General features: G+C 65.6%; 54 protein-coding genes (1 of these 54 cut by a window edge). 17 read left to right on the top strand and 37 right to left on the bottom strand.

The features are described from left to right. The coding region (locus tag H607_RS13090) for an integrase core domain-containing protein (RefSeq protein WP_157381269.1) at window positions 1-413 on the top strand (413 nt) is incomplete at its 5' end. A 140-nt stretch (window positions 414-553) separates the two neighbouring features. Here the strand turns inward: H607_RS13090 and H607_RS0104150 are convergent. Genes H607_RS0104150 through H607_RS0104180 form a run of 7 tightly spaced genes read right to left on the bottom strand, consistent with a single transcriptional unit; the run spans window position 554 to window position 5,963 of the window. Then, complete coding sequence (locus tag H607_RS0104150) at window positions 554-2,248, bottom strand: nuclease-related domain-containing DEAD/DEAH box helicase (protein ID WP_028874388.1); 1,695 nt, start codon at window positions 2,246-2,248, stop codon at window positions 554-556. 27 nt (window positions 2,249-2,275) lie between these two features. Further along, a complete protein-coding gene (adk, locus tag H607_RS0104155) occupies window positions 2,276-2,932 on the bottom strand; it encodes an adenylate kinase (RefSeq protein ID WP_028874389.1) in 657 nt (218 codons plus the stop codon). A 48-nt stretch (window positions 2,933-2,980) separates the two neighbouring features. Further along, a complete protein-coding gene (gene kdsB, locus H607_RS0104160; protein ID WP_028874390.1) occupies window positions 2,981-3,751 on the bottom strand; it encodes a 3-deoxy-manno-octulosonate cytidylyltransferase in 771 nt (256 codons plus the stop codon). Continuing rightward, window positions 3,748-3,936 (bottom strand): Trm112 family protein, encoded by a 189-nt coding sequence (locus H607_RS0104165; RefSeq protein WP_028874391.1) that lies wholly within the window; start codon window positions 3,934-3,936, stop codon window positions 3,748-3,750. Before H607_RS0104165 ends, kdsB begins: the two co-directional genes overlap by 4 nt. Beyond that, complete coding sequence (gene lpxK / locus H607_RS11660) at window positions 3,869-4,924, bottom strand: tetraacyldisaccharide 4'-kinase (protein ID WP_051240643.1); 1,056 nt, start codon at window positions 4,922-4,924, stop codon at window positions 3,869-3,871. Before lpxK ends, H607_RS0104165 begins: the two co-directional genes overlap by 68 nt. Then, window positions 4,921-5,349 (bottom strand): ExbD/TolR family protein, encoded by a 429-nt coding sequence (locus H607_RS0104175; RefSeq protein WP_028874392.1) that lies wholly within the window; start codon window positions 5,347-5,349, stop codon window positions 4,921-4,923. The genes lpxK and H607_RS0104175 overlap by 4 nt, the downstream gene beginning before the upstream one ends. Next, window positions 5,346-5,963 (bottom strand): MotA/TolQ/ExbB proton channel family protein, encoded by a 618-nt coding sequence (locus H607_RS0104180; protein ID WP_028874393.1) that lies wholly within the window; start codon window positions 5,961-5,963, stop codon window positions 5,346-5,348. Before H607_RS0104180 ends, H607_RS0104175 begins: the two co-directional genes overlap by 4 nt. Window positions 5,964-6,273: 310 nt before the next feature. On the opposite strand from H607_RS0104180, the gene xseA reads away from it, so the two are divergent. The 4 genes from xseA (at window position 6,274) to tal (ending at window position 10,175) form a co-directional block, all read left to right on the top strand. After that, window positions 6,274-7,629 carry an exodeoxyribonuclease VII large subunit gene (gene xseA, locus H607_RS0104185; RefSeq protein ID WP_028874394.1) on the top strand — a complete coding sequence of 452 codons (1,356 nt, stop codon included), beginning with the start codon at window positions 6,274-6,276 and terminating at the stop codon, window positions 7,627-7,629. A gap of 68 nt (window positions 7,630-7,697) precedes the next feature. Continuing rightward, a complete protein-coding gene (locus H607_RS0104190) occupies window positions 7,698-8,285 on the top strand; it encodes a superoxide dismutase (RefSeq protein ID WP_028874395.1) in 588 nt (195 codons plus the stop codon). Between the two features lie 4 nt (window positions 8,286-8,289). Further along, the gene (locus H607_RS13470) at window positions 8,290-9,093 is read left to right on the top strand and encodes a pseudouridine synthase (RefSeq protein ID WP_051240644.1); all 804 of its coding nucleotides are present in this window, start codon (window positions 8,290-8,292) and stop codon (window positions 9,091-9,093) included. Beyond that, entirely contained in the window at window positions 9,090-10,175 is a 1,086-nt protein-coding gene (gene tal, locus H607_RS13475) for a transaldolase (RefSeq protein ID WP_028874396.1), read from the top strand. The genes H607_RS13470 and tal overlap by 4 nt, the downstream gene beginning before the upstream one ends. Window positions 10,176-10,229: 54 nt before the next feature. Here the strand turns inward: tal and H607_RS0104205 are convergent, their stop codons facing one another. From H607_RS0104205 to H607_RS0104225, 5 genes are read right to left on the bottom strand one after another with little or no spacing between them, the layout of a single operon-like run. After that, entirely contained in the window at window positions 10,230-12,101 is a 1,872-nt protein-coding gene (locus H607_RS0104205; RefSeq protein ID WP_037989640.1) for an ATP-binding protein, read from the bottom strand. 51 nt (window positions 12,102-12,152) lie between these two features. Continuing rightward, window positions 12,153-13,013 carry a protein phosphatase CheZ gene (gene cheZ, locus H607_RS0104210; protein WP_028874398.1) on the bottom strand — a complete coding sequence of 287 codons (861 nt, stop codon included), beginning with the start codon at window positions 13,011-13,013 and terminating at the stop codon, window positions 12,153-12,155. Then, complete coding sequence (gene cheY / locus H607_RS0104215) at window positions 13,010-13,423, bottom strand: chemotaxis response regulator CheY (protein ID WP_028874399.1); 414 nt, start codon at window positions 13,421-13,423, stop codon at window positions 13,010-13,012. Before cheY ends, cheZ begins: the two co-directional genes overlap by 4 nt. 23 nt (window positions 13,424-13,446) lie before the next feature. After that, on the bottom strand, window positions 13,447-14,433 hold the full coding sequence (locus tag H607_RS0104220; RefSeq protein ID WP_083961932.1) for a chemotaxis protein: 987 nt from the start codon (window positions 14,431-14,433) through the stop codon (window positions 13,447-13,449). A gap of 1 nt (window position 14,434) precedes the next feature. After that, window positions 14,435-15,409, bottom strand: coding sequence for a chemotaxis protein (locus tag H607_RS0104225; protein WP_028874401.1), 975 nt, complete (start codon window positions 15,407-15,409; stop codon window positions 14,435-14,437). Between the two features lie 154 nt (window positions 15,410-15,563). Here H607_RS0104225 and H607_RS11670 point away from each other — a divergent pair, with 154 nt between their 5' ends. Continuing rightward, entirely contained in the window at window positions 15,564-16,787 is a 1,224-nt protein-coding gene (locus H607_RS11670) for a methyl-accepting chemotaxis protein (RefSeq protein WP_051240645.1), read from the top strand. Here H607_RS11670 and H607_RS13515 read toward each other — a convergent pair. The 7 genes from H607_RS13515 to H607_RS11685 form a co-directional block, all read right to left on the bottom strand. Continuing rightward, the gene (locus H607_RS13515) at window positions 16,720-18,372 is read right to left on the bottom strand and encodes a chemotaxis protein CheB (protein WP_083961933.1); all 1,653 of its coding nucleotides are present in this window, start codon (window positions 18,370-18,372) and stop codon (window positions 16,720-16,722) included. The two genes, H607_RS11670 and H607_RS13515, sit on opposite strands and share 68 nt — an antisense overlap. Beyond that, window positions 18,369-19,442, bottom strand: coding sequence for a flagellar motor protein MotB (locus tag H607_RS11680; RefSeq protein WP_051240646.1), 1,074 nt, complete (start codon window positions 19,440-19,442; stop codon window positions 18,369-18,371). The genes H607_RS13515 and H607_RS11680 overlap by 4 nt, the downstream gene beginning before the upstream one ends. A gap of 12 nt (window positions 19,443-19,454) precedes the next feature. Further along, window positions 19,455-20,306, bottom strand: a complete 852-nt coding sequence (gene motA, locus H607_RS0104245) for a flagellar motor stator protein MotA (RefSeq protein ID WP_028874402.1) — start codon at window positions 20,304-20,306, stop codon at window positions 19,455-19,457. 148 nt (window positions 20,307-20,454) lie between these two features. Then, window positions 20,455-21,027 (bottom strand): flagellar transcriptional regulator FlhC, encoded by a 573-nt coding sequence (flhC, locus tag H607_RS0104250; RefSeq protein ID WP_037989579.1) that lies wholly within the window; start codon window positions 21,025-21,027, stop codon window positions 20,455-20,457. After that, the gene (locus H607_RS0104255) at window positions 21,014-21,361 is read right to left on the bottom strand and encodes a flagellar transcriptional regulator FlhD (protein WP_028874404.1); all 348 of its coding nucleotides are present in this window, start codon (window positions 21,359-21,361) and stop codon (window positions 21,014-21,016) included. The genes flhC and H607_RS0104255 overlap by 14 nt, the downstream gene beginning before the upstream one ends. 144 nt (window positions 21,362-21,505) lie before the next feature. Then, window positions 21,506-23,149: an acyl-CoA synthetase gene (locus tag H607_RS0104260; RefSeq protein WP_028874405.1), complete on the bottom strand. Its 1,644-nt coding sequence runs from the start codon at window positions 23,147-23,149 to the stop codon at window positions 21,506-21,508. Continuing rightward, window positions 23,130-24,668 (bottom strand): Ppx/GppA phosphatase family protein, encoded by a 1,539-nt coding sequence (locus tag H607_RS11685; RefSeq protein WP_051240647.1) that lies wholly within the window; start codon window positions 24,666-24,668, stop codon window positions 23,130-23,132. Before H607_RS11685 ends, H607_RS0104260 begins: the two co-directional genes overlap by 20 nt. Before the next feature lie 113 nt (window positions 24,669-24,781). On the opposite strand from H607_RS11685, the gene ppk1 reads away from it, so the two are divergent. After that, entirely contained in the window at window positions 24,782-26,869 is a 2,088-nt protein-coding gene (gene ppk1, locus H607_RS0104270) for a polyphosphate kinase 1 (protein WP_028874406.1), read from the top strand. Between the two features lie 9 nt (window positions 26,870-26,878). Here the strand turns inward: ppk1 and H607_RS0104275 are convergent, their stop codons facing one another. Continuing rightward, on the bottom strand, window positions 26,879-29,068 hold the full coding sequence (locus H607_RS0104275) for a RelA/SpoT family protein (RefSeq protein ID WP_028874407.1): 2,190 nt from the start codon (window positions 29,066-29,068) through the stop codon (window positions 26,879-26,881). A gap of 46 nt (window positions 29,069-29,114) precedes the next feature. Here H607_RS0104275 and H607_RS0104280 point away from each other — a divergent pair, with 46 nt between their 5' ends. Further along, on the top strand, window positions 29,115-30,050 hold the full coding sequence (locus H607_RS0104280) for a DMT family transporter (RefSeq protein WP_028874408.1): 936 nt from the start codon (window positions 29,115-29,117) through the stop codon (window positions 30,048-30,050). A gap of 2 nt (window positions 30,051-30,052) precedes the next feature. After that, window positions 30,053-30,811 (top strand): M90 family metallopeptidase, encoded by a 759-nt coding sequence (locus tag H607_RS0104285; RefSeq protein WP_028874409.1) that lies wholly within the window; start codon window positions 30,053-30,055, stop codon window positions 30,809-30,811. A gap of 4 nt (window positions 30,812-30,815) precedes the next feature. Here H607_RS0104285 and H607_RS0104290 read toward each other — a convergent pair whose 3' ends face one another. Further along, window positions 30,816-32,495, bottom strand: a complete 1,680-nt coding sequence (locus tag H607_RS0104290) for a Na/Pi cotransporter family protein (RefSeq protein ID WP_028874410.1) — start codon at window positions 32,493-32,495, stop codon at window positions 30,816-30,818. A gap of 296 nt (window positions 32,496-32,791) precedes the next feature. Between H607_RS0104290 and H607_RS11690 the strand changes: the two genes are divergently transcribed. Continuing rightward, the gene (locus tag H607_RS11690; protein ID WP_051240648.1) at window positions 32,792-33,241 is read left to right on the top strand and encodes a host attachment protein; all 450 of its coding nucleotides are present in this window, start codon (window positions 32,792-32,794) and stop codon (window positions 33,239-33,241) included. A gap of 16 nt (window positions 33,242-33,257) precedes the next feature. On the opposite strand, the gene thpR is transcribed toward H607_RS11690, so the two are convergent. The 3 genes from thpR to ispD are packed head-to-tail and all read right to left on the bottom strand — an operon-like array spanning window position 33,258 to window position 34,964. Beyond that, a complete protein-coding gene (thpR, locus tag H607_RS11695; protein ID WP_083961934.1) occupies window positions 33,258-33,794 on the bottom strand; it encodes an RNA 2',3'-cyclic phosphodiesterase in 537 nt (178 codons plus the stop codon). After that, window positions 33,787-34,275: a 2-C-methyl-D-erythritol 2,4-cyclodiphosphate synthase gene (ispF, locus tag H607_RS0104305; protein WP_028874411.1), complete on the bottom strand. Its 489-nt coding sequence runs from the start codon at window positions 34,273-34,275 to the stop codon at window positions 33,787-33,789. Before ispF ends, thpR begins: the two co-directional genes overlap by 8 nt. Further along, entirely contained in the window at window positions 34,272-34,964 is a 693-nt protein-coding gene (gene ispD / locus H607_RS0104310) for a 2-C-methyl-D-erythritol 4-phosphate cytidylyltransferase (RefSeq protein WP_037989582.1), read from the bottom strand. The genes ispF and ispD overlap by 4 nt, the downstream gene beginning before the upstream one ends. A 119-nt stretch (window positions 34,965-35,083) precedes the next feature. Here ispD and amrB point away from each other — a divergent pair, with 119 nt between their 5' ends. From amrB to serB, 7 genes are all read left to right on the top strand, one after another. Further along, window positions 35,084-35,911, top strand: a complete 828-nt coding sequence (amrB, locus tag H607_RS0104315; RefSeq protein ID WP_028874413.1) for an AmmeMemoRadiSam system protein B — start codon at window positions 35,084-35,086, stop codon at window positions 35,909-35,911. Further along, window positions 35,889-36,479 (top strand): AmmeMemoRadiSam system protein A, encoded by a 591-nt coding sequence (amrA, locus tag H607_RS0104320; RefSeq protein WP_051240650.1) that lies wholly within the window; start codon window positions 35,889-35,891, stop codon window positions 36,477-36,479. The genes amrB and amrA overlap by 23 nt, the downstream gene beginning before the upstream one ends. Further along, window positions 36,476-37,546 (top strand): AmmeMemoRadiSam system radical SAM enzyme, encoded by a 1,071-nt coding sequence (gene amrS, locus H607_RS0104325; protein ID WP_028874415.1) that lies wholly within the window; start codon window positions 36,476-36,478, stop codon window positions 37,544-37,546. Before amrA ends, amrS begins: the two co-directional genes overlap by 4 nt. A gap of 11 nt (window positions 37,547-37,557) precedes the next feature. Beyond that, window positions 37,558-38,301: a hypothetical protein gene (locus tag H607_RS12850; RefSeq protein WP_051240651.1), complete on the top strand. Its 744-nt coding sequence runs from the start codon at window positions 37,558-37,560 to the stop codon at window positions 38,299-38,301. Window positions 38,302-38,497: 196 nt separating this feature from the next. Beyond that, a complete protein-coding gene (gene mfd / locus H607_RS0104335; protein WP_028874416.1) occupies window positions 38,498-41,962 on the top strand; it encodes a transcription-repair coupling factor in 3,465 nt (1,154 codons plus the stop codon). A 28-nt stretch (window positions 41,963-41,990) separates the two neighbouring features. Continuing rightward, entirely contained in the window at window positions 41,991-43,064 is a 1,074-nt protein-coding gene (locus H607_RS0104340) for a 3-deoxy-7-phosphoheptulonate synthase (protein ID WP_028874417.1), read from the top strand. After that, window positions 43,064-43,885, top strand: coding sequence for a phosphoserine phosphatase SerB (gene serB / locus H607_RS11705; RefSeq protein ID WP_051240652.1), 822 nt, complete (start codon window positions 43,064-43,066; stop codon window positions 43,883-43,885). Before H607_RS0104340 ends, serB begins: the two co-directional genes overlap by 1 nt. On the opposite strand, the gene yaaA is transcribed toward serB, so the two are convergent. The 13 genes in view from yaaA to uppS are tightly spaced (at most 60 nt apart) and all read right to left on the bottom strand, a layout consistent with a single transcriptional unit that may run on beyond the window. Then, the gene (gene yaaA / locus H607_RS0104350) at window positions 43,882-44,667 is read right to left on the bottom strand and encodes a peroxide stress protein YaaA (protein ID WP_028874418.1); all 786 of its coding nucleotides are present in this window, start codon (window positions 44,665-44,667) and stop codon (window positions 43,882-43,884) included. The two genes, serB and yaaA, sit on opposite strands and share 4 nt — an antisense overlap. Next, window positions 44,664-45,482: a TrmH family RNA methyltransferase gene (locus H607_RS0104355; RefSeq protein ID WP_028874419.1), complete on the bottom strand. Its 819-nt coding sequence runs from the start codon at window positions 45,480-45,482 to the stop codon at window positions 44,664-44,666. The genes yaaA and H607_RS0104355 overlap by 4 nt, the downstream gene beginning before the upstream one ends. After that, complete coding sequence (gene rnhB / locus H607_RS0104360; protein WP_028874420.1) at window positions 45,479-46,057, bottom strand: ribonuclease HII; 579 nt, start codon at window positions 46,055-46,057, stop codon at window positions 45,479-45,481. The genes H607_RS0104355 and rnhB overlap by 4 nt, the downstream gene beginning before the upstream one ends. A 3-nt stretch (window positions 46,058-46,060) precedes the next feature. Beyond that, window positions 46,061-47,227, bottom strand: coding sequence for a lipid-A-disaccharide synthase (gene lpxB, locus H607_RS0104365; protein WP_028874421.1), 1,167 nt, complete (start codon window positions 47,225-47,227; stop codon window positions 46,061-46,063). Continuing rightward, window positions 47,211-47,993 (bottom strand): acyl-ACP--UDP-N-acetylglucosamine O-acyltransferase, encoded by a 783-nt coding sequence (gene lpxA / locus H607_RS0104370; protein WP_028874422.1) that lies wholly within the window; start codon window positions 47,991-47,993, stop codon window positions 47,211-47,213. Before lpxA ends, lpxB begins: the two co-directional genes overlap by 17 nt. Next, window positions 47,990-48,427, bottom strand: coding sequence for a 3-hydroxyacyl-ACP dehydratase FabZ (fabZ, locus tag H607_RS0104375; protein WP_028874423.1), 438 nt, complete (start codon window positions 48,425-48,427; stop codon window positions 47,990-47,992). The genes lpxA and fabZ overlap by 4 nt, the downstream gene beginning before the upstream one ends. 42 nt (window positions 48,428-48,469) lie before the next feature. After that, window positions 48,470-49,510, bottom strand: a complete 1,041-nt coding sequence (gene lpxD, locus H607_RS0104380) for a UDP-3-O-(3-hydroxymyristoyl)glucosamine N-acyltransferase (RefSeq protein WP_028874424.1) — start codon at window positions 49,508-49,510, stop codon at window positions 48,470-48,472. Beyond that, window positions 49,510-50,043: an OmpH/Skp family outer membrane protein gene (locus H607_RS0104385; RefSeq protein WP_425426874.1), complete on the bottom strand. Its 534-nt coding sequence runs from the start codon at window positions 50,041-50,043 to the stop codon at window positions 49,510-49,512. Before H607_RS0104385 ends, lpxD begins: the two co-directional genes overlap by 1 nt. Window positions 50,044-50,103: 60 nt before the next feature. Beyond that, a complete protein-coding gene (gene bamA, locus H607_RS0104390) occupies window positions 50,104-52,413 on the bottom strand; it encodes an outer membrane protein assembly factor BamA (RefSeq protein WP_028874426.1) in 2,310 nt (769 codons plus the stop codon). Beyond that, a complete protein-coding gene (gene rseP / locus H607_RS0104395) occupies window positions 52,410-53,774 on the bottom strand; it encodes an RIP metalloprotease RseP (protein ID WP_028874427.1) in 1,365 nt (454 codons plus the stop codon). Before rseP ends, bamA begins: the two co-directional genes overlap by 4 nt. Then, window positions 53,771-54,961: a 1-deoxy-D-xylulose-5-phosphate reductoisomerase gene (ispC, locus tag H607_RS0104400; RefSeq protein ID WP_028874428.1), complete on the bottom strand. Its 1,191-nt coding sequence runs from the start codon at window positions 54,959-54,961 to the stop codon at window positions 53,771-53,773. The genes rseP and ispC overlap by 4 nt, the downstream gene beginning before the upstream one ends. Then, complete coding sequence (locus H607_RS0104405) at window positions 54,958-55,791, bottom strand: phosphatidate cytidylyltransferase (RefSeq protein WP_028874429.1); 834 nt, start codon at window positions 55,789-55,791, stop codon at window positions 54,958-54,960. Before H607_RS0104405 ends, ispC begins: the two co-directional genes overlap by 4 nt. Next, window positions 55,788-56,332: the 3' portion of a polyprenyl diphosphate synthase gene (gene uppS / locus H607_RS0104410; protein ID WP_037989583.1), read on the bottom strand. The gene runs 187 nt beyond the window's last position; 545 of the gene's 732 nt are visible here — the last part of the coding sequence; its start codon lies off the right edge, out of view; it ends in the stop codon at window positions 55,788-55,790. Before uppS ends, H607_RS0104405 begins: the two co-directional genes overlap by 4 nt.

Consider the following 56,332-nt stretch of genomic DNA (forward strand, 5'->3'; position numbering starts at 1 on the left):
TCACCGACCGCTTCATCACCCGCGGTGAGCGTACCCCTACGGGAACGCATGCCTTCGATGAACTGTGCCAGGCGCTCGGCATCGAACATCGGCTGACCAAACCTCGCCGCCCGCAGACGAACGGTATGGTCGAGCGTTTCAATGGACGCATCAGTGAAGTGCTTGCTACCCACCGCTTCGACAGCCGCGAAGCGCTGGAGGCAACGATTCATCGCTACGTCTGGCTGTACAATCACCACATCCCCCAGAAAGCCTTGGGGCATGTTCCGCCCATCGAGGCCATGAAAAGATGGTATGCGGAAAAACCGGAACTTTTCATAAAAATACCGCGTAATCGTCCGGGACCTGACAGCTATCTGTCCTGTATAAAACTAACTGCAAGGGGCGTCGGGCAACCAGCTTTCTCGGGATAACCCTTGGTGGAACAGTCCTTTTATGATACTCGGCACTGACTCCACCTGATTTCGCCCGTTTTGCTGTCGGCTTGGCGCCCCAGCTTTTCCTGTCCCGCAGTTGGCCTCAGCACTCAGGCGTGATTATGGCAGCGCCGGGTTCAGGACTCCTTTTCCAGCTGCGCTTGCACATCGCGCGCCGCCCGTTCGCTGAGCACCACGGCAGCGCGCCATTCGGCACGGGTGAGCGCGACATAGAGCCGCCGGCGTGCGGATTCGTCGAACTGGGCCCAGTCGGTTTCGGTGAGCAGCACCGCCGGGGCGGAGAGCCCCTTGAAACGCAGGACGGTATCGACGAGGAGTTCGCCCTCGCTCCATTGGGGGGCGCCTTGGGCGTCGAATTGCCCCGTGAAACGGCGCACGCGGCAACCCGCGAGCGTGTCCTGCGCGAGGATCGCGCTGTGTCCCCGCCCCTGAAAACTCAATACGGCAACGTCCTGTGGTGCGATCCCGTCGGCGAACCAGCGCGCGAGGACGGTTTCGGTGGCTCGCAGCGGCGCGGCCGGGTCGTCGTCGGGGTAGACCTCGAATTCCGGCGGCTCGCCGGCAAAGGGGTGGCGTGCGAGGAGGGGTTCTCCGGTGAGTTCGAGCAGATTGAGGGTTTCGACCAAGGCCCGCGGCGAGCGGAAGTTCTCGCGGGCGCTGAAGCGGATCGCCTGCGGTAGCTCCGTCTCCCACCACGGGGCCGTGTCGAGGGTGTGGGGATGCACCCGTTGATCGGCATCGAGAAGTACCAACCAGCGGGTATCGGGGGAAACACTGCGACGCAGGGCGGCGAACCACTCGGGTTTCAAATCGGCGGATTCGTCGAGAATGAGTCCGTCGAGTCCCTGTGCCCAATCCCGATCCTGCGCGAGCGCCGTGACCGCCGCGTCGAAGGTACGGGAATCGGTGAAGTCGAGATGCTCGGTGGTTTTGCGCTGGCGACGCAAGGCGGAGATGGCTCTTTCGTGGAATGTGGCGATGTCTATCGCCGCTTCAGGGATCGAGGCGCGCAGCGCATCGGCGAGCATGCGGTTGAAGCACATGTAGCCCCAGCGCGTGCCGCGGCGTCTAGCCTGCTCGAGCCACTGGCGGGCGAGCAGGGTCTTGCCCGAGCCGGCGACGGCCTGGATGCACAGGGCGCTCGCCGCCGGAAGTTCGAGCCGGCTGAGCGTGCTCGCCAGCCCTGCCTGCAAGGCGATGGTCGTGCTGCGCAGCGCGCCGGCGAACGCGCGGGGGTCGATCGCGAGGCGCAATTCGTCTCGCAGAAAGGCGCTCACTTTGGCGACCCGCTGCGGGTCGATCGGCGTGCTGCGCAACCACTCGCGGAGGAGCGTTCCCAGATGCAGCACGGCGGCGGCATCGACGATGCGGCTGCGCGGGTAATGCGCCGTCTCGGCGTTTGCCGGCACGCTCGCATCGGGAAGCACCAGGGCGTGCGCCACGTACGCGTCGATTCCCGCCTTGCGCAGCTTCTGGATCATCGCCTGATGCTGCAGGCGGCATTGCGAGGCGATATTTTTGCGCCCGGTGCTGGCGTAGTGTTTCACCGGACCTTTGGGGGTCCAGTCGATCTCTCCCGCCTTGATCTCCAGGATCGCCAGATGACCTGCCGGAGAGACGACCACGACATCCCATTCGCCGAGCTGCAAGAAGCCGTTGGCCTCGTTTTGCCAAGGGATGCCGTGGAAGACGTGCCAGTCTTCGGGCAAGTCGTGCACGAGGGCTTCGACGACGTCGAGCTCGCGCTGCTGTCCGGGCAGCAGGCCGGGCATCTGGTCGAGATGCCACGCGGAAGGATGCCGTTGCGCCATGCGTGACCGATCGCCCCCGCGCCTCCGTCAGCTGGAGAGCGCCTCCAGGATACGCCGCGTCACTTCGTCCACCGGCCCCAGCCCCGAGACCTTGCGCACCTTGGGCGCGGCAGGGTCGCCGCTCGCCGCCCAGGCTTCGTAATAGGCGATGAGCGGCTTCGTCTGCTCGTGATAGACCGCCAGACGCTTGCGCACCACCTCTTCGCGGTCGTCATCGCGCTGGATGAGATCTTCCCCGGTGACGTCGTCCTTGCCCGGCACTTTGGGCGGGTTGTAGCGCACGTGATAGGTGCGGCCGGAGGCCGGATGCACCAGGCGGCCGCTCATGCGATCGATGATCTCCTCGTCGGGCACCTCGATCACCAGCACGTAATCGAGCGGGATGCCGCCCTCCTTGAGCGCATCGGCCTGGGCGATCGTGCGCGGAAAGCCGTCGAACAGGTAACCCGCCTGGCAATCGGGTTGCTGCAGGCGCTCGCGCACCAAGCCGATGATGATGTCGTCGGAAACCAGCCCTCCTTCGTCCATCACCTTCTTCGCCGCGAGCCCCAGCGGCGTTCCCGCCTTCACCGCGGCACGCAACATGTCGCCGGTCGAGATCTGCGGAATGCCGAACTTCTCCTTGATGACGGCGGCCTGCGTCCCTTTCCCCGCTCCCGGCGGTCCCAAAAGAATCAAGCGCACGATCCCCTCTCCTTTATGATTGACGACGAAAACGGAAATGACCGGTCTTCATGCGGCCCCAACGATCATCCGGCGCACCCGTTCCAGATCCTGCGGCGTATCGACGCCGGGCGCCGGAGCCGAGGTGATCACTTCCACCTGGATGGCATAGCCGTGATACAGGGCGCGCAATTGCTCCAGCGCCTCGAACCGCTCCAGGGCGCAAGGCGCGAGTCGCGCAAAGGCGCGCAAAAACGCCGCACGGTAGGCGTAGAGCCCGACGTGGCGCAAGGCCGGCAAGCCCTCGGGCAAACGCGCCGCACGCCCTGCGGCGAAAGCGTCCCGCGCCCAGGGCAAGGGTGCGCGGGAAAAATAGAGCGCCCGCCCCGAGGCATCGCACACCACCTTCACCGCGTTCGGGTCGAAGAATTCTTCCGCCGATGCGATCGGATGCGCGAGCGTGGCGATCGCGGCCGACGGCGTGCGCGCGAGCGCCTCGGCCGTGCGTGCGATGGCCAAGGGATCGATGAGCGGCTCGTCGCCCTGCACGTTAACGACGATGGCCTCGTCCTCCCACCCCTGGCGCTCGACCACTTCGGCAAGCCGGTCGGTGCCAGAGGCGTGATCGCCGCGCGTGAGGATCGCCTGCCCTCCGGCCTGCTGCACCGCCGCCAGCACCTGCGGCGAGTCGGTTGCCACCCATACCTCGTCGGCCCCGGAGGCAACCGCCCGTTCCCACACCCGCACCACCATCGGTTTGCCGGCGAGATCGACGAGCGGCTTGTTCGGCAGGCGCGTGGACGCGAGCCGCGCCGGGATCACCACGCGAAACCCGCTCACTTGAGCGCCTCGACTTCCTCGGAGGTCATCTGGCGCGCCTCGTCGGCGAGCATCACCGGAATGCCGTCGCGGATCGGGTAGGCCAGGCGGTCGGCGCGGCAGACGAGCTCCTGCCGCTCACGGTCGTATTTGAGCGGCCCCTTGCACAGCGGGCACACCAGCACGTCCAGCAGACGAGTATCCATTCATTCGCTCCAGAATGCGCTCGACGAGCGCCTCGTCGAGCCGGGCGCGCACCATGAGCACCCAATCGTGCGGCCGCGCGTATGCCTGGCATTTTACCGCATCCTTGCTGGTGAAAATCCGCCACTCCTGCGGCGCGCCGAAGTCCAGATCCTCCGCCCGGTACGGGTGGTGATCGGGAAAGGCGTGCGGCACCACCTCGGCGCCCAGGGCGCGCAGCGTGGCGAAGAAGCGCTCCGGTCGGCCGATGCCGGCCACCGCATGCACCCGCCGTCCGGCAAGCGCCGACAGGGGCAAACGCCGCGAGGGATCGGTGAGCGAGACGAGCGCCTCGGGTTCGAGCCGCAACCCATGAAGCGGTACCTCGTCCGGTACGAGGGCGCGCACCTGCCGCGGTTCGTGCGCCACTACTGCATCGACCGTGCGCAGGCGCGAGAGCGGCTCGCGCAAAGGGCCGGCCGGCAGCAGCCAAGCATTGCCCAGAGCGTCCCGATCAAGCACCACGAGTTCGAAGTCGCGCTCGAGCCGCAGATGCTGCAGGCCATCGTCGGCAATCACCAAGCGTACCTCGGGATGACGGCGCAGCAGCTCGGCCACGGCAGCGCAGCGCGCGCGTCCCACCACCACGGGTACTCCCGTTTCGCGGGCAAGCAGCACTGGCTCGTCGCCGTAGCGGGCCGGGTCTCCCGTGGCGGGCACCACCGCAGCCCCCTCGACACTACCGCCATAGCCGCGGCTGACGATGCCGCAAGGGATGCCCCGCGCCGCGAGCGCGTGCGCGAGCGCCACCACCACCGGCGTCTTGCCGCTGCCGCCCACGTTGAGATTCCCTACCACCAGCACGAACACGGGGGGACGGCAGCGCCGCAGCCAGCCGCGGCGATAGGCCGACGCGCGCAGCCGCACCGCAAGACCGAAGAGCCAGGAGAAAGGAAGGAGCGCCAGCGCCACGGCGCCGCGGTGCGACCACCACGCCGGCGCTGGCCTCATCGTTCTTCGACGCGCTCGACGGAGAAAGTGAGCTTGTCGAAGCCGGCGCGCTGGGCCGCGCGCATCACGTCGATCACGCGCTGGTGCGGCGTCTTCGCATCCGCCTCGATGATGATGGTCGGCTGCGAGCCGGCCGGAATCGCCGCCCTGAGCGCCGCCTCGATCGCTGCGACGTCGCCTCCGCCGACCGCCCGCTCGCCGACGAACACGGCCCCGTCGGCGGTGATCGCCACCACCCATTCCTTGGGCGTGGCCTCGGCTGGCACCGCGGCATCGGCTGAAGGCAGCTCGATCTTCAGCTGGGCCGTGTGGGAAAACGTCGTCGTCACGCTCAGAAAGATCAGGATCACCAGCACCACGTCGATGAGCGGCACCAGGCTAATGTAAGGCTCCTCACAGGCGTCGCCGCGTTCGCGAAACTTCATGGCGCGCTCCTTGCCCGCTCACCGTGCGCCACTTCCACCAGACGCACCGCCTGCTGCTCCATCTCGATCACCAGCGAATCGACGTAGGCACGGAAATGGCGCCAGAAGATGGTCGCAGGGATGGCAACCACCAAGCCGAAGCCGGTGCTGTTGAGGGCCACCGAGATACCGTGCGCCAGCTGCTGGGGATTGGTGCCGGCAGCCGACTGCGACGCGAAGATCTCGATCATCCCCACGATGGTGCCGAGCAGGCCCAGGAGCGGAGAGATGGCTGCGATGGTCCCCAGGGCCGTGAGATAGCGTTCGAGCTCATGCGCCACCACCCGGCCGGCATCCTCGATCGCCTCTTTCATCACCTCGCGCGGCGAGCCGTAGTTGCGCAAGCCCGCCGCCAACACCTGGCCCAGAGGAGAATGCCCCTCCAACCGTTGCGCGAGCTCCAGCGGAGAAGCGCCCCGGCGCAACTCCTCGAGCACCGAATCGAGCAGCCCCGGCGGATTGATGCGCGTGCGCCGCAGCGTCCAGGCACGCTCGATGACGATCGCCACCGCCAGGACGGAAGCGAGCAAAAGCGGCCAAATCGGCCAACCAGAAGCCTGTATCACCGACCACACGGAAGAGATTCCTTTCACGGAGACATTGCGTCCGGCATTATACGCTCGAACCGGAGATGCGTCGTTTCGAGGTTTTTCGCTCTTCCACAAAGTCTGTGGATAACTTTGTGTATGAACGGACGAAAGCAAGCATAACCCCTGTACCTACGCGAAGAAGCTCACTCTGCCACATTTTTCAGCAACAAATCTTTCAACACAAAATCAATGGGTTACGAAAAACGACCGACGGATCAAGCGGTTCCGTGCCAAAGTTGCCGTAAGGTGACAACTACTGCTGCAGTGGGGATGAAACCCCGGTACAATCGCGCGCATGAAGCCTGATCCCACCCTCTTCGTCCCTCCTGCCGAGACCGTCGGCCAGCTCACGCAGCGTATCAAGGAGTGCCTGGAAACGGGGTTTGCCGAGGTCAATGTCATCGGCGAGATCTCCGGCCTCACCCTCGCAGCCTCCGGGCACTGTTACTTCACGCTCAAAGACGAAACCGCGGCGCTGCGCTGCGTCCTGTGGCGGCGGCAGGCGACGGCTTTCGCGCGGCTGCTTGCCGAAGGGCACAGCGTCGAGGCGGCAGGCGAGCTGAGCGTCTATGCCCCCCGAGGCGATTACCAGCTGGTGGTACGCGGCCTCAAGCCGGCCGGCGCCGGCCTGCTGTGGCAGCGTTTCCTCGCCGTCAAGGCCAAGCTCGAAACCGAGGGGCTCTTCGACGCCGCAAGGAAGCGGTCCCTGCCACCCCGGCCGCGGCGTCTTGCGCTCATCACCTCACCAGCGGGGGATGCCATCCACGACGTGCTGCGCACGCTGCACCAGCGCGCACCCCTCATCGAGATCGTGCTCTTGCCCACGCTGGTGCAGGGTGCGGAAGCACCGGCACGAATGGTGGCAGCGCTTGCCTTGCTCGGCGAGAGCGCAGCGCGCCTCGGCATCGAAGCGGCGCTACTCGTGCGCGGCGGCGGCAGCCCCGAAGATCTCATGGCCTACAACGACGAGGCGCTCGCCCGTGCGATCGCGGCAAGCCCCGTGCCGATCGTGAGTGGCGTCGGGCACGAAGCCGACGTGACCATCGCCGACTTGGTGGCCGATGTGCGCGCCCCCACGCCCACCGGCGCGGCGATGCTGGTGAGCCAGGGCTGGACCGAGCTGCCACTCGAACTCGATCTGCTGATGCGACGATTGCAGCGGGCGCTGCGCGAGCGCCTGCTCACCGAAAACCAGCGGCTCGACCGCCTGCAGCTGCGCCTCACACACCCGGCAGCACGCCTCGGGGAAGCTCGTCGGCGGCTGGAAGGGTTGCACGCGCGACTCACGGCGGCGCAGCGGCGCACGCTCGCCGAATCGCGGCTGAGGCTCGATGCCCTGCACCGGCGGCTTGCCGCCGCCCGGCCCACGCTTGCCGGACACCGCGCCCGGCTCGACGCCTTCGCCCAGAGATTGCCTCGGGCGGCGCGGCAAGCCCTGGAAGCCCCGCACCGCCGTCTGGAGCGGCTCGAAGACCGCCTCCACGCGCTCGACCCCAAGGCGGTGCTGGAGCGCGGTTATGCGCTGGTGAGCGATGCCTCCGGCCAAGTGCTCACGAGCGCGGCGCAACTCGCCCCGGGACAAGATCTTCGCCTCGAATTCCACGATGGCCGTGCCACGGCCGAGGTTGTCGGGGTGGAAAAGTCCGACTAAAATGCTAAGGGTTTCCTCATCCCCTCGCCGGCCCCCATGCCGGCCCTTCACGCAAAGGAGAGAGCAACATGGAACACAAACTGCCCGAACTGCCCTACCCGAAAAACGCGCTTGCTCCCTATATCTCCGAAGAAACGCTGGAGTATCACTACGGCAAGCACCATCAGGCCTACGTCACCAACCTCAACAACCTCATCAAGGGCACGGAATACGAAAACATGGACCTCGAGTCCATCGTCAAGAAAGCCCCGGCCGGCCCGATCTACAACAACGCCGCGCAGACCTGGAACCATACCTTTTACTGGCACTGCATGAAACCCAACGGCGGTGGCCAGCCCAAAGGGGCACTGCTCGATGCCATCAAGGCCAAATGGGGCAACTTCGACGAATTCAGAAAAGTGCTGCACTCGAGTGCCGTCAACAACTTCGGCTCCGGCTGGACGTGGCTGGTGAAGAAAGCCGACGGTTCGGTCGACGTGGTCAACATGGGTGCGGCCGGCACGCCGCTCACCACGGGCGATACGCCGCTGCTGTGCATCGACGTGTGGGAACACGCCTACTACATCGACTATCGTAACCGTCGTGCCGACTACGTGACCGCTTTCCTCGAACACCTGGTCAACTGGGACTTCGCGGAACGCAACTACGCCGCCTGACGTTCTGGATACGGTATCCCCCGAGCGCGACGAGCCGCGGCTCCTCCATGAGGACGAGCGGCTCGTCGCCGTTTTCAAGCCCTCGGGCTGGCTCGTCCATCCCACCGAGCTCGATGCGCGCGAATCCCGCGTCCTGCTGCGCTGGCTGCGCGATCGCCTCGGTCGGCGCGTCTTTCCCGTCCATCGCCTCGACAAGCCCACCTCCGGGCCGGTGCTCTTCGCCCTCGACGCGGCCACGGCCGCCGTCGTGGCGGCCGACTTCGCCGCCCGGCGCGTGGCGAAGCGTTATCTCGCCGTGGTGCGGGGACATCCGCCTGCCGCCCTGACGATCGATCGGCCGCTGTCGCGCATCGCCCGTACCGTCCCCGGGCCGCGCGATGCCGAGAAAACCGCGTGCACCGAGGTACGGCGCCTGGCCACGATCGAGCTGCCCTGGCCCAACGACCGCCACCCCACCAGCCGCTACGCGCTCGTGGCCTGCTATCCCGACGGCGGCCGTCAGCACCAGATCCGCCGCCATCTGCGCCATGCCGGCTATCCCCTCATCGGCGACACTACTTATGGCCACGGCCTGCACAACCGCCTGTGGCGCGAGCACCTGGGCGTGTCGCGCCTGCTGCTCACCTGCTGCGATCTGGCGGTGCGTCACCCAGAAAGAAACTCACCGCTCGTGCTGCACGCGCTCGATGCGACCTTCGTCACCCTTGCCCGGCGGCTCGGCTGGGAAGAGGCGCTGTCCTTCGTCGAAGCGCCGCACGAAGATGCTATGCTAAGGGCGAAGATCGCCGCCCTGGAAAACGACCCATGACGACCCGTACCGTGCTGCATCAGCTCCTCGAACTCGGCCAACAGATCTGGCTCGACAATCTCTCGCGCGACCTCCTCGAGGGCGGACGGCTTGCCCAGCTGCTGGAGATCGGCGTGAGCGGCATCACGACCAATCCGTCCATCTTCGAAAACGCCATCGCCAAGAGCCCCCTCTATCGTGCAGAAGTCGAGGCGCTGCGCCGCGCCCCCCTGTCGCCCCTGGAGCGGCTCGAGCAACTCACCTTCGCCGACGTGCGCCGCGCCTGCGACCTGCTCCTCCCCCTGTGGCACGCATCGGGCGGCGAACGCGGCTACGTGAGCCTGGAAGTAGACCCCGGGCTCGCGCACGATGCCGCCGGTACGATCGCTGCCGCCCGGCGGGTGCATACCGCCATCGAACGCCCCAATCTGCTCGTCAAGATTCCCGGAACCGTCGCCGGCGCCCAGGCCCTGGAGGCGCTCATCGCCGAGGGGATCAACGTGAACGTGACGCTGCTCTTCTCGCGTACGCAGTACCGCCGTGTCGCCGAGTCCTACCGACGGGGTCTCGAGCAGCGCCAGGCAGCCGGTCTGGCGCTCGCACCCGTTTTCGGCGTGGCGAGCCTCTTCCTCTCACGGCTTGATACGGCCGTGGATGCGCTGCTGGCCGAACGCGCGCCCGAGCACCCCGACTGGCAAGGGAAGACCGCGGTGGCCTTCGCCAAGCTCGCCTACCAGGATTTCCTGGGCCATTTCGCCGAAGACGTCTTCGCCTCCTTGCGCCGCGCCGGAGCCCGGGCGCAACGGCCGCTCTGGGCGAGCACCAGCACCAAGAATCCCGCTTACCCCGACCTGCTCTACGTGGAACCGCTGGTGGGGCCGGAGACGGTCAATACCCTGCCCGAAGCGACACTCTCGGCACTCCTCGATCACGGCCAGGTGCGCGGCGCGACGCTCCTCGAAGACGTTGAATCCGCCCAGGCACACTGGGAACGGCTCGCCCGGCTCGGCATCGACCTCGAGGCGATCGGAGAAGCACTGCAGCAGCAGGGCCTGACCCAGTTCGAAGCCGCGCAGCAGCGACTCCTCGAGCTCCTTGCCTGAAACGACGGCGGCGGGACCCGCCCGCCGCCTTCACCTGCAACGCTCCATTTCGCTTCAAGCCGGAGCGAAGGCTTTCTTCGCTTCGAGTGACGCCTTGCTCACCCCTTTGGTGCCCGTACCGGTCTCGAAGAGCTCTTTCATGTCGAGGATCAGCACGATCTGACCGTTCGAGAGGATGGTCACTCCGGCCACGCCTTTGGGGCGGAAATCCTCCAGCGATTTGATCACCGCATCCTCACGTCCGGCGAAGGTGTCGATACCGAGGATGAAGGAGAATTCGGCCATCTGCATGAGCACCCCATAGGCCGGGGCGCGTTCCAGCGTCCAGTTGAGGAGATTGGCCAAGGGCAGGATGGGCAACACTTCGCCACGCACGAAGAGCGTCGCCCGCCCGCCGACCTCGCGCACCTCCTCGAGGTGGATCGGTAGGATCTCGCGCACCATGGAGAGCGGCACGGCGAAGGGCTGCTCGCCCAGGCGCACGAGCAACACTGGTAGGATCGCCAAGGTGAGCGGCAGGTTGATGATGAAGGTGGTGCCGCGCCCGACTTCGGAGCGTACGTCGATGGTGCCATTGAGCTTGGTGATGTTGGTACGCACCACGTCGGTGCCCACGCCGCGCCCCGAGACGTCGGAGACACGATCGGCCATGGAAAATCCCGGCAGGAAGATGAGATTGAGGCTTTGACGCTCGTCGAGACCGTTGGCCTCTTCCGGCGTGATGAGCCCTTTCTCCACCGCCTTGGCGCGGATCTTCTCGGGGTCCATGCCGCGGCCGTCGTCGGCGACGATGATGACGATGTGATCCCCTTCCTGCTTGGCGGCCAGCGTCACCGTCCCCTGCGGAGGTTTGCCCACGGCAATGCGTTCATCGGGCATCTCGATGCCGTGATCGACCGCGTTGCGGATGAGGTGGATGAGCGGATCGGAGAGATCCTCGATCATCGTCTTGTCGATCTCGGTCTCTTCCCCTTCGATGACAAGTTCCACCTCCTTGCCTAGCTGCCGCGCCAGGTCACGCGCGATGCGCGGATATTTCTGGAAGAGGCGCCCGATCGGCTGCATACGCGTCTTCATGACGGCGTTTTGCAGATCGGAGACGAGCAAATCGAGCTGATTGACCGCCACGTCGAGCGCATGCAGCGTATCCGGGTCGGTCTTGCCGGAGAGGATGTCGCTCCTGAGGGCCGTGAGGCGGTTCTTGGTGAGCCCGATCTCGCCGGCGAGATTGAGCACCTGATCGAGCCGGGCGGTATCGACGCGAATGGCGGTTTCGCGCTGCATCGGCTCCTTGCGTCCCAGGGGGACGACGGAGCGTCGGGCCGTGGCTACGGGTACGGCGGCGCGCCCTTCATCTTCGTCTGCTTGACCTTTGGCCTCCTTGCTGGGCGGCGCGCCCGATCCCCCGGAACCCACAGGCGTTTTCGGCGAGGCTGCGCCCGAGCCGGTCACGGCGGCATGCAACGCCTCCCAGTCTGGCTCAGACGCGTTCGGCTGCTGGGCGTTGGTTTGAGTCATGTTCGAGGCGGGCGTCTCACCGCCTTGTTCCAATTTACCGGCGATGGCCAAACGCAGGCGCTCGAGCAACTGCGGATCGGCCGGCGGCGGCTGGACACTGCGTTCCAAGTAACCGAACATTTCGCGCACCGCCGCCGTGGCTTCGAGGATGACGTCCATCAGCGCCGCGCTCAAATGCAGCTCGCCGTTGCGCAGCTTGTCGAAGAGATTTTCGGTGAGATGGCACAGGGTGACGAGTTCCTGCGCCCCCAAAAAACCCGCTCCCCCCTTGATGGTATGGAAACCGCGGAAAACCTCGTTCAAGAGCGCCCGATCCTCGGGATTGCGCTCGAGTTCGACGAGTTTGTTATCGACCCCCGAGAGCAGATCCTCGGCCTCGACGAGAAAATCCTGCAATAGATCCTGCATTCCGGCAAAGTCGCTCACGGCCATCCTCCTTGACTGGTTGCCGAGGCCGCTTCAAAAGCCCAGGCTCTTCAACAAATCGTCCACCTCTTCCTGCGAGGTGATCACCCCTTCCTTGCGCGTGTCGATCACCGGCCCGTTCATCAGGGAGACTTCGACCGCTTTCTTCGGACGCGCCTCCTCCGGGATCGCCTCGATGAGGATCTGCAACAGCTCCGTCTCGATACGGCCGACGATCTCGATCACTTTCTTGATCACCTGGCCGGTGAGATCCTGGAAATCCTGCGCCATCATGATTTCCATGAGCTGCTGCGTCGTCGCGCGCGAGGTGTCGGCCGCATCGGCGAGAAATGCCCTCGTGTCGTGGGCGAGCTGGCGAAATTCCTGCGGCGAGAGGCGGTTGGCGAAGAGATCGTCCCAGCGCTTCTTCAGAGTTTCGGCCTTCTCGGCGAGCGACTTCTGCAAAGGAATGGCGATGTCAGTAGCATTGAGCACGCGCGAGGCCGCTTGTTCGGTCATCTGGGCGATGTAGTGCAGGCGCTGGCGTGCATCGGGTACGGCCTGGGCTGCCTCGGCGATGACCGTCTCACAACCCAGCTCCTTGAGCGCCTCGTGCAGCTGGCGTGCCACCTTGCCGAGGCGCTGAACGAGCTCGTCGTGAGGCACCTTGGAGGGCGCTGGTGGCGGAGCGTGCTCCTCCTGCGTCGCACCTTCTTCGGCGGCGCTGAACTGCTGGGCCACGGCGTCGAAGAGCGCCTGCAGCTCGTCGCTGTCTCCTTGCGTGGATTCTTCAGGCTCCGACACGCTGCCCGCCGAACCGACGATGCTGTCGAAGAGTGCCTGCAGCTCGTCGTTGTCTCCGCTCGTGTCGGTTTGGCGTTCGTCGGAACGCTCATCAGGCGTTTTCTTGCTCATTGCGCCGATCCTCCGGCCGGTTTCTTGCCCATTTTCTCGAAGATTCGGTCGATTTTCTCGGCCAACACCGCCGCGGTGAAAGGCTTGACGATGTAGCCGGAGGCCCCTGCCTGGGCCGCGGCGATGATGTTCTCTTTCTTCGCTTCGGCGGTGACCATGAGCACCGGCAAGTGTTTGAGTTTCTCGTTGCTGCGGATCTTGCGCAGCAGCGTCAGGCCGTCCATGTTGGGCATGTTCCAATCGGTAATGACGAAATCGTAGGGCTGCGATTCGAGCTTGTGCAGCGCCGCCACTCCGTCCTCGGCTTCGTCCACATTGGTGTAACCCAACTCTTTCAAGAGGTTGCGTAAGATACGACGCATCGTCGAGAAATCATCCACGACCAGAAAACGCGTCTTGTCATCCGCCATCGAGTATTCTCCGTTGTTCTTGATCAGCGCATCAGCAAGGGCCGCAAGGTCTCGGCCAGCATCTGCGCGTCGAATTTTTCCACATAACCATCGACCCCGACCCGCTCACCCATCGTGCGGTTGGCCTGGGACGTGAGCGAGGAATACATGATCACGGGGATGCCATCGAAGCGGGGATCGGCCTTGATGTTCTTGGTGAGCACGTAGCCGTCCATCTCGGGCATCTCGGCGTCGGTGAGGATCACGTCGAGCTGGTCGCGCAAAGGCGTTCCCGTCTGCTCGGCGAAATTGGCCATGCTCTGCAGACGCTCCCAGGCCTCCATGCCGTTGTTGGCGTGCGTGTGCTTGACGCCGAGCTTGTCGAGCACTTCGGCGATCTTCTTGCGCGCCACGCTCGAATCGTCGACGAAAAACACGTGCCGACGATGACCGTCGGGAATCGGCAAGATGACGCCCACCACCGCCTCGCCGAAGGTCTTGGCGAGCACCGCTTCGACGTCGATGATCGACACCAGGCGCCCGTCGGGCAGCTCGGTGATGGAAGTGATCATGCCATGCACTTGAGAGGAGACGTTTTCCGGCTCGCGCACCTTGGACCACTCGACGCGGATGATGCGATCGACTGCCTCGACGAGAAAACCCAAGGTCTTGCGGCAATATTCCGCCACCATCATCGCCGGGGCGATGCGATCGTCCATGGGGGCGAGCTCCATCACCTTGGCAAGCGACACCACCGGGATCACGTTGCCGCGCAGGCTCACCAGCCCTTCCACCCCAGGCGGTACGTTGGGAGCACGCGTGATGAAGGGGGTGGCCATCACCTCCCGCACCTTGAAGACGTTGATGCCGAAGGTCTCGGACGTTCCCAAGGAAAAGAGCAGGATCTCGAAACGGTTCGAACCGGCGAGCCCTGCGCGTGCCTCGATCTCTTCGAAACGCTCGGGCGTCTTCTCGGCATCGGGGTCGACCAGTTCCGGTTCGATCACCGTGGGTTCGGACGAATTGGCCATCTCAGCCCTCCTTGGCAACTTCCTGGCGTTTGGCGAACAGGCGCTGCAGCGTCTCGGCGAGTTCGCGCGGATGGAATTTGGGGACGTATTCGTCGACCCCCACCGATTTTCCCAGATACTGGTTCTGCATGCCGGAGAGCGAAGAATGCATCAGTACCGGCACTCCGGCGAAGCGCCGGTCGGATTTGATCTTCTTCGTGAGGATGAATCCGTCCATCTCGGGCATCTCGATGTCGGTGATCACAGCGCTGACGAAGTCGGTGATGGGACGACCGGTAATCTTGGCGCGCTCGGCGGCTTTTTCCAGATTCTCCCAGGCGATGCGGCCGTTGACCGCCCCCACGTAGCGTACCCCCATCTTTTGCAGGGTGCGTTCGATCTGCTCGCGCGCCACCGCCGAGTCGTCGGCGAAATACACGGTATATTTGTCGCCATCGGGCAAAGGCTCGATGCCGGCGTAGAGATCTTCGGCCTCATCGTACTTGGTGATGTCGGAGAGCACTTTTTCCACGTCCAGCAGCATCACGAGGCGCCCATCGGGCAGTTCCGTGACCGCGGTCACCAGCCCCCCCGTCTTGGCGGTGAGCATCTCGGGTGGCACCCGGATCTGCGACCAATCGAGCCGCAGGATGGTATCGACCGACTCGACGAGGAACCCTTGCACCTTGCCGTTGTACTCGGTGACGATCATGATGTTGCGCTCGCTACCGGGTTCGACACCGACGTATTCGCCCAAATCGACCACCGGCACGAGCACTCCGCGCAGGCTCACCACCCCCTTGACGGCGGGCGGCATGTCGGGCGCAGCCGTGATGGGAGGCGTCTTCATCACCTCACGCACCTTGAAAACGTTGATGCCGTAGGTCTCGCGCCGCTTCGTGACTTTGCTCACCCCCAAGGTGAAGAGGAGGATCTCGAGTTTGTTGGTGCCGGCAAGCTTGGTACGCTCGTCGATGCGTTTGAGTAGGTCGGACATCGCGCCACTCCCGGGGAGGTTTCCATAGTTTATATTACGGCATCGCCTTTACGAACTTTAGGAGAATTGCCGCCTTTTTTTCGGCCTATTTTTCCTCAAGTTCTACCGAAGCCTGCCGTAATATTCTCCTAATGCCACCCTCAGGAGCAAAGCCATGTTGTTTGGCGACACACACCGTCTGCGCGAACTCGAGTCCCGCATCCAGTCTCTAGACGAAGAGATTCGCCGCAAGGAAAACGAGCTCGCGACCCTGCGTCGCCAGCTCGAAGAAGCCCAGGCCGAAGCCGATCGCTGCCGCTGGGAGAGCAACGCCATGCGTCGCGTGAGCGAAGAGCTCAAGACCTTCCAGCAATCCTTGACCCAGGTACAGGGCAGTGTCGGCACCCTGGCAGAACGCAGCGAGGAGGATCGCCAGACGGCCGAGCAAGCCTTCGAGCGCGCCGAGCGCAGCCGCGAAGTGGTCGAGGCGATCGCCACGAGTCTGCGTCAGCTCGCCGAGCGCTCGCAGAATGCGGCGCAAAAAGTCGGGGCGCTCGATACGCGGGCGCAAGAGATCACCGGCATCGTCAACCTCATCCGCGAGATCGCCGACCAGACCAATCTCCTGGCGCTCAACGCCGCGATCGAGGCGGCGCGCGCCGGTGAGCAAGGCCGCGGGTTTGCCGTGGTGGCCGACGAAGTGCGCAAACTCGCAGAACGCACGTCGGTAGCGACCGCCGACATCTCGCGCCTCGTCGAGCAGATCCGCAACGACAGCAGCTCGAGCCGCGAGGCCATGACCGAACTCGCCGCCGAATCGAGCCGCCTCAGCACGGAAGGAGAACAAGCAGCCCAGGAAGTCGAGACCCTCGAGGGACTCGTCGAACACATCGAACAGTCGGCAGGCTTGTCGGCGCTGCGCAGCTTCTGTGAGCTCGCCAAGATCGACCACATCCTCTACAAATTCGGCGTCTATCAAGTAGTGCTCGGCGTGAGCGACAAAGCCGCGTCGGAATTCGCCAGCCATCAGAACTGCCGGCTGGGGCGCTGGTACTACGAGGGGCGAGGCAAGGAGTGCTTCAGCGGTTTTCCCGGCTATCGCGAACTCGAGCGACCGCACCGCACGGTGCACGAAGCGGCCCAAGAAGCATTCGCAGCCTTGGCGAAAAAGGATATCGATCGCATCGTCGAGGCCATCCATCGCATGGAGGTGGCGAGCCTCGAAGTCATGCAGGGGCTCGACCGCCTCGTGCAAGGGGCGGAGCAAAATGCGGAATTGCTCGCCTGCGTCAAAGGGGGGGATACCACAAAAACTTCGTCTGCGACCAAACTCACGACCGCGGCCAAAGCACCCGCCGCCGTGACACCGCCTGCAAAACCGCCGGTGCAATCTCGTTGAGCGGCAAGACCTCGCAGGCGGCGCCCAAACGCACCGCCTCGCCGGGCATGCCCCAGATGACGGCGCTCGCCTCGTCCTGAGCGATGGTGTGGGCGCCAGCTTCTTTCAAGGCGAGCAAGCCCTGCGCCCCGTCGCGCCCCATGCCGGTAAGGAGCACTGCCACCGCCTCCGGCCCCAACACTTCGGCCGCACTGAAAAAGAGCACGTCCACCGACGGGCGATGGCGATTCACGGGATCGGAGCGGTCCAGCCGCAGCACGTAGCCGTTCCCCTGACGTTCGAGGCGCAGGTGCGAATGTCCCGGCGCCACCCAGGCCCGGCCGCGCATCAAGACTTCTCCGTCTCGCGCTTCACTCACGCGCAAGGCGCATACTTGATCCAGCCGCTTGGCAAACGGGGCGGTGAAATGCTCCGGCATGTGCTGCACGATCAACACGGGCGGCGCATCGGCCGGCAAGGCTTGCAATACCGTCTTGATCGCCTCGGTGCCTCCGGTGGAGGCGCCGATGAGGATCACCGGATCGCCGGGGTGCACCGGCTCAGCGCGGGACTTGCTCGAGCTCGCCTCCGCCCCGGAGGTTCCCGTAACAGAAGACCTGCCGGCGCGAGAAGACGAAGGCAACCATGATTCGCCGCGCGCTACGGCCTGCGGCTGCGAACCGGGCCGATGCGCTTGCAGTACCGCCGCCGGTTCCCCGTCGGCTTTGCGGCGATAGATCGTGCGCCCCAGCGGCTCGAACGCCTCGCTCGCGTAGAGAAGATTCTCCGAATGCCCCAGATAGAGGTAGCCGCCAGGGCGCAAGAGCGGCACGAAACGCTCGAGCACGTGGCGCTGGGTATGTCGATCGAAGTAGATCAATACGTTGCGGCAGAAGATGGCATCGAACGGCCCTTGTACCGGCCAAGGGGTTTCGACGAAATTGAGGCGGGCAAAGCGCACGAGGGCGCGCAGTTCGGCCCGAATCTGCCAACGACCGTCGGCAAGGGCAACGAAATAACGGGAACGCAGACCGTGGTCGATCGCTTCGAGCCGTTCGGCCGCATAGATACCGCTGCGCGCCTCCTCCAGTACCTGGGTGTCGAGGTCGGTGGCGAGGATATCAATAGGGGGATCGAGCCGTCCCCACACTTCGCAGGCCGTCATGGCGATCGAATAAGCCTCTTCACCGCTCGCACAGCCGGCCGACCACAGGCGAGCGCCTGATCGCTGACCGAGCCAAGTGCGCAAGTGCCCGAAGTGATGCGGCTCGCGGAAGAAATACGTCAGATTGGTGGTAAGCGCATTGATGAAGGCTTCGAGCTCACGCTCGTCGCTGCGCACCCGCGCCAGGTAGTCGGCAAAGCGCGTGAGCCCGAGCGCGCGCAGGCGGCGCGACAGACGCACATAGACCATGTCGCGCTTGGCCTCCGTGAGCGCGATGCCTGCGCGTTCGGCCACCAAAGCCCGGATGGCGGCAAAATCCTCTTCGGTAAACTCGAACTCGCGCGGCAGCGATTCGAGGCGGTTCTGGGCGAGGCGTTCGATGGTGCGCCGTACCTCGGCGATGCGGCGCAGCGCCGAACCCGGGTCCTCTTCACGGCTCACGGCGAGGCTCCCCCAGGCTTGACGGTCGGCGCAGCCGGCGGCTGACCGTACCCCTGCATCAAGGGAGCAGCGTTTTCTCTTGCCCGCCAAGCATCTTCGACTTCTTTTTTGAGCACGATGATGCTGATGCGCCGGTTCTGCGGGGCGTAAGGGTCTTCAGGGATGAGAGGAAATGTGTCGGCCATGCCGACGACCCGGAAGATCTTGGCCGGATCGAGCCCGCCGGCGACGAGTTCGCGCCGGGCGGCATTGGCCCGCTCCGCCGAGAGTTCCCAGTTCGACATGCCGCGCCCGTCACCGGCATAGGGCGTGGCATCGGTATGCCCGGCGATGCTGATGCGGTTGGGCAGGTCGTTGAGCGTGCGCCCCACCGTACGCAGCAGGCGCCGGGTATAGTCCTGCACCTGGGCGCTGCCCAGAGAGAACATGGGGCGATTTTGCGTATCGACGATCTCGATCACCAGACCGTCGTCGGTGATGCGCATCTGGATCTGATCTTTCATCGCCCGCAGATTCGGGTCGGCCTCGATGATCGCCTCCAGCATCGCCTTGGTACGTTCGAGCTGCTGCAGTTCGCGCAGTTTTTCGCCTCCCATGGCGGGGCCGCTGCTGTCGCCGCCGCGCCCCGGGGCCGGCGCAGCCTCGGTGATGGGTGTACCGGCCACCCTTCCCTGCCCGCCGGAAGCCACCTCGACGTCGGAACGGCCATGCGTTGGCGATGCTCCCTCGCCGCCTTCACGCGTGGCGGTGCTCTTTTCACTGCGCGTCTCGCCGCGCTTGACCTGCCCCACACGCCGGCTGAGGTCCTCGCCACCGCCGGGAATGATGCGCTCCGAATCACCCGCTCCCTCTCCCCCCGCACGCGCGACCTTGAGTGGATTCTGAAAATGCGCGGCGATCCCTTCGAGATCTCCCTGGGCCGTGGAACCGAGCAGCCACAGCAAGAGAAAGAAAGCCATCATGGCGGTGACGAAGTCGGCATAGGCGACTTTCCAGGCGCCGCCATGGGCTGCGCCCCCGCCTTTCTTGATGCGCTTGATGACGATCGGCTGCTGGCTTTCGTCGGCCATGACGGGACGCCGTTACTTGCGGTTTTTCAGCTCTTCCTCGAGCTGAAGGAAGGTGGGCCGGTCACGGGTCCACAGCACCTTGCGGCCGAATTCGATGGCGATCTGCGGCGGATAGCCGCTCATGCTGGCGAGCAGCACCACTTTGGCCACCTGGAAGGGCTTGGCGCCATCCTCGATCTTCGCTTCGAGCTGACCGGCAACGGGCGCGACGAAACCGTAAGAGAGGAGGATGCCGAGAAAGGTCCCGACCAGGGCACCGCCGAGTTTCTTGCCGAGCACCGCCGGCGGCTCGCCTACCGAACCGAGGACGTTCACCACCCCCATGACCGCGACCACGATCCCGAAAGCCGGCATGGCGTCGGCGATCTTGCTCACGATGTGGGGCGGCAGATGCGCTTCCTGATGGTGCGTCTCGAGCTCCTGGTCCATCAGGGTCTCGATCTCGACCGGGTTGAGGCTGCCGCTCACCATCATGCGCAGGTAGTCGGTGATGAATTCGACCAGATGGTGATCTTTTATGACAATAGGATATTTTCCGAACAGGGCCGAGCCTTCGGGGTTATCCACGTCCTGCTCGATCGACATCAAGCCTTCCTTGCGGACCTTGACGAGGATCTCGTAGAGCAGGGAGAGCAGCTCGAGATAGAAGGCGCGGGTATAGGGTGACCCTTTGAGGGCGCCCGAGAGGCGACCGAGCACGAGCTTGAGGGTAGCGCCGTCGTTGCTGGCGATGAAGCTGCCGATCATCAGACCGATGATTGCAACATATTCTGCCGGCACCCACAATGCCACGAGGCTGCCGTGGATCGCATAGGTACCGAAGGCGGACGCGAGTATGATCACATACCCGAGCAATAGGAACACAGAGCCCTCCGTTCGATGCCGCTAGTGCCGCAGCAAGGGCCAAGAATCACGGCCCTACGCCTGGCATGCAATGGTAGCATGAGCAGAGCGCCCTTGGCGAAGGACGGAATGAAGAAATTTGCGTCAGGCGGGAGCCATGACGGTGCGGTCAGGCTGGGGCTTTGGCCAGCCGTTTCTGGCCGCGGGAGATGGCCGTCTTGGCCGACTTGCGGCTGCTGCCCGCGCGCGAAGGCATGTGGCAGATACCGCAAACGAAGGTCTTGGCCGGCTCATAGGCGTGGGTGAGGAATTCGGCGCCACAGCAGGAGCACGGCGTGAGCTGCACCAGCTCGGCCTCGAAGAAACGCAGCAGCGTCCAGGCGCGCGTGATGCTGAGCACGGGATCGGTGCCGATGGCATCGATCTGGTCGAGATAGAGATGATAGGCGGAAATCAGCGCCTGCACGCCCTCGACAGCGCCACTGTGTTGCACCCGGCGGTAGAGGTTCATGAAGAGGGAAGCATGGACGTTGGGCTGCCAAGTCATGAACCAGTCGGTGGAAAAGGGCAGCATCCCTTTGGGGGGAGAGGCATGACGGATTTCCTTGTAGAGCTTGAGCAGACGCTCACGGCTCAAGGAAGTCTCGGCTTCGAGGAGCTGCATCCGCGCGCCGAGCCGGATGAGTTCGGCCGCAAGGCACACGTCGGCCGCTTCGCGCTCGATCGACTCAGGTCTCGTCATGATGTTCTCCCGTTTGTTGTCTGGCTTTCTTGTGCGTGGCGCCGTGCGCCATAATGGCAGCATGCAAGGCGGCGGTGAGCTCGTCGCGGGCTTTCTCTCCGGCCATGCGCTCGAGCACGGCCGCCTCGAAGCGGAATTGCGGCAGGCCGATTTGCAGGCTGGCCATGCGCACCAGCTTGGCCGGCGGCAGAGCGGCGAGCCAGCGCGCCGTTTCCGCTTCCAGGCCGAGTTTGACGGCGGCAGAAGCGGGATCGCGCTGCACCATGCGCTGCGCGAGGATCAGGTAGCTGAGATTCAGGTCACGAATCTCGTCGGCGAAATCCTCATGCTCCATGCCTCTGCCCTCCGCTCGTTTTTAAAATACCACGGACGTGACGCGGTAAAGCGGGAAATAAACCGGTACGGGACCGGTTATTCGCTTTTTGTGGCGCCGACGCAACGCCTCGCGGGGATTCCTGCACGGCGTTGCGCCGGTTGTTCACTCGATGGCTTCGCGCGATTTTGCCCGCTCGCGCAGGATGTATTTCTGGATCTTGCCGGTCGAGGTCTTGGGAATGGGGCCGAAGATGAAGCGCTTGGGCACCTTGAAGCCGGCGAGCAACCGCCGGCAGTGCTGGACGAGTTCCTCTTCGGTCACCGCCGCGCCCTCGCGCAGCTCGACGAAGGCACAGGGTACCTCGCCCCACTTCGGATCGGGAGACGCCACCACCGCCGCGGCGGCGACCGCCGGGTGCTTATAGAGGGCATCCTCGACCTCGATCGAGGAGATGTTCTCGCCGCCGGAGATGATGATGTCCTTGGCTCGGTCTTTGATCTTGACGTAGCCGTCGGGCTGCATCACCCCCAGATCGCCGGTATGGTACCAGCCGCCGCGGAAGGCTTCTTCGGTGGCTTTGGGATTCTTGAGGTAGCCCTTCATGACGAGGTTGCCACGGAACATGATCTCGCCCATGGTCTCGCCATCCCAGGGCACCGGCTGCATGGTGTCCGGGTCCAGGACCGTGATCGCCTCCTGGGCGTGATAGCGCACGCCCTGGCGGCCGTTGAGCCGCACCTGCTCTTCGAGCGGCAGGCTCGCCCAATCGTCGTGCTTGGCGCAGACCGCGGCCGGCCCGTAGGTTTCGGTGAGTCCATAGACGTGGGTGATGTCGAAGCCGATCTTGGCCATCGCTTCGATCATCGAGGCAGGAGGCGGAGCGGCGGCCACCAGGCCGGAGACCTTGTGCGTGATCCCCTTGCGCCATCCCTCGGGCGCATTGGCGATCATGGAGTGCACGATGGGCGCGCCGCAATAGTGCGTTACCTTGTGCTCGGCGATCAGTTCGAGAATGAGGCGCGGATCGACGCGGCGCAGGCAAACGTTGGTGCCGGCGTTGGCGGCCATGGTCCAGGGGAAGCACCAGCCGTTGCAGTGGAACATCGGCAGGGTCCACAGATAGACCGAGTGCGGCGGCATTCCCCAGGAGACGATGTTGCTGAATGAATTGAGATAGGCCCCGCGGTGGTGATAGACCACGCCCTTGGGATTGCCGGTGGTGCCGGAAGTGTAGTTGAGGGAGATCGCCTCCCATTCGTCCTGCGGGTATTCGAGGACGAAGTCGGGGTTGCCCTGGGCGAGGAATTCCTCGTACTCGATCCGGCCGAGCCGCTCACCGGGGCCGGTGTATTCCGAGTCGTCCACGTCGATGACGATGAGATCGGGTCGATGGGCGATGCGGATGGCCTCCTTCACCATCTTGGAATACTCACGATCGGTGATGAGCACCTTGGCCTCGCCGTGATTGAGGATGAAGGCCACGGTTTCGGGATCGAGCCGGATGTTGATGGTGTTGAGCACCGCGCCGCAGCCGGGTACGCCGAAATGGCACTCGTACATCTCGGGCGTATTGTTGAGGACCACCGCCACCGTGTCGTTCTTCTTCACCCCGAGCTGGCGCAGGGCGGAAGCGAGCCGCCGGGCGCGCTCCTCGACCTGTTTCCAGGTATAGCGACGCTTGCCGTGGATGACGGCGGTGCGCTCGGGGTAGATATAGGCCGAGCGGGACAGGAAGGTGAGCGGCGTGAGCGGCACGTAGTTTGCAGGGGTCTTCTCCAGCCCCATTTCATAGGGGTTGACCGTCATGTCGTTCTTCTCCTTGGTGGTTGAGCGTTTCGGAAAGCGGATCGAGGCGCAGCGGCATGCCGACACCCGCCCATTGTGCGATTTCGTCTTCCAGCGCAGCGCGGGTGAGCGGATGGCGTCGCAGGAAAACCGAGGGTAATTGTAAGGCATAGCCCTTGCCTTCGCGCCTCGCGCGCAGACGCTCGAAGCGTTTGCCGTCGCGGGCCCGATGCAGCACGGCGGCGATACGCAGCGCGAAAATGAGGTCCCACTCTGGTGAACCGGAGGGAAGTTCGGCGAGCCGTTCGAGTTTGCCGCGATGGCTCAAAACGAGGCGCGCGAGTTGCGCCTGCTCCATGCGGGAAAAACCCGGCATGTCGGCATGCGCCAGGATGTAGGCGCCGTGCTTGTGATGTCCGGCATGCGCGATCGACAGGCCGATCTCGTGCAGCCGCGCCGCCCAGGAGAGCAGCAGGCGGTCGGGGTGCTCTTCGAAAGCGAGCTCGGGACGCAAATCGAGCGCGAGGCCGAGGGCCGTGGTCTCCACCCGCCCGGCGTGCAAGCGGTCGACGCCGTAGCGTTCCATGAAGCGTTCGACCGAGGATTCGCGGATGTCCTGGTGATGATGGCGTCCGAGCAGGTCGTAGAGCACGCCGAGGCGCAGGGCGCCTTCGGAAAAGACCATTTCATCGAGTCCGAGCACATCGAAGGCGGCGGCCATGATGGCCACTGCTCCGGGGAAGACCGGTTGGCGGTCGCGTTTGAGCCCCTTGAGCCCTTTGAGGGCCTCGATCGAGCCGAGCGCCGGCAAGGCTTTGACGAGCTGCTGCAGCCCCTTGCGCGTGATCGTCTCCTGACTCCAGCCTTGGGCGACGAGCACGTCGCGGATCGCCTTGGCCGAACCGCTGGAGCCCACCGCGCGCTCCCAGCCAAGGACGCGATAAGGGACGGCGATCGCCTCGATTTCCTTGGCCGCGGCAAGCCGGGCCTCGCGCAGACGGCTTTCGGTGATCTTACCTTCGGGAAAGAAGCGCAGGCTGTAGGAAACACAGCCCATGTAGAGACTCTCGAGCAGGATGGGCTGAAAACTTCGGCCGATGATGATCTCGGTGGAACCGCCGCCGATATCGATCACCAGGGTCTGCCGCTGCGGCTCGGCCACGGCGTGCGCCACCCCCAGATAGATGAGGCGGGCCTCCTCGCGACCAGAGACGATCTCGATGGGATAGCCGAGGACGGCCTGCCCCTGCAGGACGAACTCGGGGGCGTTGCGCGCCACGCGCAGCGCATTGGTGCCCACGGCGCGCACGGCCTCGGGCGGAAAACCCTTCAGCCGTTCGGCGAACCCCGCCAATGCCGCCAGCCCGCGGGCAAAAGACGCCCCGTCCAGCCGTTTGTCCTCGCTCAGGCCGGCAGCCAGACGCACCGAAGCCTTGAGATCGTCCACGGGATAGAGCAAGTCGCCATCGACACGGGCGATTTCGAGCCGAAAACTGTTCGATCCGAGATCGACGGCGGCCAGATGCGAGAACAAGCCCATTCCCCTCGGCGAGTGATGGGCGAAATTGTAACGCCGAAGCGGTGGAAGCCGATGCAGGAACAGGATATGATCCGAAAGATGATGATTCACTGATACCCGGCCCGGAGCAACGCATGCCCGTATCCCTCGCGCGCCCCCCGAAAACCTATCCCGCGGAGCACTTCTTCAATCGCGACCTGTCGCTGCTGCAATTCCAGCGCCGGGTGCTAGCCAATGCCGCCGAGCCAACGGTGCCGCTGCTCGAGCGTCTGCGCTTTCTGTGCATCGTCTCGAGCAACCTCGACGAATTCTTCGAGATCCGCGTCGCCGGCTTGAAGGAACAGCAGCGCCAGGGCGTGACCCGCCCCGGTATCGATGGCATCCCGCTCGAAGAGCTGCTCGAGCAAATCAGCGCCGAGGTCCATTCCCTCGTGGCGCGGCAATACGCTTTGCTCAATCAAGAGATCCTTCCGGCGCTTGCGCACGAAGGAATCGTCTTCCTGCGCCGCCACGAATGGAACGAGCAGCAACGCCGCTGGATCGAGGATTATTTCCGTACCCAGGTGCAGCCGCTCCTCACGCCGATCGGGCTCGATCCGGCGCACCCCTTCCCCCGGGTGCTCAACAAGAGTCTGAACTTCGCCATCGAGCTCGAAGGAACCGATGCCTTCGGCCGCGCCTCGGGGCGCGCCATCGTGCAGGCCCCGCGGGCGCTGCCGCGCGTCATCCGCTTGCCCAAGGAAGTGAGCGAGCACCCCTACACTTTCGTCTTCCTCTCGGCGGTGATCCACGAGCACGTGCATCTGCTCTTTCACGGCATGGAGATCAAGGGCTGCTACCAGTTTCGCGTCACGCGCAACTCCGATCTCTTTCTCGACGAAGAAGAAATCAAAGACCTGCGCGACACGCTCAAGGAAGAGTTGCAGCACCGCCACTTCGGCGACGCGGTACGGCTGGAGGTGGCGGAGAATTGTTCCGAGCAGATGGCGCAGTTCCTGCTGGAGCATTTCCACCTCACGCCCAAGGACCTCTATCGCGTGCCCGGCATCGTCAATCTGGTGCGGCTCATGTCCATCCCCGACCTGGTCGACCGACCGGATCTGAAGTATCGCCCATTCCAACCCCGCATCCCGCGCGAACTCTCGCGACCGCTGGACATCTTCCGCGTCCTGCGCCGCCAGGACATCTTGCTGCACCATCCCTACGAGAGTTTCGAGCCGGTGATCAACTTCCTCAAGGTGGCGGCCGACGATCCCAACGTGATGGCCATCAAGATGACGGTGTATCGCACCGGCACCGACTCGGTACTGATGGAGCACCTCATCCGCGCCGCGCAGCGGGGCAAGGAAGTGACGGTGGTGCTGGAGCTGATGGCGCGATTCGACGAGGAAGCCAATATCCAATGGGCGAACCGCCTGCACGACGCCGGGGCACACGTGGTCTATGGCATCTTCGGGTTCAAGACGCACGCCAAGCTCCTGATGATCGTGCGCCGCGAGGAAGGCAAACTGCGTCGCTACTGCCACCTCGGTACCGGCAATTACCATCCCCGCACGAGCCGCCTGTACACCGATTTCGGCCTGATGACGTCCGACGAGGTCATCGGGCAGGACGTCTCCGAGATCTTCGATTCGATCACCGGTCTGGGCAAACCGGGTGAGCTGCATCATCTGTGGCAGGCGCCCTTCACCTTGCACGAGAACGTGCTCGCGCACATCCGCGCCGAAGCCGAAGCCGCCCGCGCCGGTCGCAAGGGGCGCATCATCGCCAAGATGAACGCGCTGCTCGAGCCGGAAGTGATCGAGGCGCTCTACGAGGCCTCACAGGCGGGCGTGGAGATCGATCTCATCGTGCGCGGCGCCTGCGCCCTGCGCCCCGGTGTGGACAATCTCTCGGAGCGCATCCGGGTGCGTTCCATCGTCGGGCGCTTTCTCGAACACCACCGCATTTTCTGTTTCCATGCCGACGGCGAGCAGAAGGTGTATCTCTCGAGCGCCGACTGGATGGAGCGCAATTTCTTCCGCCGCGTCGAGGTCGCCGTTCCCGTGCTCGACCCCAAGCTCAAGCGCCGGGTCATCAAGGAGGGATTGCGCATCTATCTCCTCGACAACGCCCAAGCCTGGGAACTCGACGTCGACGGGCGCTATCGCCTCAAGCACGCCCGGCGGCAGCGTCGGGCGGCGCAGGAGATCCTGCTGCAGGAACTGGCCAAGCCCCTGTGACGCCGCCGGTCAGCGCCGGCGCACGTCCACCACGTCGGGCACGGCGCGCAGCGCCGCGATCGCGCTCGCGAGCCGCTCGGCGTCCGGCGCCTCCACCGTAAAGCTCATCCGTGCCCGGTGCTGCGTGGTCAAGGTCTGCACGGCGGTGACGTTGAGCCGCTGTACCGTGAAGACCTCGCTCACGTCACGCAGCAGCCCCTGGCGGTCGTGTGCCTCGATCTGGATTTCGACCGGATAGGCACGGCGCGAGCCGACATCGGCACCGACCTCGTTCCATTGCACGGACACGAGACGCTCGGGATGGCGCAGGCTCAGTTCGAGGAGGTCACGACAGTCGGCGCGGTGGATCGTCACCCCTCGACCCCGCGTGACGAAGCCCACGATCTCATCGGGCGGCATGGGGTGACAGCAGCGTGCCAAGGCGGTCAGGAGACCGCTTTGCCCTCCAACGAGGATCGCTCCGCCAGCGCGCGCCGACGGCGCCTGCAGCGGCACCGTGAGCGGCTCCTCGGGTCGGGTTTCGCTCACGGCCGGCTGTAGCGCCTGTACGATAGCCCGCGGCCCGACCTCGCCGCGGGCGGCGGCACGGTAAAGCGCCTCGGGTGACTTGAATCCGAGCCGCTCGGCGAGTTTTTCCAGATTGGTGCGGCTATGCCCCTCGCGCTGCAGTTCCCGCTCCACCAGCGAGCGCCCGCGGGCAAGGAGCTCCGCCTCCTGTTGCTGGGCGAACCAGGCACGAATCTTGGCACGCGCCGTTTTCGTTTTGACGTAGCCCAGCGCCGGATTGAGCCAGTCGCGCGACGGACCGCCTTCCTTGGCGGTGATCACTTCCACCGTCTGCCCCGAACGCAGAGGGGTGTCGAGCGGAACGAGCTGGCCGTCGACGCGCGCGCCGCGGCAGCGATGACCGACGTCGGTGTGGATGCGGTAGGCGAAGTCGACCGGCGTGGCCCCCTGCGGGAGATCGACGACGCGCCCTGTTGGGGTGAGCACGAAAATGGTATCGTCCTGCACCGCGTGGCGCACGCGATCGGCCCATTCGCTGCTGTCGACCACCTCATCGCGCCAGGCAAGCAGCGAACGTAGAAGAGCGATCTTCTGGTCGTAGGGCGAGGACTTGGCTGCCCCTTCCTTGTAGCGCCAGTGCGCCGCCACGCCGAATTCGGCATGGCGGTGCATCTCGAAGGTGCGCACCTGGACTTCGAGCGGCCGGCCGTCTTCGGCACGCACGGCGGTGTGCAGCGACCGATAACCATTGGGTTTGGGACGGGCGATGTAGTCATCGAACTCCCCAGCAATGGGCGGCCACAGTTCATGCACGCGGCTCAAAACCGCATAGCAGTCGGCCACCGCCGGCACCAGCACCCGAACCGCGCGCACGTCATAGACCTGCGAGAAATCGAGTCCTTTCTTGCGCATCTTGTTCCAGATACTGTAGATGTGCTTGGCCCGACCATAGACTTCGGCACCGGCGATGCCGAGCGCCGCCACTTCGGCCGAGAGTCGCTGCACCACACGGGCGACGAACGCCTCACGCTCGAGCCGGCGTTCGTCGAGCAGGCGGGCGATGCGCTTGTAGGTCTCGGGTTCGAGGAAGCGAAAAGAGAGGTCCTCGATCTCCCACTTGATCTGCCCCACGCCGAGGCGGTTCGCCAGCGGCGCATAGAGCGCCAGGCTCTCGCGGGCGTAGTCGACTCGCGCCGGGGTCTCTTCGCCCTCGCTGGCGAACCAGCGCAGGGTCTGCAGGCGCGAGGCCAGCCGCAGCAGCACCACGCGAATGTCCTCGACCAGCGCGAGCAGCATCTTGCGCAGCGTCTCGGTTTGGACCGCATCGTCCGCCCCCACAGGCAGGCGCAAACCTTCGAGGCGCTGCAGGCCGCGCAGCAACCGCGGCACGTCGGCATCGAAGCGCGACGTGACCCATTCGAAATGCTCCGGCGCCCGCACCGGCACGGCATAGAGCAGGCCGGCGATGCGCGAGGCCGGGTCGAGCCGCAGTTCGGCGGCGATGAGCGCCACCGCCACCGCATGGTCGAACACCGGCTCTCCGGTAGCGAGGCACAGATCGGCGAACACGCTCCGGGCGAACTCATGGGCCTCGCGCACCGCCTCGGCCTGTTCGATGGACAACCCCTCGGTGAGAGCGGCAAGCGCGAGATCGGGTGCCTTGGCGGCAAGTGTCAGTTGAGTGGCGACCATGGTTTCGTGCGAAACTATCCTTCGATCCGTGAGACGGGAGTCCTCGATGCGCGAGCGCCACGCGCCCTCTTTCGCCGCTTCCCACCCCTATCTCTTGCTCACCTTGGCCGTAGCCTTCTGGTCGAGCAACATGATCGTCGGACGAGCGATCCGCGACGAGGTTCCCCCGGTGACGCTCGCGCTGGGACGCTGGATCGTCGCCTTCCTCCTGACCCTGCCATGGGCGCTGCCGCCGCTGCGACGGCAATGGGCGGCGGTGCTCCGTCATTGGGCGATCCTGGCGCTGCTTGGGGTGTTGGGGGTGGGATGTTATAACACATTCGCCTACCTGGCGCTACGGCACACGAGCGCCACCAACGCGGCGATGCTCAATTCCTTCACGCCGGTGGCAACGATGCTGCTCGCCGCCGCCGTGCTCGGACACCGCCTCACGCGCCGGCAGGCACTGGGCGTGGCGGTATCGCTCGTTGGGGTGCTCACCATCGTCGCCCAGGGGCGCTGGCAAGTGCTCGCTTCGTTGTCGTTCAACCGTGGTGACCTGTGGATGTTGGGGGCCGTGGCGGTATGGGGCGTTTATACCGTGGCGCTGCACCGCCGGCCGGCCGGCATCGATCCCATGGCACAGCTGGCGGTGTTCATCGCCGTGGGCATCCTCGTGCTGCTGCCCTTCGGCCTGTGGGAATGGCGCGATGGTCCGCCGCTACGCTGGCGCGCCGAGTCGTTGCTCGCCATCCTCTACGTCGGCATCTTCCCGGGCTTCCTCGGTATGGTGTGCTACAACGCCGGCGTGGCGGTGGTCGGCCCCAGCATCGGCAGCTTGTTCCTGCACCTGATGCCGGCGCTCACGCCGCTCTTTGCCTTCGTTTTTCTCGGCGAGCGGCCGGCGTGGTATCACGCCGTGGGCATCGTCGCCATCCTCGCCGGAATCCTGCTTGCCACGGCGCGGCCGCGCTTGCCGCAGCGCCGGCACGAAAGGGTTTAGCCATGCCTGCCTGGATCGATGCCTTGCGCCGCCTCTGGCGTTCCCGGAGGGAACATGCCGAACCGGACGAGACTTTCTGGAAAGCAGTCGAGAGTACCCTCCCTTTTTTGCACAACATCCCGCCGACGGCGCGCGAGCGGGTGCGCCGCCTCGCCGCCCGTTTTCTCGCCACCAAGACCTTCTATGGGGCGCACGGGCTGCCCATCACCGACCTGCTCGCCGGCAATATCGCCTGGCAGGCGGCGCTGGTGGCACACCGCACGGGCTTGGGCATTTACGACGACTTCGTCGGGGTCATCGTCTACCCCGAACCCTTTCGCGTGCGCCGCCGCTTTGCCGACGAGATCGGGCTGGTGCATGAATTCGACGACGAACTCTACGGCGAAACCTGGGAGGGCGGCCCGGTCATCGTGAGTTGGGGCACGGACGAGGAGGAAGGGATGCAGGTGGTACTGCACGAATTCGCCCACCGACTGGACCTCGCCGACGGGGCGCTCGACGGCGTCCCGCTCCTGCCGCCCTCCCTGCCGCGCGCCCGCTGGGAACGCGTGATGGCAACCGCGCTGCAGCGGCTGCAAGACGAGCTCGATGCCGGGAAGTCCCCGCCGCTCGACCCCTATGCCGAAGAAGGGCCGGAAGAATTCTTTCCCGTGGCGACGGAGACCTTCTTCGCCGAACCGGAGGCGCTCGCCGTCTGGGATCCGACTCTTTTCGCCGCCCTGTGTGAGGTCTACGGCATGGAGCCTGCACGCTCCCGATGAGCGCTCACGGCCCTTCCTCCCCTTCGATCGTTTCAACCGAAACGGTTTCGTCGCCGTCGCGTTCAGCTCCTCCATCAGCGCGCAGCAGCGGATAGACCGCGGCGCAGACGTGCGAATGGATGCGTTTGAGATCGCGCAGCAGGTCCAGGTGCAGTGAGCTCGTCTCGATGCTCTCCGCCCTGCCTTCCTGCAGGCGGGCGAGGTGACTGCGCACGGCAGCCAGTTCCAGCTCGCGGATGCGCGACTTCTCCTCGCGCAGCATCCGGGCGAGCTCATGGTCGCGCGTGAGGCAAGCGCTGAGCGCCAGCTGCAGATTGTCGCTGACCAGACGATGGAATTCTTCCAGCTCATGCCGGCCTTCGTCCGAGAATTCGAGATGGCGCTTGATCTTCTTCGTCGCCAACTCCATCAGGTTCTTGTCGATGATGTCGCCGATGTGTTCGAGGTTGAGCGCGAGCGCCATGAGTTCCATCGCCCGCCGATGCACTGCCTCGTCGTCGCTCGCACGGATGAGGCGTACCAGATAGAGCTTGATCGCCTCGTGCAGGCGGTCGACGGCGTTGTCCATCCGCGACACCTCCGAGGCGAGCTTGCGATCATTGGCGAACACCGCCTGCATCCCCTGACGCAGCATCGTCTCGACCAGCTCACCCAGACGCAGCGTCTCGCGCGCGGCGCACGCGAGCGCCACCGCCGGAACGTCCAGCGCCCGCTCATCCAGATGGACGGGCACAGCGGGATCCTGCCCACCTCGTGTATCGGGCAAGAGGCGCTCGAGCAGACGGGCAAGCAAGTCTAGCGCGGGGAAGAACGCCACGGCCAACAGCAAATTGAACAGCGTATGAAAATCCGCCACCTGGCGCAAAGGATTTGCCTCGAAGCCCGAGAGCAGGCGCGCGGCCGGATCGAGCAGCGGCAGAAAGACGAGGCAGCCGATGAACCGGATGAGCAGATTGGCAAAGGGCAGGCGAAGGTGCGCCGGATTGCCGCCATGGCTCTCGAGCAGCGGATTGATCGCGCTACCCAGGTTTGCCCCCAGCACCAGAACGAGCGCCGGTACGGTATCGAGCGCGCCGGTGCCGGCGAGCGAAGAGGCGAAGAGCACGATCGCCACACTGGAATGCGCCGCCCAGGTGAGGGCCGCCCCGATGAGGAGCATGAGCAGTGGCTCATCCCCCAGGGCGGCCAGCAGTTCATGCACCAGGACCGCATGCTCCACGGGGGCGAGGGACTCCAGCATGAGGTGCAGGGCAAGCAGCATGAGCCCCAGGCCGATCGCCACCCGGCCGAGATCACGCGTCACCGTCTGCGCCCCCCGGCGAAAGGCGATCAGCCCCACGAAGAGCAATACGGGCGAGAGCAGGGACGTGTCGAAAGAGAGCAGCTGCACGACCAGCGTGGTGCCCACGTTGGCGCCAAGCATCACCGCCAAGGCGGGGGTCAGCTCGACGAGATTCACCGCCGAAAAAGACGAGATCATGAGGGCGGTGGCCGTACTGCTTTGCAAGATGGCGGTCACGACGAGCCCGGCGAGGAAGGCCTTGGCGCGATGGCGCAGCACCCGCGCGAGCCAACGCTTGAGCCGCGCACCGAAGGCGCGCAACAGGCCGCTCTGCACCATGTGCAGACCCCACAGCAGCAGCGCCACGCCGCCGAGCAGGTTGAGCAGCACCCTGATCGCCATCGATTCTCCCCTATCGTCCCGGCCGGATTCTCTTCACGGGCGGCTCGAAGAACCGTCTCGAGCGGCCGCGCAGTAGGTCATGCGAGCCGTCCTTCACGATAGAATCGCCGCCTCATTACGTCAAATCGACGCCGCCAGGCAGGGCAGAGTTCCGGGGCGAGGACGATTTTATTCCTTTTGATTTTTTTGCGTTTGCTCTGCGTTCACCGGAAGGGGTGGACTTTTCCCGTAAAAACGCCTAATCTGAGCAGTGAAAATGGCGTTTATACCCATTCATCATTGAAAGGAGTCGAATCATGAAAAAAACTTGGGTATTGGTCGCCAATGCGAGCGTGGCCAAGTTCTACGAATTCCTCGGTTTCAAGTCCGGCGTGCGACTGGTCGAGACCCGCGAACATCCGGAAAGCCGTCTGCCCAACCGCGAACTGATCACTGACAACCTGCCGTTCCCGGGCACGGGTGGTGACAAGGCGCCGCATACCGGCGAGCCGCCCGTGCCGCCCAAAAAGTACGAAGCCGAACGATTCGCCATCGAAGTGGCGCGCCGTTTGCGTGAAGCCCGCGTCGAGCATGCGCTCGAGCAGCTCGTGCTGATGGGCCCGGCCAACTTCCTGGCGCTCGTCAAGGAGCACCTCGACGAGCCCACGCGCAAGATCCTGGTGCGCGACGTGGAGAAAGACTACACCAAGGCCGACGACAAGACCATCGCCGAGAAGGCGGCCGAGGCGCTGCTGCCACCCGCGTAAGCCGCATCGAGCCGGTTCAGGAAAATTCGCCCGCCGTCAGGTAGCGCAACCCCTTCGGTCCCGATTCGGAGCGGATCAGACGGAAACCGGCGGCGGACCAATGGATCGGCAAGCCCACGCCAAGCCCTGGAGCGTCGAACGCCTCGGGGCTTACTTTTCGCGCGAGCGTCACGTGCGGGCGAAACGGTCGATGCTCCACCTTTGCGCCCAAAGCCCGCGATTCCCGGGCCAGACGTTCGACGAAACGCGACCATGCGCCTTGCGGCGGCGGGCCGCTCAAGCACGCTACCCTGGGTTTCGCCCAACACTCGAAACGCTCAAGCACGAGCGGTTCGTCCGGCACAGGACCCATCGCCGCGCCCAGAGCGAGAAAGGCACCCAGGCGCTCACGCGGCACCTCCCCGAGAAAAACGAGCGTCAGATGCAGCCGTTCGGGCGGGACGACTTTCACGCGCGTTCGCCCTCGCGCCCACCGGCGCGTCGCCTCATACCACGCCTGTGCCCAGGTTCGCGGAGGCCACAGTGCATAGAAAAGCCGTACGTTGTCAGACACGGGCCCCCTCGCCTTCGAGCAGAACCACCACCTGTGCCGCCACCCCTTCGCCGCGGCCGGTGAAACCGAGCCCCTCGGTGGTCTTGCCCTTCACCTGGATCGCGGCCGGCGGGGCGTCGAGCAAGCCGGCGATCGTCGCCTTCATCTGCGGCACGTAAGGAGCGATGCGCGGCCGACGGCAGATCACCACGGCGTCGAGGTTCCCCAGACGCCATCCCGCCGCCCGCACCGCCGCCCAAGCCTGCGCGAGCAGCTCCCGGCTGTCGGCGCCGGCATGGCGCGCATCGCTGTCGGGAAACCACGAACCGATGTCGCCCAAGCCCGCCGCGCCCAGCACTGCGTCGGTGACTGCGTGTAGCAGCACGTCGGCGTCCGAATGCCCGAGCAAGCCCTCGGCATGGGCGATCTCGACCCCGCCGATCACGCAGCGCCTTCCCGGCACCAAGGCGTGCACGTCGAACCCCAACCCCACCCGGATCATGCTTCCTCCTGCAGCCTCAGGATCGCCGCGGCGAGAGCCAGATCGCCCGGCCGCGTCACCTTCAGGTTCATCGGATCGCCCTCCACCAGTTTCGGCGCCAAACCCATCGCCTCCACGGCGCTCGCCTCGTCCGTCACATCGGGATGGCGTTCGAGCGCCGTGCGCACTACGGCGAAACGAAACATCTGCGGCGTCTGGGCGAGCCACAGCCCCTCTCGCGGCACGGTCGCGGCGACACGGCCGCGGGCATCGGCGCGCTTGACGGTGTCGGCGACCGGCACCGCTAGGAGACCGCCCACCTCGTCGTGCCCCAGCACTTCGGCCAATTGCGTCAGGTATTCCCCGCGCAGGCAGGGGCGCGCCGCATCATGCACCATGACCCAGTCGTCGGGCCTCGCCCCGCGGGCGGAGAGCACGCGCAAGGCATTGCCCACGGTCGCGCTGCGCGTGGGGCCACCGCAGAAGAGCGGCTCGACCTTGGGACCCAGCCCCGACCAATCGTAGCAGCGCCAGTGGGTGTCGTCGACGGCCAGCGCCACGAGCACGCGGTCGATCCATGCGGGTTCGACCAGCCGCGCGAGCGTATGCCACAGCAGCGGCCGTCCCGCGAGATCGGCGTATTGTTTGGGCAAAGCCAAACCGCTGCGCCGCCCCACCCCGGCCGCCGGCACGATGGCCGTCACGCTCATGATCCTTCCTTTTGCACTTTTTCCGACCCCCGTTGCCGCGCGAACTATAATGAGTTGGTAACGAATTCGCTCGCCCGAACCACCTTCGTTCCTTGGCCGTACCACGCAGGACCAACATCATGGCTGCACGAACCATTCGCCCCCCCGCCGTGAGCGGGCTCTTCTACCCCGCTTCGGCGCGTAGTCTGCAGGCCCATCTCGCCGCGAGTTTCGCCCGGGCCGCGCCGGCCTCGCTGCCGACGGCGCCAAAGGCCCTGATCGTGCCGCACGCGGGCTACGATTATTCGGGAATCATCGCCGCCGGCGGCTACAACCAACTCACCCCTTTTGCATCGCGCATCCGGCGCGTCGTGCTCTTCGGCCCGGCGCACCGCGTTCCCCTGCTCGGATTGGCGCTACCGCAGGCAAGCGCCTTTCGCACACCGCTCGGCGACGTCCCCGTCGACATGGACGCATGGAACGAAGCCTTGAAATTGCCCCAGGTGGAAGTCTCGGACCGGGCCCACGAGCTCGAGCACAGCCTGGAAGTGCAGCTCCCCTTCCTGCAGAGCATTTTACCGAGTTTCACCCTGGTTCCCTTCGTCGTCGGCTGGACCGACCCGGTCAATGTCGCTCGCGTGATGGAGACGCTTTGGGACGGGCCCGAGACGCTCATCCTCGTGAGCTCCGACCTCTCGCACTACCACCCCTACGACGAAGCCCGCGCCCTCGACCAGGCCACGATCGAGCGCATCCTGCAGGGCGACGCGACGATCACACCGGACGATGCCTGTGGGGCGATCGCCATCGACGGCTTGCTCCTCGCCGCCCGGCGTCGCCAGCTCCAACCCCATTTCATTGCCTATTGCAACAGCGGCGACACTTTTGGCGACCGTGACCGGGTCGTCGGCTACACCAGCATCGCCTTCACCGAGGAGGTTCGCCATGGAGCCGAAGCCATCCATTGAGGTCGACGAGCGACTCGGGCAGGTGTTGCTCGCCCATGCCCGCGCCGCCATCACCGAGCATCTCACCGGTCGCCGCCTGCCCCGGCCGGAAGATCCGCGGCTCGACGAGCCCGGTGCCACCTTCGTCACGCTCACCGAAGAAGGGGAACTGCGCGGCTGCATCGGCTCGGTGCGCGCCCAGCGACCGCTGCGCCAGGACGTCGCCGAGAATGCGATCGCCGTCGCCACACGCGATCCTCGCTTTCCACCCGTCACGCCCGACGAGCTGCCCCTCATCCGCATCGAGGTGTCGCTGCTCTCGCCGCTCGAATTCCTCGAATTCCGCGACGAGGAAGCGCTGCTGGCGCAACTTCGCCCCGGCATCGACGGCCTAATGATCTTCTCCGGCTGCAACGCCGCCACCTTCCTGCCCCAGGTGTGGGAAGAGATCCCCGATCCGCATCACTTCCTCGCCGCCCTCAAGCTCAAGGCGGGACTCGACCCGCGCCGCCCCGCGCGCAACCTCATGGCCGCGCGCTACACGGTGGCCAAATGGAAAGAACCCCTGCCCGCCGGAGCCGTACGATGAACGCCCCTGCCCGCTACTACCGGCGCCTGCCCGACGGGCGCCTCGAATGCATCCTGTGCCCGCGTCGCTGCAAACTGCGCGAGGGGCAGCATGGCGCTTGCCTCGTGCGCGCCAACCTCGGTGGCCAGATGGTGCTCACCACCTACGGCCGATCGAGCGGTTTCTGCATCGACCCCATCGAGAAGAAACCGCTCAATCACTTCTACCCCGGCACTGCGGTACTCTCCTTCGGCACGGCCGGCTGTAACCTCGCCTGCAAATACTGCCAGAATTGGTCGATTTCGGCGGCCAAGGAGCTCGACGCCACGCTCGACGATTCCGGCACGCCCGAGGCCATCGTGGAAGCGGCGCTTGCCTACGGCGCCCAGGGACTCGCCTTCACCTACAACGATCCGATCATCTTTGCCGAATACGCGATCGACTGTGCCGAACTCGCCCGCAAGCACCAACTCTATACGGTGGCCGTGACTAACGGCTACATCGAACCCGGCGCCCGGGAGGAATTCTTCGCCGTGATGGACGCAGCCAACGTCGATCTCAAAGGGTTTACCGAGGAATTCTATTTCCGCTACTGCGGCGGCAAACTCCAGCCAGTGCTCGATACCTTGCGTTACCTCGTGCACCACACCAACGTCTGGGTCGAGATCACCACGCTCCTCATCCCCGGTCTCAACGACAGCGAAAGCGAGATCCGGGCCTTGTCGCGCTGGGTGCGCGACGAGCTCAAAACCACCGTTCCGCTGCACTTCACCGCATTCTTCCCTGCTTTCAAGATGCTCGATCGTCCGCCCACCCCACCGCAGACCCTGGTGCGGGCGCGGGCCATCGCCCGCGAAGAGGGGCTCGCCTACGTCTATACCGGCAACGTCCGCGATCGGGAGGGTTCGACGACCTATTGCCCCGACTGCGGTACCCGGCTGATCGAGCGCGACGGCTACGTCATCACCCGCTATGCGCTCACGCCCGAAGGGCACTGTCCCACCTGCGGACGGGAGATCGAGGGGCGCTTTGCCCGCGCTCCCGGGCACTTCGGCAACCGGCGCATACCGATCGTCCTCGGTGCCTGAAGGAGCTCGACATGACCGCACCCTCCGGTTTTGCCGAAGGCGTACCCGGCGCCCCCCAAGGGCTATCCCCCGCCGCGGGCGTCGTGACCCAGGAAGGACGTGCCCGGTGGGCATTCTGCGTCCAGGCGCTGCGGCTCAAGGTTGGCGAACGCTCGTGGATCGACGTCTCGTTCGCGCTCCCCGACTCCACGCGCGCCTTCGTCCTCATCCTCGAGACCGGAGACGATGCAGCCCGGGACCAGGCGCTTTCCCAAGCCCTCACCGCACGGGGCTTCGGCACCCTGACCGCCTGCCTGCTCACCCCCGAGGAATGCGCCAACGCCGAAGAGCTCGCTTGGCACGTCACCGACCTCGGCGAGCGCGCTGCCATCGTGCTCGAATGGCTGGAACATCAACCGTTTCGCGGCACCCTGCCTCTGGCCGCCGTCGGCTGGCGCACCGCCGCCGCGGTGCTGATCCGGCTCGCGGCGCGCGAAACCCAAACTTTTTACGCCCTCTCCTGTCTGGAAGGACGGATCGATCTGGCGGGCGCAGGTCCGCTCCTCGCGCTGACCGTCCCGATCCAGCTCCTGACTTCTTCCGCCACCGACGACAAACCGAACACCACCGCATGGCCGCACATCGGTACCGAGAAACGCTGGGAACACCTGCCCCCGCCGCCGCCCGCAGGGCCGTGGCCGGAGGCAATCGCCCTCACCTGCGAGTGGTTCGAACGCCATCTGCCGCGCGCCCTTGGGGAGACGCTGAAGAAATGAGCGAGCGGGATGAAGCGCAAGGCGCACGGAGCGCAGCGACCGAGACATATCGAGTAGATAGGCGAGGGAGCGAGCACCGCGCAACGCGGCGATTCGCCCGCACAGCCAATTATTCAGCGTTTCCCCGGAGCCGCGGCGGAGTAGAATCGCTCCTTCCCCTCTTTTTTCCCTCGACTGCATCACGCCAATCTGCCGAATGACCCAAACGCTCCTTCCCGTGCTCGAGCGGCTGCGCTGGCCGCAAGCCGGTCAGACCTTCCGTTTTCCCCGCCTCGCCGGCAGTGCCGATGCCCTCCTCATCGCCGAACTCGCGAGCCGGCGCCGCCCGTTGGTGGTGGTGACCGCCTCGCCCCTGGACGCGCAGCGCCTCGCCGAAGAAGTGCGTTTCTTCGCCCCCAAGCTGCGGGCACGACTCTTTCCCGACTGGGAAACGCTCCCCTACGATCCTTTCTCGCCACACCAGGACCTCGTCTCCGAGCGCATCGCTACCCTCTACGCCCTCACGCAAGGCACGCTCGATCTCGTCTTCGTCGCCGCGGCCACGGCGCTCGGCCGCCTGCCTCCGCCCGCCTTCATCGCCGCGCACACTTTCTCGCTCAGGCAGGGTGCGGCGCTCGAACTCGAAGGGTTGCGCCGGCAGCTGGCCCTGGCGGGCTACGAGCCGGTCGCCCAGGTGCTGCGTCCGGGCGAATTCGCCGTGCGCGGCGGCATCGTCGACCTCTTCCCCATGGGCGCGTCGCTCCCCTACCGCATCGAGCTCTTCGACGAGGAGATCGAGCGCATCAAGACCTTCGACCCCGACTCCCAGCGCACCCTCTACCCCGTGCCCGAAGTGGAGCTGCTGCCAGCCCGCGAATTCCCCACCGACGAAGAGGGTCGCACCACTTTCCGCCGGCGTTTCCGCGAGACCTTCGAAGGCGACCCGAGCCGCGCCATGCTCTACAAGGACGTCAGCCAGGGCGTATGGCCCGCCGGCATCGAGTACTACCTTCCCCTCTTTTTCGATGAGACGGCCACGCTCTTCGACTACGTGGGCGCGGAAGCGAGCTGGCTGCTCCACGGCGACTGCCCGGCGGCGATCGAGTCCTTCTGGCAGGAACTGGAAGCGCGCCATCGCCTGCTGGGCGGGGATCGTAGCCGCCCCATCCTGCCGCCGTCTTCCCTCTTTCTCGATGCCGAAGGGTTTTACACCGCCTTGAAAGCGGTGCCTCGCTTCGAGCTGCGCGGCGACGGGGCCGAGTCCGAAGAATCTCGCACTCCACCGCCGGCGGCGATCGACGCGCGCGCCCCCAAGCCCCTTGCGGCGCTGGAGCAAGCGGTGCATGCCGCCGCTGCGGCGGGCGAACGGGTGCTCCTGGTCGTCCAGACGCCGGGACGGCGAGAGACTCTCCTCGAGCGCCTGCGCGAGGCGGGATTGGAGCCGGCGCTCGTCGAACATTGGCAAGCTTTCCTCACCGGCGAAGCCCCGCTCGCGCTCACCGTCGGGCCCCTCGAGCACGGGTTTTCCCTGCCGGCCGCACGGCTCCTCGTCTATACCGAAGGAGAACTCTTCACCGGCGGCGCCAAGCCCCGCAACCGACGCCAGACGAGCAAAGCCACCACGCCCGAGGGCTGGATCAAGGATCTCGCCGAACTCACGCCCGGCGCGCCGGTGGTGCATGAAGAGCACGGCATCGGCCGCTACCTGGGGCTCGTGCGCATGCCGCTAGGGGCGGACGAGGGCGAATTCCTCCAGCTCGAATACGCCGGCGGCGACAAACTCTACGTACCCGTGGCCCAGCTGCACCTCGTGTCGCGCTATCTCAGCGCCGACCCCGAGCACGTCGAGCTGCACCGCCTCGGGTCCGGCCAATGGGAAAAGGCCAAACGCAAGGCCGCCGAGCAGGCGCGGGACACCGCCGCCGAGCTGCTCGCGCTCTACGCCCAGCGCGCCGCTCGTCCCGGCATCGCCTTCGGATTCGACGAACGCGACTACGAGGCTTTTTGCGCCGGATTCCCCTTCGAGACCACGCCGGACCAACAAGCGGCGATCGACGCCGTGCTCGCCGACATGCGCTCCAGCAAACCCATGGATCGGCTCGTGTGCGGCGACGTGGGCTTCGGCAAGACCGAGGTGGCGCTGCGCGCCGCCTTCGCCGCCGTGGCGAGCGGCAAGCAGGTGGTGATCCTCACCCCCACGACGCTCCTTGCCGAGCAGCACTTCCAGACCTTTTCCGACCGCTTCGCCGACTGGCCGGTGCGCATCGCCGAACTCTCGCGCCTGCGCTCGAGCAAGGAGCAGAAAGAGGCCCTGGCGGGATTGGCCGAAGGGCGCATCGACATCGCCATCGGCACGCACCGCTTGCTGCAACCCGACGTGCGCTTCGCCCGCCTGGGGCTGGTGATCATCGATGAGGAACACCGCTTCGGCGTGCGGCAGAAAGAGGCGCTCAAGAAACTGCGTCAGGAAGTGGACGTGCTCACCCTCACCGCCACCCCCATCCCGCGCACGCTGGGCATGGCGCTCGAGGGGCTGCGCGACTTCTCCGTCATCGCCACCGCCCCCCAGAAGCGCCTGGCGGTGAAGACCTTCGTCGCCCCCCGCTCGGAGGGTCTGATCCGCGAGGCGGTGCTGCGCGAATTCAAGCGCGGCGGGCAGGTCTATTTCGTGCATAACGAAGTGCGTACGATCGAGAACGTGCGCGAAGAACTCGAGCGCCTGCTGCCGATGGCGCGCATCGTCGTCGGCCACGGACAGATGTCCGAGCGCGAACTCGAGCGCGTCATGCGCGACTTCACGCACCAGCGCGCGAATCTGCTGCTGTGCACCACCATCATCGAGACCGGCATCGACATCCCCACGGCCAACACCATCCTGATCGACCGCGCCGACCGTTTCGGGCTCGCCCAGCTGCACCAGCTGCGCGGACGGGTCGGACGCAGCCACCATCAAGCCTACGCCTATCTCCTCACCGACCCGCACGTCAAACCCAGCGCCCAGGCGCAGAAGCGGCTCGAAGCCATCGCCCAGCTCGAAGATCTCGGCTCGGGCTTCTATCTGGCGATGCACGATTTGGAGATCCGCGGCGCGGGCGAAGTCCTCGGAGAAGAGCAATCGGGCGAAATCCAGCGCGTGGGGTTCTCCCTCTACAGCCGCATGCTGGAAGAAGCCGTGCGCCGGCTCAAGAGCGGACAGGAGCCGGGCGATCTCACCCGCCCCTTCCGCACCGTGGCCGAGATCAACCTGCACGCCCCGGCGCTGCTGCCCGACGACTATTGCCCGGACGTGAGCGTGCGGCTCGAGCTCTACAAACGGCTCGCCGACGTCGACAGCGAAGCGGCGCTACAAGAGCTCACCGAAGAGCTCGTCGACCGTTTCGGGCCGCTGCCGCCGCAGACGCGCACGCTGGTAGCCACCCACCGCCTGCGGATCGCGCTTGCCCCCTGGGGCGTGGCCAAGGTCGATGCGAGCGAAAAAAGCCTCAGCGTGCAATTCTCGCCCGATGCTCCCGTCGATCCGGCCAAGGTGGTCGCGCTCATCCAGCACGATCGCAGTGTCAAGATGGTCGGACCCGACCGGCTGGTGCAGACCCGTTCCACCGCCGACGTAGACTCGCGCGTGCGCGCGGTGCGCGAGCTCGTCGCCCGCGTGCTCGCTCCGCGGGCGACCGAAACCGTATAATTCCCCTTTTGGCAGGACGCACGGACCCATGAGCAACCCACTGCTGGAAAACACCAACATCGAGCGCTTCGATCCCATGCCCTCGCCGGCCGAGATCAAGGCGCAGCACCCTCTGAGCGAGCGCGCCGCGGCCACCGTGGCGCAGGCACGTCAAGCCCTCCTCGACATCCTCGAGCGGCGAGATCCGCGGCTTTTCGTCGTCGTCGGCCCCTGCTCCATCCACGACCCCGTCGCCGGGCTCGACTACGCCAAGCGGCTCGCTGCGCTCGCCCGGGAAGTGGCCGAGACCATGGTATTGGTGATGCGGGTCTATTTCGAGAAACCGCGCACCGCCACCGGCTGGAAAGGCTACATCAACGACCCCTTCCTCGACGACAGTTTTCGCATCGACGTGGGCATGGCACGCGCCCGCGAATTCCTACTCGCCGTCAATGAGCTGGGCCTGCCGGCGGCCACCGAAGCGCTCGACCCCATCGCGCCGCAGTACTACGGCGACCTCATCTCGTGGACGGCGATCGGCGCGCGCACGGTCGAATCGCAAACGCACCGCGAGATGGCCTCCGGCCTCTCCACCCCGGTCGGATTCAAGAATGCCACCGATGGCAGTCTGGAAGTGGCCGTCAATGCCATCGTCTCGGCCTCGCGCCCCCACGCCTTTCTCGGCATCGACGAAGAGGGCCGCACCGCCATCGTGCGCACCCGGGGAAACCGCTACGGTCACCTCGTGCTGCGCGGCGGCGGCGGACGCCCCAACTACGACTCGGTCTCGGTCTCGCTCGCCGAGCAGGCGCTCGCCAAGGCGGGGCTGCCGGTGAACCTCGTCGTCGACTGCTCGCACGCCAATTCCTGGAAGAAACCCGAATTCCAACCGCTGGTGCTCAAAGACGTGGTGCACCAGATCCGCGAGGGCAACACCTCCATCGTCGGCGTGATGCTCGAGAGTTTCCTCGAAGCGGGCAACCAACCCTTCCCTGCGCCACCCTCGCAACTCAAATACGGCTGCTCGATCACCGACCCGTGCATCGACTGGGACACCACCGCCGCCATCCTGCGCTCGGCGCATGCAGTGCTGCGCGACGTGCTGCCCCAGCGAGGGCGCTGATGCCGCAATTGCGCCTGCTCGCCGCCCCGGCGGCGCACCAGTGGCTGGCGCGGCATTCCCTGGCCGCGCACCCGCAAGGAACCTACCTCTCGCTCGCCCTGCCGGAACGCCGCGCCGAGCTCGACCGCGAACTCTGCGCGATCGGCGCCGACTGGGCCTGGATCGACGAGGACGCCGCCTCGAACTGGAGATCCTTTCGGCTTTTCGTCACCGATATGGACTCGACGCTCATCGCCATCGAGTGCATCGACGAGATCGCCGATCTGGCCGGCCTCAAACCCGAAGTCGCCCGTATCACCGAAGCGGCCATGCAGGGCGAGCTCGATTTCCGCGAAGCGCTCGACGCGCGCGTGGCACTCTTGGCCGGCATCCCGGTGGCGCGGCTGGAAGAACTCTACCGCGAACGGGTACGCCTCAATCCCGGCGCGGCCCGGCTCGTGGCGGCGCTCAAAGCCAACGGCTGTTACTGCGTCCTCGTCTCCGGCGGCTTCACCTTCTTCACCGAGCGACTCGCGCGCGAGCTCGGTTTCGACGAACAGCACGCCAACGTGCTCGAAACGAAAGACGACCTCCTCACCGGCCGGCTCGTCGGTCCCGTGATCGACGCCGCCGCCAAGGCCGGCATCCTGCGCACCGCCGCCGCACGGCTGGGTGCGACCCGGCGCGAGATCCTCGCCGCCGGCGACGGGGCCAACGACCTCGCCATGCTCGCCCTCGCCGGCACGCGGCTCGCCTGGCGGCCCAAGCCACGCATCCTGCCTCACGTCAACGTCATCAGCATGGCGCAGGGGTTGGATACCGTGCTCGAACTTTTTCCCTAAGCCGCCTTGCGCCGAAACACCGGCCGATCCGGACTCGAAACCGCCGGATCGTAGGCATAGCCCTCGAGCGAGAAGTCGAGCAGTTCTTCCACCGTCTCCGCCCGTTTCAAGGCCGCATGGCGCACCATCAGCCCGCGGGCGCGCTTGGCGTAGAAACTGATGATCTTGAAACGCCCGCCCTTCCAGTCCTCGAACGCGGGGCTCACCACCCGTGCGTCCAGCGCCGCCACGTCCACCACCTTGAAGTATTCCTCGGAGGCGAGATTGACCAACACCGGCTCGCGCCCGGCCGCCGCCTGCGCCTCGAGCAAGCGCCGCAGGCTTGCCGTCACCGCCTCCCGCCAATAGGCGTAGAGATCGCGCCCGAGCGGATTCTCCAGCCGCGTTCCCATCTCCAGCCGGTGCGGCAGGATGCGATCGAGCGGCCGCAGTACGCCGTAGAGGCCGGAGAGAATGCGCAGATTCTCCTGCAGCCAGGCGATCGCCGCCGCAGGCAGGCTCGCCGCGTCCAACCCCTCATAGACGTCGCCCGCATAGGCGAAGAGCGCCGCTTTCGCCTCTGCGGGCGCATGCTCGGGCGACCAGGCCGCATAGCGCCCCACGTTCAGGGCCGCGAGCTTGTCCGACAAGTCCATGAGCGCCTGCAACTCGGCCGGCGTCAGCCGCCGCAGCCGCTCGACGAGCCCCTGCGCCCGATCGAGAAAATCGGGTAGCGTCGTCTCCGCCACGGGAGCAGGCGTATCGAAGTCCATCGCTTTGGCCGGGGAGATCACGAATATCATGAGACGACTCCTTTCTTGGCTTGGCAAAGCCGCTGCCGCACCGCCTCGAACAGACACACCGCCGCCGCCGCGGCGACGTTGAGCGACTCCATCGCCCCTGGCATGGGAATGCGCACGCAGGCGTCCGCCGTGGCGAGCCACTCGGGGCGCACGCCGGCGCCTTCTGCACCGAAGAGCCACAGCGCCGGTGCTTTCAGATCGAGCGCGTAGAGCGGCACAGCCTTCCCGGCGAGCGCCGTGGCGAAAACCCGGCCGCGGCGCGCGGCGAACCAGGGCTCGGGATCGTCGATCGTCGCGATGGGCAGCACGAAGTGCGCCCCCATCGCCGCACGCAGTACTTTGGGCGCCCAAGGATCGGCGCAGCCCGGCCCGAGCAGCACCGCGCCCACGCCCGCCGCGGCGGCGGTGCGCAGGATCGCGCCGACGTTGCCCGGCTCCTGCACCCCGTCGAGCAGCACGAGATCGCGCCCGGCGAGCTCCTGCGGCGCGAGCGCCAGCGTACGGCGCGCGAACCGCGCCACGATACCGGCCGGCGTCTCGGTGGCGGCAAGCGCGCGAAAAACCGGGGAAGCAACGCGAACGCGAGCGCACGCGGGCGGCAGTGACTCGAGCACGGGCGCGAAACGACCTTCCCGCCCCTCCTCGACGAACACCGCCTCCGGCATCCAGCCGGCCTGCAGCGCCGCGGTGAGCAGGTGATCGCCTTCGAGCACGAGCCACGGCTCGCGCTTGCGAAAGGACGCCTCGTTCAACCAGCGCCGGATCGCGCGCACTTGGGGATTGTCGCGCGAGCGGATCTCCTGCCAGGCGTTCATCGTTCGCTTCCGTTGGCCGCCGCGCGCACCGGGGCGAAACTGCGGCGATGCTCGGGACAAGGCCCGAGGCATGCGAGCGCCGCCAGATGCGCGGCCGTGCCGTACCCTTTGTGCCGAGCGAATCCATACCCGGGATAACGGCGATCCAGCGCCACGAGCCGCGCGTCGCGGTGCGTCTTCGCCAGAATCGAGGCCGCCATGATGGCCGGCTCGAGGGCGTCACCGCCGATGATCGTGCGTACCGGCACCTCCAGCGTCGGCGCCCGGTTGCCGTCGACCAACACTTCGTCCGGCACCAGGGGCAATGCCGCCACGGCGCGCGCCATCGCCCGCAGCGTCGCCCGCAGGATGTTCCATTCATCGATCTCGGAGGCCGACGCTTCGGCGATCGCCCAGACAAGTGCGCTGGCGCGAATTTCCGCCGCGAGCCGTTCACGCCGGCTCGGGCTCAGTTTCTTCGAATCGTTCAAGCCCGGCAGCGAGACTCCGGGCGGAAGGATCACCGCCGCGGCCACCACCGGCCCGGCGAGCGGCCCGCGCCCCGCCTCGTCCACGCCACAGAGGTAACCCGCCATCGTCTATCTTCCCCCGAATCTCTGCCCGAACCGCGTCAGGATCGCCTCGCGCGCGCGACGGGCGGTGTCTTGGCGCAGCATGAGGTGCAATTCGGTGAAGCGCTCGGTGAGCCGCTCGCGCGCTGGTGCGTCTTCGAACCAGCGCAACACCGCCGCGGCCAGATCGGCGGGATTCGCCTCGTCCTGCAGCAGCTCGGGCACCACCGTCTCGCGCAGCAGGATGTTGGGCAAACCCACCCACGGCAGATAGGCCATGCGCCGCAGCAGGCGGTATTGCCAGGGATTCATGCGATAGGCGATCACCATCGGACGCTTGAGGAGCGCCGCCTCCAGCGCGGCCGTGCCACTGGCGAGCAGCACGACGTCGGCCGCCGCCATCGCCTCGTGCGCCCGCCGCGGCAGCACACGGGCCTCGAGCTCGGGCGCCTCGGCCAGGGCCTGGGCCACGAGGGCATCACCCAAGGCGTTCGCCGTGGGCAGAAGCAAGACCAGCTCCGGCAGGGCTTGGCGCAGGCGGGCCGCGGCGGCGAGGAAGACGGGCAAGAGGTGCCGCAACTCCCCCTCGCGGCTACCCGGCAGGAGCGCCAGCACCGGTGCCTGCGGCGCGATTCCCAGCGCGGTCCGGGCTTCCCCCTGGTCCGGCACGAGCGGCAGCCGGTCGGCGAGCGGATGGCCGACGAAACACGCCTCGACCCCGGTCTCGGCATAGAGCGGCGGTTCGAAGGGGAAAAGGCACAGCATCAGGTCGACGGCGCGGGCGATCGTTGTCAATCGCCCACGGCGCCAGGCCCAGATCGAAGGGCTGACGAAATGCACCGTGCCGATACCGGCACGTTTGAGCCGCGCCTCCAGCCCCAGGTTGAAATCCGGTGCGTCGATCCCGATGAAGAGATCCACCGGCGGCGACTCGAACGCGCGCGCCAGTTCGCGGCGAAAACGCACGAGCTGCGGATAGCGCCTGAGCGCGTCGACGAAGCCATGCACCGCCAGCGGCTCGTACGACCAGCGCGCCTCGAACCCTTGGACACGCATCGCCTCGCCGCCCACGCCCCAGAAACGCGCTTCCGGCAGCGCCGGACGCAGCCCTTCGAGGAGCAGCCCTCCCAAGAGGTCGCCCGAAGCCTCTCCGGCCACGAGGGCGACCGAGGTCCTCTCAGCGGACGATGCCACGGCCCGGTTGCGCGAGAAAATCGACGAGCGGCTGCAACTCCGGCTGCTCGGCGGCCAATTCGGCGATGCGCTCGCGCGCCTCGGCGAACGTCAAGCCGCTGCGATAGAGCAGTTTGTAAGCGCGCCGGATGGCGGCGATCGCCTCGGACGAAAACCCCCGACGACGCAAGCCCTCGGCGTTGATACCGTGCGGCGCGGCCGGATTGCCCGCCACCGTCACGTAGGGCGGAAGGTCTTGCAGCAGCACCGTGCCCACCCCGCAGAAGCTGTGCGCTCCCACGCGCACGAATTGGTGCACGCCGGTAAAGCCGCCGAGGATCGCCCAGTCCCCCACCACGACGTGGCCCGCGAGCGTGGCGTTGTTGGCGAAAATCGTGTGATTGCCCACGACGCAGTCGTGTGCCACGTGCACGTAGGCCATGATCCAGTTGTCGTCGCCCACGCGCGTCTCACCCCCGCCCTGCACCGTGCCGACGTTGAAGGAGCAGTATTCGCGAATGGTGTTGCGATGCCCGATCGACAGCCGCGTGGGTTCCCCCGCGTACTTCATGTCCTGCGGCACCTGCCCCAGCGAGCAAAAAGGAAAGACCCGGTTGTCCTCCCCCAGCGTGGTGTGCCCTTCGAGCACACAGTGCGCCTCGATCCGCGTACGCGCCCCGATCTTCACGTGCGGGCCGATCACGCAGTAGGGGCCGATCTTCACCCCCTCGGCGAGCTCGGCACCAGGGGCGACGATCGCGCTGGGATGGATTTCGACCGCGCTCATTTCAAGCCTTTCAGGGCGCACATGAGCTGCGCCTGGGCCGCGATCTCCTCGCCGACGCGGGCCGTGGCCGAATACTTCGAGATGCCACGCACGTTGCGCAGCAATTCCACCTCCAACAGAAGCTGATCCCCCGGCACCACCGGACGGCGGAACCGCGCCTCGTCGATGCCGGCAAAATAGACGATGGAATCGGCATTGGGGCGCGTGCCCATGGTCTCGAAGGAGAGCACGGCCGCGGCCTGGGCGAGCGCTTCCAGAATCAGCACGCCCGGCATCACCGGTGCGTGCGGGAAATGCCCCGGGAAGAAGGGCTCGTTGATGGTGACGTTTTTCAACGCCAGGATGCGTTTGCCCACCTCCATCTCGAGCACGCGGTCGACCAGGAGGAAGGGATAGCGATGCGGCAGATACTGCAGGATCTGTTCGATGTTCATCATGTCGCAGGGCTCGCGGCAAAAAATCGGGGAAAGCGGGGATCAGTCTTCGTCGGCGAGTTCGGCCAGACGCTTCTCGAGGCGGCGAATGCGCTCGGCCATCGCATCGAGATGACGCAAATGGGCGAAATTGCGCCGCCACTCCTCGTAGGGCTGTAACGGGATGCCAGCGCCGTAGACACCGGGTTTGGTAATGGGCTTCATCACGCCCGAGCCAGCCATGATGGTCACGTCGTCGCAGATCTCCACGTGCCCGGCGATGCCGACCTGTCCGCCCAGACGGCAACGGCGCCCGATGCGGGTGCTGCCGCCCACGCCGACACAACCGGCCATGGCGGTGTGCGCCCCGACGTGGCAGTTGTGTCCGATCTGGATCTGGTTGTCGAGGATGACCCCCTCCTCGATCACGGTGTCTTCGAGCGCGCCACGGTCGATCGAGGTATTCGCCCCGATCTCCACGTCGTCGCCGATCACCACCCGGCCGAGCTGCGGGATCTTCACCCAGCGCTCTTCCTCCCCGTCCCAGGCAAAGCCGAAGCCGTCGGCGCCGATCACCGCCCCTGAGTGGATACGCACGCGGGCGCCGATCACGCATCCGGGGTAGATCGTGACGTTGGCGGCGATGCGGCAATCCGATCCGACACTGCTGCCCGCGCCGATCACGCTGCCCGCGCCGATCACGGTATGCGCTCCGACCCTCGCCCCGGCCTCCACCACCGCGTTCGGCCCGATGGTGCAGCTCGGATCGACCTCACCCAGCACCACCGCGCTGGGATGCACCCCTGGGATCGGCTCCGGTTCCGGGTGCAGCCACTGCGCCGCCTTGGCGTAGAGCAGGTAGGGGTCGGCAGCGAACACCAAGGCCAGATGCGGCGGCGCCCGATCGGCGAATTTGGGCGAGAGGATCACGGCGCTCGCGTGACACTGCGGCAAGCGCGCGAGATACTTCGGCTGTGCCACGAAAGTGAGATCCCCGGGCTGCGCCGCCTCCAGCGAGGCCACACGACGCAGCACGAGCGCGGGATCGCCGCGCACCTCGACGCCGAAGCGCTCGGCGAGCGCCCCCAGCGTGCGTTCAGCCATCACTGCCCCGCCGACTCGAGCGTTTTGATGACTTGGTCGGTGATGTCGATGCGCGGACTCGCGTAGACCGCATCCTGCAGCACGAGGTCGTACTTGCCGTCTTCCGCAACTTTCTTGATCGCCTTGTTGGCCTGATCGAGCACGCGGGCGAGCTCTTCGTTGCGCCGCTGGTTGAGATCCTCGCGGAATTCACGCTGCTTGCGCTGGAAATCGCGGCTCATCTCGGCAAACGCCCGCTCCTTGCGGCTGCGTTCGCTCTCGTTCATCGACGCGCCCTTGCGCTCCAGTTCCTGCTGCAGCGCCTGCAGCTCATCGGCCATGCGTTTCAACTCCCGATCGCGCGGCTCGAATTCCTTCTCCAAGCGCTTCTGCGCCGCCACGGCCGGGGGCGCCTCACGCATGAGGCGCTCCGAATTGACGAAACCGATCTTGGCTTCTGCCCAGGCCATCGCACTCGTCAGACCCAGCGACAATGCCACCAATACCGCCACGGATTTTCTCTTCACGCTGACCTCTCTCGTCTTCACAGGCATTACACAAATACACCCCGTGACATCATGCCTACGATGCCTTCTACGGGAAGGATGTCGAGTTTAGAACATGGTTCCGAACTGGAATTGGAAGTTCTGCGTTTTGTCCTTGTAATTGGAACCACCGACGTCTTTACGCACCGGCACGGCGAAACTGAACTTCAACGGACCCAAGGGCGAGGACCAGGAAAAACCGATACCCGTACTCACCCGCATGTCGTTGAGCTTGACGGGATCGTGCTGATCCCACACATAACCCGAATCGACGAAGACCGACATACGGAAGGTTTTGTCCATCCCCAGCCCGGGCAGAGGGAAATAATACTCGGCGTTGAGCACGATCTTGCGCGTGCCGCCGTAAGCGTCGCCATTCTCGTCCTTGCGCCCAAGGCTGCCGGCGTCGAACCCGCGCACCGAGCCGATACCACCCACGTAGTAGTTGCGGAAGAATGGAACATCCTTGTCGCCGTAGGATTCGATCCAACCGAAGTCGCCATTGAGCATCAGCGCCTGACGCTCGGTGACCGGGATCCACCACTGGTGCTGGTAGGAGAGCTTGACGATCTCGATGTCCCCCGGCGGCAGGTCCACTTCGGCCGAGACGCGCTGATAGCGCCCTTTCATCGGGTAGATGCGCGAGTCGCGCGTATCGCGCGCCCACCCGGCGGTGAGCATCAACGAGGAGACGCCGCTGCAGTCGTAATCACCTTCCTCGCAAAACTTTCTATAGCGATCGGGACTATCCCAATAGGTATCGATCTTGGTCAGATCGTAAGCAAGGCCGAACTGGATGTTGTCATCTTCACCGATCGGCCAGCCCATACGCAGCCCCGCGCCGAGGGAACGGGTCTTGTAGCGCGAAATGCTGTAGCTCTGGGATGGATCGAACGTGCGGTAATAAATATCGTAGCCAAGTGAAACGCCGTCGATCGTATAGTACGGATCGGTGAACGAGAGCGAAGCCGTGCGTTTCGAGCGGCTGGTATCGACCTGCAGACCCAGCGACTTGCCACTGCCGAAGATGTTGTCCTGGGTGACCGATCCCGAGAGCACGACGCTATCGGAGCTCGAAAAGCCCGCCCCGACCATCAGGTTGCCGGTGGGTTTCTCCTTCACCGTGAAATTGACGTCGACTTGGTCGGTGGTACCGGGCACGGGCTGGGTCTCCACCTGCACGTCGTCAAAATACCCCAGACGGTCGATGCGTTGCTTGGACTTGTTGATTTTCTCGGCGTCGTACCACTCGCCTTCCATCTGCCGCATCTCGCGCCGTACCACTTCGTCGCGGGTACGCGTATTGCCGCCCACGTTGATGCGATGCACATAGGTGCGCCGACCCGGATCGACGAAGATGGTGAAGGCCACCTGACGCTTCTCACGATCGATCTCGGGCGCGGCATTGACGTTGGCAAAGGCATAGCCCTCGTTGCCGAGGCGGTCGGTCACCGCTTTGATGGTGGCGTTGAGTTTCTCGCGCGAAAAGACGTCACCGGGTTTGAGCTGGGCGAGCTTGCGGTATTCCTCTTCCGGCAGGATGAGGTTGCCGGCGAAGCGCACCGCCGAGACCGTGTAGCGCTCCCCTTCCCTGATCGAGATCGAAATGTAGATGTTCTGCTTGTCCGGCGCGATCGACACCGAAGCCGACTCGATCTCGAAATCGAGGTATCCCTGGTTCATGTAGAAGGAGCGCAGCGCCTCCAGATCCTGCTGCAGTTTCTCACGCGAATAGCGGTCGGACTTGGTGTACCAGGTGAGCCACCCCGGGGTGGTCAACTGGAATTTTTTCAGGAGCTCTTTTTCGGAAAAGGCCTTGTTACCGACGATCTTGATCTCGGCGATCTTGGCCGGTTCCCCTTCGGTGATGTCGAACCGAATGGCCACCCGGTTGCGCGGCAAAGGCGTGATGGTCGTTTGGATATCCACCGCATAGTAGCCGCGCGAGAGGTATTGGCGCTTGAGCTCCTGCTCCGCCTGTCGCAGCAGGGAGCGGTCGAAGATGCGCGATTCGGCCAAACCGACGCCGCGCAATGCCTGCTTGATGGTATCGACGTCGAACTCTTTCATGCCGACGAACTGCAGCTCGCCGATGGCAGGCCGTTCGTCGACGATGACCACCAGCACGTTGCCGTCGGCTTCGATGCGCACGTCGCTGAAAAATCCCGTCTCGAAGAGCTTGCGCACCGCCTCGTCGGCCTGCTCCTGGGTGATGCGCTCACCCACCTTCACCGGCAGATAGCTGAAGATGGTTCCGGCCTCGACGCGCTGGATCCCCTCGACGCGGATGTCCTTGACCACGAACGGCTCGAATGCCTGGACCGACCCTGCGAGCAATGCTCCGATCAGGGCCACCACCGCCGCCAATTTTTTCTTCATCCGCTCACACTCGACCAAATCCGGGACACATCGTTGAACAGCGCGATCGCCATCAACGTCATCAATAACGCCAAGCCGATCTGCTGGCCGATTTCCATCGCCCGCTCGGAGAGCGGCCGGCCGCGCACGGCTTCGAGCGAATAATACAGCAAATGGCCCCCATCCAGAATCGGCACCGGCAGCAGGTTCAACACGCCGAGGCTGATGCTCACGAGCGCGACGAAGCGCAGATAGTGCTCCAAGCCCATTTTCGCCGTCTGGCCGGCATAGTCGGCAATGGTGAGCGGACCGGAGAGGTTCTTGAGCGATGCCTCACCGATGAGCATCCGCCCGAAGAGGCGCAAACTCATCGTGCTCACTTCCCAGGTCTGGCGCAGCGCCATGCCCACCGCTTGCAGGGGCGGATAGCGCACGGACACGAGGAATTCCTCGTCGGAGACGGGGCGCACCGCCACCCCGATACGCCCGATCGTCCCCCCTTGGCCATCGTCGACCGGCTCGGCGAAGACATCGCGCTCCAGTGTCTGCCCCCCCTGCTCCAAAGTGAAACGCAAAGTCTTGCCGGGGTTCGCGCGCACGATCTCGACCAGATCCCGCCAATCGGTGATCGGCTTACCCTCGATGGCCCGCACCCGCATCCCGGCCACGATGCCGGCGCGTTCGGCCGGGCTGCCCGGCGCAACGCTGCCCACCACCGGCTCCAGGGGCGGACGCCAGGGTTTGAGCCCCAGCTGCACCATGACGTCGTCGCTGCCGTGATCGACGACGACGCCGGCGAGCGGCAAGGAGAGCGTCAGGTGCTCGCCGCCGCGCTCCACCTCCAGCGTCACCGCCTCGCGGCGCAGGGCCGCGGCGAGCACTTCCCAGCGCAATTGGGGCAGACTCACCACCGAGTGCCCATCCACCGCCACCACCCGGTCCCCCGGTCGCAAACCCGCCTGCGCAGCAACGCTCTCGGCCGGCGGGTCGATGCGCGCCAGCGGTTCGCGCACGCCCACCGTATAGAGCGCCGCATAGAGAACGATCGCCAACGCGAGGTTGGCCAAGGGTCCCGCGACTACGACCAACATGCGCTTGCCCACCGGCTGGCGGTTGAACGCACGGGCGAGATCCTCGGGCGCCACCGGGCCTTCCCGCTCATCGACCATCTTCACGTAGCCGCCCAAGGGGACGGCGGCGAGCACCCACTCGGTGCCGTCGCGCCCGAAACGGCGTGACCACAGCGCCGGCCCGAAACCGATGGAAAAGCGCAGCACCTTCACGCCGCAGGCCCGGGCGACGAGGTAGTGCCCCAGCTCATGAAAGAAGATGAGCCCTCCCAAGGCGATCACGAAGGGCACGAGGTAAGAGAAGACGTTCATGCGCCCTCCCGCCCGAGCACACGTTCGGCCCGATCGCGCGCCAGCCGATCGAATTCGAGCACCGCCTCGAGCGTATCGAGTTCGCGCCGCGGCAGCTGCGCGAGCGTGGCCTCGATCACGGCCGGGATACGATCGAACCGCAAACGCCCCTGCAGGAACGCAGCCACCGCCACCTCGTTGGCCGCATTGAGGGCGGCAGGGGCCGAGCCCCCTTCCCGCAACGCCTCATAGGCGAGCCTCAGGCAAGGGAAACGCCGCACATCGGGCCGGGCGAATTCGAGTCGCCCCAAGCGCACCAGATCGAGCGGTTTTACCCCCGCCTCGAGTCGCCGGGGAAATCCCAAGGCGTGCGCAATCGGCGTACGCATGTCGGGCGTCCCCAACTGGGCGAGCAACGAACCGTCGCGGTATTCGACCAGCGAATGCACCACGCTCTGGGGATGGATCACCACCTCGATGCGCGAGGGCGGCAGGCCGAAAAGCCAGTACGCCTCGATCACCTCCAGCCCCTTGTTCATCATCGTGGCCGAGTCGACCGAGATCTTGCGCCCCATCGACCAGTTGGGATGCGCGCACGCCTCCTGCGGCGTAATGTCAGGGAACGTCTCCAGCGGCCGCTCGCGAAACGGCCCTCCCGAGGCAGTGAGGACGAGGCGCCGCACACCGAAATCGTCCGGTCGATTGCGGTCGTAGTCCGGCGGCAGCGCCTGAAAAATGGCATTGTGTTCGGAATCGAGCGGCAGCAGCCGCGCCCCGTGTTTCGCCACCGCCTCCATGAAGAGTCCGCCGGCGAGCACCAAGGCCTCCTTGTTGGCGAGCAAGATCTTCTTACCCGCGCAGGCAGCGGCCCAAGCAGGCGGCAAACCTGCTGCGCCAACGATGGCGGCGACCACCGTATCCACTTCGGGATGACGGGCGACTTCGGCGAACGCCGAGGGTCCTTCCCGGACTTCCGTTGCCATCCCCTCACGGCGCAACGCCTCGCGCAGAGCGCCGGCAGCATCCGCCTCACCCAGCACCACCCAACGAGGATGAAAACGGCGGCAGGCTTCGAGCAATACTTCCCAGCGACGCTGCGCCGTCAGGGCCACGACCTCGAATCGCTCCGGGTGGCGCGAGACCACATCCAAGGTACTCGCCCCGATCGAACCGCTCGCCCCGAGGATCGCCAAGCGTTCCCGCTTCATTGCCGCTCCAGCCACCACAGGGCGAGGAAAGGCATCGTCGCCGTCAGACTGTCGATGCGATCGAGCACGCCCCCGTGTCCGGGCAAGACATCGCCGGAATCCTTCACGCCGGCGACGCGCTTCGCCCACGATTCGAAGAGATCCCCCTCGATCGCCACCGCCGTCAGGGCCAGCAGCACGACGCAGAAACGCCCAAAGGGCGTGCCCGCGGGAGCAAGACCGAGTAGATACAAAATCGCGGCATATGCCCCCACGGCGACGAATGCGCCCAAGGCCCCTTCGATCGTCTTGCCAGGGCTGATCGTGGGGGCAAGCTTGTGCCGCCCCCAGCGTCGCCCGACGTAATAGGCGGCGGCATCGGCCACCCAGACGAGCGCCATCATCACCAGCAAGTGCAGCGCCGACGATTCGCGCAAAGCGACGACCGCGAGCGCCGCTGGCCACAGCACCAGCGCCCCCGCCACAGCCCACAAAAAGCCCCTGTGCCAGCGCCAACCCGCAAACAGAGTCCAAGGCGCAAGGCTCAGCCAAAACGCCGCCCCGGCGATCATCACTGCCTCGAGCACAGGCACCACGGGCGATCCGAGACTCACGCCACTCATGCGCCACAAGAAAGCGTATCCCGTCGTATAGCCCAAGGCCCCACCCCAGGCCGCCACCTCGCCCCAGCCGCCCAGCCGCCCCCATTCCCTGCCCGCGAGGAAGACGACGAAGGCGACGGCCACCGCCCACAAGGGGGCCGGCACCCAAAAAAGCAGAACGAGCAGGCCGGCGATCAAGACCGCTGCGGTAAAGAGCCGGCGCGAGGCATTCCCGATGGTAGTGATCATGGAGAGGCAGCGAGCTGCTCGCTCGTGCGGCCGAAGCGCCGTTCGCGGCGCTGGTAGGAGCGAACGGCCTCGTCGAGCGCTTCCTCGCGGAAATCCGGCCAGAGCATATCGGTGAAATAGAGTTCGGTGTAAGCGAGCTGCCACAGCAAGAAATTGCTCAGTCGCTGCTCGCCCCCCGTACGGATGAAGAGATCGGGCTCCGGTGCCCAACCCAAGGCGAGCTCCGCCTGCAAGTCGGCCTCGGTATAGCAGCCTGCGCGCTCGGGATGTGCGCGCGTGAGCCGGTTCATCGCCTGCACGATGTCCCAGCGCCCACCATAATTGGCGGCGATGTTGAGGCAGATTTTGGTGTTGGCGGCAGTTCTCGCCTCGGCCTTGGCGATGAGCGACTGCAGCTCGGCATCGAACCGGCTGCGATCCCCGATGACGGTGAGCCGCACGCCGTTGCGATGCATGCGCGTCACTTCACGCTGCAACATCATGCGGAAGAGCCCCATGAGGAACCCCACCTCTTCCGCCGGACGGCGCCAGTTCTCGGAGC

This window comes from Tepidiphilus margaritifer DSM 15129 (assembly GCF_000425565.1).
GTDB lineage: Bacteria > Pseudomonadota > Gammaproteobacteria > Burkholderiales > Rhodocyclaceae > Tepidiphilus > Tepidiphilus margaritifer.

What these genes read in the sequence shown, in the direction of transcription:
- H607_RS0104150 (WP_028874388.1), bottom strand. Translation starts at nt 2,248, where the DNA reads ATGGCGCAACGGCATCCTTCCGCGTGGCATCTCGACCAGATGCCCGGC.
- H607_RS0104165 (WP_028874391.1), bottom strand. Translation starts at nt 3,936, where the DNA reads ATGGATACTCGTCTGCTGGACGTGCTGGTGTGCCCGCTGTGCAAGGGG.
- lpxK (WP_051240643.1), bottom strand. Translation starts at nt 4,924, where the DNA reads ATGAGGCCAGCGCCGGCGTGGTGGTCGCACCGCGGCGCCGTGGCGCTG.
- H607_RS0104175 (WP_028874392.1), bottom strand. Translation starts at nt 5,349, where the DNA reads ATGAAGTTTCGCGAACGCGGCGACGCCTGTGAGGAGCCTTACATTAGC.
- xseA (WP_028874394.1), top strand. Translation starts at nt 6,274, where the DNA reads ATGAAGCCTGATCCCACCCTCTTCGTCCCTCCTGCCGAGACCGTCGGC.
- H607_RS0104190 (WP_028874395.1), top strand. Translation starts at nt 7,698, where the DNA reads ATGGAACACAAACTGCCCGAACTGCCCTACCCGAAAAACGCGCTTGCT.
- tal (WP_028874396.1), top strand. Translation starts at nt 9,090, where the DNA reads ATGACGACCCGTACCGTGCTGCATCAGCTCCTCGAACTCGGCCAACAG.
- H607_RS0104205 (WP_037989640.1), bottom strand. Translation starts at nt 12,101, where the DNA reads ATGCAGGATCTATTGCAGGATTTTCTCGTCGAGGCCGAGGATCTGCTC.
- cheZ (WP_028874398.1), bottom strand. Translation starts at nt 13,013, where the DNA reads ATGAGCAAGAAAACGCCTGATGAGCGTTCCGACGAACGCCAAACCGAC.
- cheY (WP_028874399.1), bottom strand. Translation starts at nt 13,423, where the DNA reads ATGGCGGATGACAAGACGCGTTTTCTGGTCGTGGATGATTTCTCGACG.
- H607_RS0104220 (WP_083961932.1), bottom strand. Translation starts at nt 14,433, where the DNA reads ATGGCCAATTCGTCCGAACCCACGGTGATCGAACCGGAACTGGTCGAC.
- H607_RS0104225 (WP_028874401.1), bottom strand. Translation starts at nt 15,409, where the DNA reads ATGTCCGACCTACTCAAACGCATCGACGAGCGTACCAAGCTTGCCGGC.
- H607_RS11670 (WP_051240645.1), top strand. Translation starts at nt 15,564, where the DNA reads ATGTTGTTTGGCGACACACACCGTCTGCGCGAACTCGAGTCCCGCATC.
- H607_RS11680 (WP_051240646.1), bottom strand. Translation starts at nt 19,442, where the DNA reads ATGGCCGACGAAAGCCAGCAGCCGATCGTCATCAAGCGCATCAAGAAA.
- flhC (WP_037989579.1), bottom strand. Translation starts at nt 21,027, where the DNA reads ATGACGAGACCTGAGTCGATCGAGCGCGAAGCGGCCGACGTGTGCCTT.
- H607_RS0104255 (WP_028874404.1), bottom strand. Translation starts at nt 21,361, where the DNA reads ATGGAGCATGAGGATTTCGCCGACGAGATTCGTGACCTGAATCTCAGC.
- H607_RS0104260 (WP_028874405.1), bottom strand. Translation starts at nt 23,149, where the DNA reads ATGACGGTCAACCCCTATGAAATGGGGCTGGAGAAGACCCCTGCAAAC.
- H607_RS11685 (WP_051240647.1), bottom strand. Translation starts at nt 24,668, where the DNA reads ATGGGCTTGTTCTCGCATCTGGCCGCCGTCGATCTCGGATCGAACAGT.
- ppk1 (WP_028874406.1), top strand. Translation starts at nt 24,782, where the DNA reads ATGCCCGTATCCCTCGCGCGCCCCCCGAAAACCTATCCCGCGGAGCAC.
- H607_RS0104275 (WP_028874407.1), bottom strand. Translation starts at nt 29,068, where the DNA reads ATGGTCGCCACTCAACTGACACTTGCCGCCAAGGCACCCGATCTCGCG.
- H607_RS0104280 (WP_028874408.1), top strand. Translation starts at nt 29,115, where the DNA reads ATGCGCGAGCGCCACGCGCCCTCTTTCGCCGCTTCCCACCCCTATCTC.
- H607_RS0104285 (WP_028874409.1), top strand. Translation starts at nt 30,053, where the DNA reads ATGCCTGCCTGGATCGATGCCTTGCGCCGCCTCTGGCGTTCCCGGAGG.
- H607_RS0104290 (WP_028874410.1), bottom strand. Translation starts at nt 32,495, where the DNA reads ATGGCGATCAGGGTGCTGCTCAACCTGCTCGGCGGCGTGGCGCTGCTG.
- H607_RS11690 (WP_051240648.1), top strand. Translation starts at nt 32,792, where the DNA reads ATGAAAAAAACTTGGGTATTGGTCGCCAATGCGAGCGTGGCCAAGTTC.
- ispF (WP_028874411.1), bottom strand. Translation starts at nt 34,275, where the DNA reads ATGATCCGGGTGGGGTTGGGGTTCGACGTGCACGCCTTGGTGCCGGGA.
- ispD (WP_037989582.1), bottom strand. Translation starts at nt 34,964, where the DNA reads ATGAGCGTGACGGCCATCGTGCCGGCGGCCGGGGTGGGGCGGCGCAGC.
- amrB (WP_028874413.1), top strand. Translation starts at nt 35,084, where the DNA reads ATGGCTGCACGAACCATTCGCCCCCCCGCCGTGAGCGGGCTCTTCTAC.
- amrA (WP_051240650.1), top strand. Translation starts at nt 35,889, where the DNA reads ATGGAGCCGAAGCCATCCATTGAGGTCGACGAGCGACTCGGGCAGGTG.
- amrS (WP_028874415.1), top strand. Translation starts at nt 36,476, where the DNA reads ATGAACGCCCCTGCCCGCTACTACCGGCGCCTGCCCGACGGGCGCCTC.
- H607_RS12850 (WP_051240651.1), top strand. Translation starts at nt 37,558, where the DNA reads ATGACCGCACCCTCCGGTTTTGCCGAAGGCGTACCCGGCGCCCCCCAA.
- mfd (WP_028874416.1), top strand. Translation starts at nt 38,498, where the DNA reads ATGACCCAAACGCTCCTTCCCGTGCTCGAGCGGCTGCGCTGGCCGCAA.
- H607_RS0104340 (WP_028874417.1), top strand. Translation starts at nt 41,991, where the DNA reads ATGAGCAACCCACTGCTGGAAAACACCAACATCGAGCGCTTCGATCCC.
- serB (WP_051240652.1), top strand. Translation starts at nt 43,064, where the DNA reads ATGCCGCAATTGCGCCTGCTCGCCGCCCCGGCGGCGCACCAGTGGCTG.
- yaaA (WP_028874418.1), bottom strand. Translation starts at nt 44,667, where the DNA reads ATGATATTCGTGATCTCCCCGGCCAAAGCGATGGACTTCGATACGCCT.
- H607_RS0104355 (WP_028874419.1), bottom strand. Translation starts at nt 45,482, where the DNA reads ATGAACGCCTGGCAGGAGATCCGCTCGCGCGACAATCCCCAAGTGCGC.
- rnhB (WP_028874420.1), bottom strand. Translation starts at nt 46,057, where the DNA reads ATGGCGGGTTACCTCTGTGGCGTGGACGAGGCGGGGCGCGGGCCGCTC.
- lpxA (WP_028874422.1), bottom strand. Translation starts at nt 47,993, where the DNA reads ATGAGCGCGGTCGAAATCCATCCCAGCGCGATCGTCGCCCCTGGTGCC.
- fabZ (WP_028874423.1), bottom strand. Translation starts at nt 48,427, where the DNA reads ATGAACATCGAACAGATCCTGCAGTATCTGCCGCATCGCTATCCCTTC.
- lpxD (WP_028874424.1), bottom strand. Translation starts at nt 49,510, where the DNA reads ATGGCTGAACGCACGCTGGGGGCGCTCGCCGAGCGCTTCGGCGTCGAG.
- H607_RS0104385 (WP_425426874.1), bottom strand. Translation starts at nt 50,043, where the DNA reads ATGCCTGTGAAGACGAGAGAGGTCAGCGTGAAGAGAAAATCCGTGGCG.
- bamA (WP_028874426.1), bottom strand. Translation starts at nt 52,413, where the DNA reads ATGAAGAAAAAATTGGCGGCGGTGGTGGCCCTGATCGGAGCATTGCTC.
- rseP (WP_028874427.1), bottom strand. Translation starts at nt 53,774, where the DNA reads ATGAACGTCTTCTCTTACCTCGTGCCCTTCGTGATCGCCTTGGGAGGG.
- ispC (WP_028874428.1), bottom strand. Translation starts at nt 54,961, where the DNA reads ATGAAGCGGGAACGCTTGGCGATCCTCGGGGCGAGCGGTTCGATCGGG.
- H607_RS0104405 (WP_028874429.1), bottom strand. Translation starts at nt 55,791, where the DNA reads ATGATCACTACCATCGGGAATGCCTCGCGCCGGCTCTTTACCGCAGCG.